Annotated in this window: 49 protein-coding genes and 2 pseudogenes; 33 read left to right on the forward strand and 18 right to left on the reverse strand. The window is 40.2% G+C overall.

Features of this window, described 5'->3' with window-relative positions; all coding sequences use genetic code 11:
- Positions 1–101: 101 nt before the first annotated feature.
- Positions 102–1,103: a ubiquinone anaerobic biosynthesis protein UbiU gene (gene ubiU / locus FNZ24_RS12590; protein ID WP_153914829.1), complete on the reverse strand. Its 1,002-nt coding sequence runs from the start codon at positions 1,101–1,103 to the stop codon at positions 102–104.
- A gap of 136 nt (positions 1,104–1,239) precedes the next feature.
- On the opposite strand from ubiU, the gene ubiT reads away from it, so the two are divergent.
- Entirely contained in the window at positions 1,240–1,755 is a 516-nt protein-coding gene (gene ubiT / locus FNZ24_RS12595; protein WP_153914830.1) for a ubiquinone anaerobic biosynthesis accessory factor UbiT, read from the forward strand.
- 120 nt (positions 1,756–1,875) lie between these two features.
- On the opposite strand, the gene FNZ24_RS12600 is transcribed toward ubiT, so the two are convergent.
- Together FNZ24_RS12600 and yegQ are read right to left on the reverse strand one after the other, a co-directional pair.
- Complete coding sequence (locus FNZ24_RS12600; RefSeq protein WP_153914831.1) at positions 1,876–2,127, reverse strand: YfhL family 4Fe-4S dicluster ferredoxin; 252 nt, start codon at positions 2,125–2,127, stop codon at positions 1,876–1,878.
- A gap of 5 nt (positions 2,128–2,132) precedes the next feature.
- Positions 2,133–3,530, reverse strand: coding sequence for a tRNA 5-hydroxyuridine modification protein YegQ (yegQ, locus tag FNZ24_RS12605; protein WP_153914832.1), 1,398 nt, complete (start codon positions 3,528–3,530; stop codon positions 2,133–2,135).
- A 232-nt stretch (positions 3,531–3,762) separates the two neighbouring features.
- Here yegQ and FNZ24_RS12610 point away from each other — a divergent pair, with 232 nt between their 5' ends.
- Complete coding sequence (locus FNZ24_RS12610; RefSeq protein WP_153914833.1) at positions 3,763–4,605, forward strand: HDOD domain-containing protein; 843 nt, start codon at positions 3,763–3,765, stop codon at positions 4,603–4,605.
- A gap of 215 nt (positions 4,606–4,820) precedes the next feature.
- A complete protein-coding gene (locus FNZ24_RS12615) occupies positions 4,821–6,329 on the forward strand; it encodes a putative bifunctional diguanylate cyclase/phosphodiesterase (RefSeq protein WP_153914834.1) in 1,509 nt (502 codons plus the stop codon).
- A gap of 295 nt (positions 6,330–6,624) precedes the next feature.
- Here FNZ24_RS12615 and FNZ24_RS12620 read toward each other — a convergent pair whose 3' ends face one another.
- The 7 genes from FNZ24_RS12620 to ettA form a co-directional block, all read right to left on the reverse strand.
- Complete coding sequence (locus FNZ24_RS12620; RefSeq protein ID WP_153914835.1) at positions 6,625–7,053, reverse strand: thioesterase family protein; 429 nt, start codon at positions 7,051–7,053, stop codon at positions 6,625–6,627.
- A gap of 165 nt (positions 7,054–7,218) precedes the next feature.
- Positions 7,219–10,989 (reverse strand): EAL domain-containing protein, encoded by a 3,771-nt coding sequence (locus tag FNZ24_RS12625; RefSeq protein WP_153914836.1) that lies wholly within the window; start codon positions 10,987–10,989, stop codon positions 7,219–7,221.
- A gap of 254 nt (positions 10,990–11,243) precedes the next feature.
- Entirely contained in the window at positions 11,244–11,717 is a 474-nt protein-coding gene (locus FNZ24_RS12630; RefSeq protein ID WP_153914837.1) for an NYN domain-containing protein, read from the reverse strand.
- Positions 11,718–11,743: 26 nt separating this feature from the next.
- Complete coding sequence (locus FNZ24_RS12635; protein ID WP_153914838.1) at positions 11,744–14,848, reverse strand: multidrug efflux RND transporter permease subunit; 3,105 nt, start codon at positions 14,846–14,848, stop codon at positions 11,744–11,746.
- Entirely contained in the window at positions 14,848–15,996 is a 1,149-nt protein-coding gene (locus FNZ24_RS12640; RefSeq protein WP_153914839.1) for an efflux RND transporter periplasmic adaptor subunit, read from the reverse strand. The genes FNZ24_RS12635 and FNZ24_RS12640 overlap by 1 nt, the downstream gene beginning before the upstream one ends.
- A 309-nt stretch (positions 15,997–16,305) precedes the next feature.
- Positions 16,306–17,493 carry a hypothetical protein gene (locus FNZ24_RS12645; RefSeq protein WP_194945062.1) on the reverse strand — a complete coding sequence of 396 codons (1,188 nt, stop codon included), beginning with the start codon at positions 17,491–17,493 and terminating at the stop codon, positions 16,306–16,308.
- Positions 17,494–18,049: 556 nt separating this feature from the next.
- Positions 18,050–19,717 (reverse strand): energy-dependent translational throttle protein EttA, encoded by a 1,668-nt coding sequence (gene ettA / locus FNZ24_RS12650; RefSeq protein WP_153914840.1) that lies wholly within the window; start codon positions 19,715–19,717, stop codon positions 18,050–18,052.
- Positions 19,718–19,976: 259 nt separating this feature from the next.
- On the opposite strand from ettA, the gene FNZ24_RS12655 reads away from it, so the two are divergent.
- From FNZ24_RS12655 to FNZ24_RS12700, 10 genes and pseudogenes are all read left to right on the forward strand, one after another.
- On the forward strand, positions 19,977–21,740 hold the full coding sequence (locus tag FNZ24_RS12655; RefSeq protein ID WP_153914841.1) for a DUF3943 domain-containing protein: 1,764 nt from the start codon (positions 19,977–19,979) through the stop codon (positions 21,738–21,740).
- Positions 21,741–22,063: 323 nt separating this feature from the next.
- Positions 22,064–23,320 carry a serine hydroxymethyltransferase gene (gene glyA, locus FNZ24_RS12660; protein ID WP_153914842.1) on the forward strand — a complete coding sequence of 419 codons (1,257 nt, stop codon included), beginning with the start codon at positions 22,064–22,066 and terminating at the stop codon, positions 23,318–23,320.
- 265 nt (positions 23,321–23,585) lie between these two features.
- Positions 23,586–24,035: a transcriptional regulator NrdR gene (gene nrdR, locus FNZ24_RS12665; protein WP_153914843.1), complete on the forward strand. Its 450-nt coding sequence runs from the start codon at positions 23,586–23,588 to the stop codon at positions 24,033–24,035.
- 62 nt (positions 24,036–24,097) lie between these two features.
- Positions 24,098–25,237: a bifunctional diaminohydroxyphosphoribosylaminopyrimidine deaminase/5-amino-6-(5-phosphoribosylamino)uracil reductase RibD gene (ribD, locus tag FNZ24_RS12670; protein WP_153914844.1), complete on the forward strand. Its 1,140-nt coding sequence runs from the start codon at positions 24,098–24,100 to the stop codon at positions 25,235–25,237.
- Between the two features lie 125 nt (positions 25,238–25,362).
- A complete protein-coding gene (locus FNZ24_RS12675) occupies positions 25,363–26,019 on the forward strand; it encodes a riboflavin synthase (protein ID WP_153914845.1) in 657 nt (218 codons plus the stop codon).
- A gap of 55 nt (positions 26,020–26,074) precedes the next feature.
- Complete coding sequence (gene ribBA / locus FNZ24_RS12680; protein ID WP_153914846.1) at positions 26,075–27,178, forward strand: bifunctional 3,4-dihydroxy-2-butanone-4-phosphate synthase/GTP cyclohydrolase II; 1,104 nt, start codon at positions 26,075–26,077, stop codon at positions 27,176–27,178.
- 121 nt (positions 27,179–27,299) lie between these two features.
- Positions 27,300–27,779: a 6,7-dimethyl-8-ribityllumazine synthase gene (gene ribE, locus FNZ24_RS12685; protein WP_153914847.1), complete on the forward strand. Its 480-nt coding sequence runs from the start codon at positions 27,300–27,302 to the stop codon at positions 27,777–27,779.
- Between the two features lie 14 nt (positions 27,780–27,793).
- Positions 27,794–28,198 (forward strand): transcription antitermination factor NusB, encoded by a 405-nt coding sequence (gene nusB, locus FNZ24_RS12690; protein ID WP_076543020.1) that lies wholly within the window; start codon positions 27,794–27,796, stop codon positions 28,196–28,198.
- 94 nt (positions 28,199–28,292) lie between these two features.
- Entirely contained in the window at positions 28,293–29,249 is a 957-nt protein-coding gene (gene thiL / locus FNZ24_RS12695) for a thiamine-phosphate kinase (protein ID WP_153914848.1), read from the forward strand.
- Positions 29,249–29,536 (forward strand): annotated as a pseudogene (locus tag FNZ24_RS12700) (phosphatidylglycerophosphatase A); the annotation flags it as partial. The gene thiL and the pseudogene FNZ24_RS12700, both read left to right, overlap by 1 nt.
- On the opposite strand, the pseudogene FNZ24_RS12705 reads toward FNZ24_RS12700, so the two are convergent.
- Positions 29,515–30,240 (reverse strand): annotated as a pseudogene (locus FNZ24_RS12705) (IS110 family transposase); the annotation flags it as partial. The pseudogenes FNZ24_RS12700 and FNZ24_RS12705 overlap by 22 nt on opposite strands.
- A gap of 1,290 nt (positions 30,241–31,530) precedes the next feature.
- Here FNZ24_RS12705 and FNZ24_RS12710 point away from each other — a divergent pair.
- From FNZ24_RS12710 to FNZ24_RS12720, 3 genes are all read left to right on the forward strand, one after another.
- On the forward strand, positions 31,531–31,959 hold the full coding sequence (locus FNZ24_RS12710) for an SPOR domain-containing protein (protein ID WP_153914850.1): 429 nt from the start codon (positions 31,531–31,533) through the stop codon (positions 31,957–31,959).
- Positions 31,960–32,066: 107 nt separating this feature from the next.
- Positions 32,067–32,624, forward strand: coding sequence for a hypothetical protein (locus tag FNZ24_RS12715; RefSeq protein ID WP_153914851.1), 558 nt, complete (start codon positions 32,067–32,069; stop codon positions 32,622–32,624).
- 109 nt (positions 32,625–32,733) lie between these two features.
- Positions 32,734–33,129 (forward strand): DUF2750 domain-containing protein, encoded by a 396-nt coding sequence (locus FNZ24_RS12720; protein WP_153914852.1) that lies wholly within the window; start codon positions 32,734–32,736, stop codon positions 33,127–33,129.
- 142 nt (positions 33,130–33,271) lie between these two features.
- Here the strand turns inward: FNZ24_RS12720 and FNZ24_RS12725 are convergent, their stop codons facing one another.
- Complete coding sequence (locus FNZ24_RS12725) at positions 33,272–34,219, reverse strand: LysR family transcriptional regulator (RefSeq protein WP_153914853.1); 948 nt, start codon at positions 34,217–34,219, stop codon at positions 33,272–33,274.
- Positions 34,220–34,427: 208 nt separating this feature from the next.
- On the opposite strand from FNZ24_RS12725, the gene FNZ24_RS12730 reads away from it, so the two are divergent.
- Positions 34,428–34,871 (forward strand): hypothetical protein, encoded by a 444-nt coding sequence (locus FNZ24_RS12730; protein WP_153914854.1) that lies wholly within the window; start codon positions 34,428–34,430, stop codon positions 34,869–34,871.
- 132 nt (positions 34,872–35,003) lie between these two features.
- On the opposite strand, the gene FNZ24_RS12735 is transcribed toward FNZ24_RS12730, so the two are convergent.
- On the reverse strand, positions 35,004–35,363 hold the full coding sequence (locus tag FNZ24_RS12735) for an HMA2 domain-containing protein (RefSeq protein WP_153914855.1): 360 nt from the start codon (positions 35,361–35,363) through the stop codon (positions 35,004–35,006).
- A 401-nt stretch (positions 35,364–35,764) separates the two neighbouring features.
- Between FNZ24_RS12735 and FNZ24_RS12740 the strand changes: the two genes are divergently transcribed.
- The 6 genes from FNZ24_RS12740 to FNZ24_RS12765 all read left to right on the forward strand — a co-directional run bounded on the left by FNZ24_RS12740 (position 35,765) and on the right by FNZ24_RS12765 (position 41,127).
- Positions 35,765–36,052 carry a hypothetical protein gene (locus tag FNZ24_RS12740; RefSeq protein ID WP_228768476.1) on the forward strand — a complete coding sequence of 96 codons (288 nt, stop codon included), beginning with the start codon at positions 35,765–35,767 and terminating at the stop codon, positions 36,050–36,052.
- Positions 36,049–36,969 carry a hypothetical protein gene (locus tag FNZ24_RS21705; protein WP_228768477.1) on the forward strand — a complete coding sequence of 307 codons (921 nt, stop codon included), beginning with the start codon at positions 36,049–36,051 and terminating at the stop codon, positions 36,967–36,969. Before FNZ24_RS12740 ends, FNZ24_RS21705 begins: the two co-directional genes overlap by 4 nt.
- Positions 36,966–37,271, forward strand: a complete 306-nt coding sequence (locus tag FNZ24_RS12750) for a magnetosome protein MamC (RefSeq protein ID WP_153914857.1) — start codon at positions 36,966–36,968, stop codon at positions 37,269–37,271. The genes FNZ24_RS21705 and FNZ24_RS12750 overlap by 4 nt, the downstream gene beginning before the upstream one ends.
- The gene (locus FNZ24_RS12755) at positions 37,264–37,590 is read left to right on the forward strand and encodes a YtxH domain-containing protein (protein WP_153914858.1); all 327 of its coding nucleotides are present in this window, start codon (positions 37,264–37,266) and stop codon (positions 37,588–37,590) included. The genes FNZ24_RS12750 and FNZ24_RS12755 overlap by 8 nt, the downstream gene beginning before the upstream one ends.
- On the forward strand, positions 37,590–39,671 hold the full coding sequence (locus FNZ24_RS12760; protein ID WP_153914860.1) for a heavy metal translocating P-type ATPase: 2,082 nt from the start codon (positions 37,590–37,592) through the stop codon (positions 39,669–39,671). The genes FNZ24_RS12755 and FNZ24_RS12760 overlap by 1 nt, the downstream gene beginning before the upstream one ends.
- 478 nt (positions 39,672–40,149) lie before the next feature.
- Positions 40,150–41,127 carry a sensor domain-containing diguanylate cyclase gene (locus FNZ24_RS12765; protein WP_153914862.1) on the forward strand — a complete coding sequence of 326 codons (978 nt, stop codon included), beginning with the start codon at positions 40,150–40,152 and terminating at the stop codon, positions 41,125–41,127.
- Positions 41,128–41,161: 34 nt separating this feature from the next.
- Here FNZ24_RS12765 and FNZ24_RS12770 read toward each other — a convergent pair whose 3' ends face one another.
- Positions 41,162–41,899, reverse strand: coding sequence for a sulfite exporter TauE/SafE family protein (locus tag FNZ24_RS12770; protein WP_153914887.1), 738 nt, complete (start codon positions 41,897–41,899; stop codon positions 41,162–41,164).
- Positions 41,900–42,011: 112 nt separating this feature from the next.
- Positions 42,012–42,302 (reverse strand): putative quinol monooxygenase, encoded by a 291-nt coding sequence (locus FNZ24_RS12775; protein ID WP_153914864.1) that lies wholly within the window; start codon positions 42,300–42,302, stop codon positions 42,012–42,014.
- A gap of 364 nt (positions 42,303–42,666) precedes the next feature.
- Here FNZ24_RS12775 and FNZ24_RS12780 point away from each other — a divergent pair, with 364 nt between their 5' ends.
- Together FNZ24_RS12780 and FNZ24_RS12785 are read left to right on the forward strand one after the other, a co-directional pair.
- Positions 42,667–43,593 (forward strand): LysR family transcriptional regulator, encoded by a 927-nt coding sequence (locus FNZ24_RS12780; RefSeq protein WP_153914867.1) that lies wholly within the window; start codon positions 42,667–42,669, stop codon positions 43,591–43,593.
- A 182-nt stretch (positions 43,594–43,775) separates the two neighbouring features.
- Positions 43,776–44,291: a hypothetical protein gene (locus FNZ24_RS12785; RefSeq protein ID WP_153914869.1), complete on the forward strand. Its 516-nt coding sequence runs from the start codon at positions 43,776–43,778 to the stop codon at positions 44,289–44,291.
- A 146-nt stretch (positions 44,292–44,437) separates the two neighbouring features.
- On the opposite strand, the gene FNZ24_RS12790 is transcribed toward FNZ24_RS12785, so the two are convergent.
- On the reverse strand, positions 44,438–45,922 hold the full coding sequence (locus tag FNZ24_RS12790) for a lytic polysaccharide monooxygenase (protein ID WP_228768478.1): 1,485 nt from the start codon (positions 45,920–45,922) through the stop codon (positions 44,438–44,440).
- Between the two features lie 698 nt (positions 45,923–46,620).
- On the opposite strand from FNZ24_RS12790, the gene FNZ24_RS12795 reads away from it, so the two are divergent.
- On the forward strand, positions 46,621–47,175 hold the full coding sequence (locus tag FNZ24_RS12795; RefSeq protein ID WP_153914871.1) for a carboxymuconolactone decarboxylase family protein: 555 nt from the start codon (positions 46,621–46,623) through the stop codon (positions 47,173–47,175).
- 146 nt (positions 47,176–47,321) lie between these two features.
- Positions 47,322–47,969, forward strand: coding sequence for a DsbA family oxidoreductase (locus FNZ24_RS12800; protein ID WP_153914873.1), 648 nt, complete (start codon positions 47,322–47,324; stop codon positions 47,967–47,969).
- A 61-nt stretch (positions 47,970–48,030) separates the two neighbouring features.
- On the opposite strand, the gene FNZ24_RS12805 is transcribed toward FNZ24_RS12800, so the two are convergent.
- The gene (locus tag FNZ24_RS12805) at positions 48,031–48,705 is read right to left on the reverse strand and encodes a haloacid dehalogenase type II (protein WP_153914890.1); all 675 of its coding nucleotides are present in this window, start codon (positions 48,703–48,705) and stop codon (positions 48,031–48,033) included.
- A 150-nt stretch (positions 48,706–48,855) separates the two neighbouring features.
- Entirely contained in the window at positions 48,856–49,452 is a 597-nt protein-coding gene (locus FNZ24_RS12810; RefSeq protein WP_153914875.1) for a TetR/AcrR family transcriptional regulator, read from the reverse strand.
- A gap of 584 nt (positions 49,453–50,036) precedes the next feature.
- Between FNZ24_RS12810 and pstS the strand changes: the two genes are divergently transcribed.
- From pstS to FNZ24_RS12840, 6 genes are all read left to right on the forward strand, one after another.
- Positions 50,037–51,086, forward strand: a complete 1,050-nt coding sequence (gene pstS / locus FNZ24_RS12815; RefSeq protein WP_153914877.1) for a phosphate ABC transporter substrate-binding protein PstS — start codon at positions 50,037–50,039, stop codon at positions 51,084–51,086.
- Between the two features lie 48 nt (positions 51,087–51,134).
- A complete protein-coding gene (gene pstC / locus FNZ24_RS12820) occupies positions 51,135–52,061 on the forward strand; it encodes a phosphate ABC transporter permease subunit PstC (protein ID WP_153914879.1) in 927 nt (308 codons plus the stop codon).
- Positions 52,061–52,966, forward strand: a complete 906-nt coding sequence (gene pstA, locus FNZ24_RS12825; protein WP_153914881.1) for a phosphate ABC transporter permease PstA — start codon at positions 52,061–52,063, stop codon at positions 52,964–52,966. The genes pstC and pstA overlap by 1 nt, the downstream gene beginning before the upstream one ends.
- A 2-nt stretch (positions 52,967–52,968) precedes the next feature.
- Entirely contained in the window at positions 52,969–53,778 is an 810-nt protein-coding gene (gene pstB / locus FNZ24_RS12830) for a phosphate ABC transporter ATP-binding protein PstB (protein WP_153914883.1), read from the forward strand.
- 157 nt (positions 53,779–53,935) lie between these two features.
- On the forward strand, positions 53,936–54,706 hold the full coding sequence (locus FNZ24_RS12835) for a metalloregulator ArsR/SmtB family transcription factor (protein WP_153914885.1): 771 nt from the start codon (positions 53,936–53,938) through the stop codon (positions 54,704–54,706).
- A 147-nt stretch (positions 54,707–54,853) separates the two neighbouring features.
- The gene (locus FNZ24_RS12840) at positions 54,854–55,177 is read left to right on the forward strand and encodes an acyltransferase family protein (protein ID WP_228768479.1); all 324 of its coding nucleotides are present in this window, start codon (positions 54,854–54,856) and stop codon (positions 55,175–55,177) included.
- The last annotated feature ends 42 nt before the right edge of the window (positions 55,178–55,219 follow it).

A 55,219-nucleotide genomic window follows, 5' to 3' on the forward strand; every position in this document is an offset into this window, starting at 1 on the left:
ATCAACAAGCCGCTAATAGCCAAGTTGATAGAAATGTTCCATAGTGACTTTATCCCAGCAATAGCTTACTGGTGCGAGAGAAATCTTCATCAATATTTACCTTACTGCCATTGGCGCTCGTATGCGCCCAATGTGGTGACTTGTCCTTCAGAAACTTTTGCTAATACTTGATTCCATCTGGCTTGCTCAGTGAATGACTCCGGGTCGGATAAAAAGCTATCGATAGCTTCACGCCAAACCCGGGTTACTTGTTCCACATAAGCGGGGCTGCGTTGTCGGCCTTCTATTTTTAGTGATTTAATACCAGCAGATGCGAGTTGTGGAAGCAGGCTTAAGGTATTTAAGCTAGTAGGGGACTCTAGTAAGTAATTTGCTTGAGTTTGGTCTTCGGCAATATAGCGCCCTTTACAGACGACTGGGTAGCCAAGTTGCTGATCAACACCTGTGGTATCAATAAGCACTTCATTTAACCGTGTTAAACACTTGTCTCCTTGCTCTTGCCATCTTACATGTCTAGCGGGGGAACATGAACCACCAGTGTTGGGGGACTGGCCTGTAACATAAGAAGATAAATGACAACGGCCTTCAGCCATAATACATAAACTACCAAATGCAAAAACCTCTAGATCAACACTGCTATTTTTGGCCAAGTCTTTAACTTGCTTAATCGATAACACGCGAGGTAAAACCGCTCGCTCAATATTGAAAGCCTGTTGATAGAAGTCTAATGCGGCTAGATTGGTGGCACTGGCTTGAACTGATAGGTGCAAGGGTAAATGAGGGTAGCGTCGATTGGCGTAATCCAATAATGATATATCGGCAGTGATCAGTGCATCCATCCCTATGTTTGCCGCTAAATCGATAGCTTGATACCAACGAGACTCCTCACCAGGTTTCGGAAAGGTGTTTAAGGTTAAAAATACTTTTCGACCTTGGCTATGGGCAAGCTTAGTCGCTTGTTTTATTTGATCAGGGGTAAAATTGAGTCCCGCGAATGAGCGGGCATTGGTGTCGTCTTTTAAACCTAGATAAACCGCATCTGCACCAGCTCTAAAAGCGGCTTTTAACGAGGCTAAATTTCCTGCGGGGCACAAGAGTTCCATTTTCTCTCTCTCTAATTGCTGTTGCAAGGGAGTGTAAAGTTGAATGACGTCACATGAATTGATTTGAAACAGGTTTCAATTGATAAAATGTGAGTAAACTAGCTTAAATATAATTCTAGGCAGTGTAGGAGTATCAATGTCTCTCGGTTTTTCCAGTAAAGTCGCTAAAAACGTATTAGGTTTAGCACCCAAAGTGGCCACACAATCTTTATCGGTTGTGCCTGAAAAAATGAAATTAGATTTGTTAGCTAAATTGCTGACTTTGACATTATCAGAGCAAATCAAATTTGGTGAATTAGATTTTTTACAAGCTAAGTGGGTAGCGATTTCAGTGCAAGATATTGGCTTACATTTTGAAATTAGCTTCGACGGAAAATTGCTATTACGTCCACTGACTAAAGCCGATGTTACTTTTACAGCAAATGTGCCGGAGCTATTATTGGTTGCCGCGGCAAAAGAAGACCCTGATACGTTATTTTTTCAGCGTAAACTCAGAATTGAAGGGGACACTGAATTAGGCTTAGAAGTGAAAAACCTATTATTGGGTATCGAACTAGAATCATTGCCTCAACCTGTTCGTTTAAGCATTGAGAAACTCGCTATCACGTTGCAAACACTGCAAAGCTACTCAAATGACACTGCGATGGCATAAGACCAGCCTAACGATAAATTATAAAGTTTGAGCAATAAAAAAGGCGCTATCTAAGCGCCTTTTTTGTCTCTAATGCTTGAACAGCTGTGTCGCCTTCAAGTTTAATCGAGCGAGATTAAGTTAAACCTTGCCTGTAATGACTTGGTACTTATATTTAAGCTCTTCAGGCGTTTCAACATGGGCTGGATCGGGATCAATACAATCAATAGGGCACACAGAAATACATGTCGGCTTGTCATAATGGCCTACACACTCTGTGCACAGGGCAGGATCGATTTCATAAATCTCCTCGCCCATAGTAATTGCTTCATTAGGGCACTCAGGCTCACACATGTCGCAATTGATACAGCTATCGTCGATTATTAAAGCCATAAGTATTACTCTGCTGGTGCGCTTTCTTGATGCGGATTACGTGAATCTTGTCCTTGGGGAAGGTTTCGCATCAAAATTGCTTTATCTAATTCAACTTCATCAGGAACGGCTAAGAAAACAAAATGGCCGGAACCTAGCCCTGCTTCCACTGATTCACCTTTGCGGTTCACTAATTCTGATATCGTTAAGGTTAAATTCCCTTGTGGTGTCATCACTTCAACACTGTCACCCACTAAGAATTTATTTTTAACATCAATTTCAGCAGCACCTGACTCATTACGTTTACCGGTAAATTCACCGACAAATTGTTGGGTGTCACTAATCGAATAGCCATAATCATAGTTTTGGTATTCATCATGAACGTGACGGCGCAAGAAACCTTCGGTATAGCCACGATGCGCTAAACCTTCAAGGTTATGCATTAAGGTGCGATCAAAGTCGTTACCAGCAACAGCATCTTCAATCGCTTGGCGGTATAACTGCGCCGTTCGAGCAACATAATAGAATGACTTAGTACGGCCTTCGATTTTTAATGAATCCACACCCATTTTAGTCAAACGCTCAACATGTTGGATTGCACGCAAATCTTTAGAGTTCATGATGTAAGTGCCATGTTCATCTTCATAAGCTGGCATGTACTCACCAGGACGACCTGGTTCTTGTAGTAGCACGACTTCATCTGATGGCTGGCCCGCACCTAAGGTTGGAGTTTCAATTTCTACACCATTTTGATCGACAATACCTTGCGGATTAACTGCAATAATGTCGCCTGTTTCGGTTTGTTTCGCTTCATGAACATCATACTTCCAACGACAAGCGTTAGTGCATGTTCCTTGGTTAGGATCGCGTTTGTTGATGTAACCAGAAAGCAGACAACGACCCGAGTAAGCCATACACAATGCGCCATGAACAAACACTTCTAATTCGATATCTGGACATTGCTGGCGAATTTCTTCAATTTCATCAAGGGAGAGTTCACGAGATAAAATCACGCGTTTAATACCTTGCTGCTGCCAAAACTTAACCGATGCCCAGTTAATCGCGTTTGCTTGAACGGATAAATGCACTGTTTGATCAGGGAAGGCTTCTCGCACCATCATGATAAGGCCAGGATCTGACATGATCACCGCATCAGGTTTCATATCAATCACAGGTGCCATATCACGGATATAGGTTTTTAACTTAGCGTTATGTGGGGCAATATTACTGACCACATAAAGCTTTTTGTTTAGCGCATGGGCTTCTTTAATCCCCATGGCAAGATTTTCCATTTTAAAGTCATTATTTCTAACGCGTAAGCTATAGCGAGGTTGACCTGCATATACCGCATCTGCACCGTAGGCAAAGGCGTAACGCATGTTCTTTAATGTTCCTGCTGGAGACAATAGCTCTGGTCTAAACATAATCACTCTCAATTTGATGGAAATTCACGCATAGCGCGGGGGGCGGCATTTTACTTAAGTATGGTTGCTTAATGCAAATAATTCCTCTGTGATTGTGGGGTTTGTCTAATTTAATTATGACTAATAAAAGAAAATGGTTTATAAAAGATTACTGCTTTTTCTTTATTCAAATAAACCACATAACTGATATAATCCGAACAAAGCAATAACAATAGAATAACAGGCGGAAAGTATGACAACTGAACACCAACTTTTGGTCGGACTATTAAAGAAGCTTAAAGATGATGCTTTAGTGCTTCCTACACTGCCAGAAGTCGCTATGCGTGTGCAGGAAGTTGTAGCGCAGCCCGATTCAAGCTTAAAACAAGTCGGTGACATTATTGGCCAAGATGCAGCGATTTCTGCACGTATTATTAAAGTGGCAAACAGTGCGCTATATAGCCGTGGTAACAAAGCCGAAAATATCAGTGCGGCAGTAAATCGCATTGGCTTAGTGCAAATTAAATCTATTGTGACATCTGTAGCACTTGAGCAATTGTTTATCTCTACCAATGAAATGGTGTGGGAAGTGATGGATGAAGTATGGCAAACCTCAATTGAGGTGACTGCATCATCTGGAGCGATGTTAGCCATTTACAATAAACGTAACCCGAGTAAAAAATTAGATCCTGAAACATTAACCCTAGCAGGCCTGGTACATAATATCGGTGCGCTGCCAGTTTTGTCTGAAGCAGAAACCAAACCTGATGCTTTTACCAGTATTGATCAACTGCGTGGTTTAGTACGTAAAATGCAAGGCCCAATAGGCCGAGCCATTTTAAAAACATGGGACTTTGCTCCTGAAGTGATGGAAGTGGTCGAGCGCTGGGCTGATTTACATTACATGCCAGAGAAAGTGACGTATTTAGACTTTATTCGTTCTGCGTCTTATTACACTGGTGAATTAAGAGCAGGTGTTGAACTTGAGCAGCGTCTAGATATATTTGCTACACGTGGTTTGCCCGTGACACCAGAAGATTTAGAAAGTGATGAATTTTTAGATGTTTATCATTCGATTAAGCAGAGCTACCAATAACAGTGCCATTAAAATTTTTTACCAATAATGTTAATCTGGTTTTTGATGTATTTAGTTAGCTTTTATAGCGCTTTAATAGCACTTTTTAGAGATTTTGTTTAGAGCTTTTATTTTGTTTAGAGCTTTTATTTTGTTTAGAGCTTTTATATAGAATCGTTATACATTTTCCCGATTAACCTAATGGACATTTATCATCGAATAAGGAGCAATAAATTGTGTTAAGCATTGAAATTATCATTGTGTTATTTATCGTGCTTATTCTGATATTAGGGATTGTGATTGGCGGCTATTTTCAGCAAGGTAAATTTATTGCTGAATTAACTCAAACATTAGAATCCAATAACGCGACTCAATCGCCGTTAAATTTCAAACATACACCCCGTGCATTTAAACCCCTAGTCCGTAATATCAACCTGTTCCAACAAAATAACCCAATGACACTTGAGCGAGATAAACTGACTGGTTTGTCTAATCGAGTTGGCTTTAAACGAAAAATGTTTGCCAAAATGCCTGCAACGGAAGGCATGTTAGTGCTGGTGGACATACAGCAGTTTCGATTTGTGAATGACTTATTTGGCTTTATTTTCGGCGACCAGTTACTTAAATCCTTTGCATTACGAATTAAAGGTTTAGCTAACCCTCCTCAGTTTGTCTCTAGAATGAACGGCAATGAGTTTTTATTGTTTTATCCTCAAGTCATCTCAATCTCTGAATTAAATGTAATCAAGCAACATCTTCAAAAAACATTTGAGATAGAGCAAACTCCGATCAGTATTAAGGTGCAGCTTGGGGTATTAGAATTACACGAACATCATGCTGATGTAAGTTTGATGCTAAGACGATTAGATTTAGCCCTTAAAAAGGCTAAGGTGAGCCACAAAGATATTGCTTTTTATAATCAAGATGATGATAAAGCTCAGTATCGTGAGCTGATGATTATAAATAGCTTACCTAAAAGCTTGAAGCAGAATCAGCTTCATATGGTATATCAGCCTAAACTAGATATCAGCACAGGAGAGTGCTCACAGGTAGAAGCATTAATTCGATGGGATCATGACGGTTTAGGTAATATCCCTCCTACAGAGTTTATACCACTAGCTGAACATACTGGCATTATTGATTTAATCAGTAAATGGGCGCTAGAGCAGGTGCTACAGCAACAAGTGAAGTGGCTTCAACAAGGAATAAATATTAAAGTCGCTGTGAATCTATCGACTAAAGATTTAGAAAACCAACATCTACCTATAGATATCAGTAATTTGTTAATGCAGTACAAGGTTCCTGCTGAAAACTTGATGATTGAAATTACCGAAAGTGCCTTGATGTTAGATTTAGCCAGAACCATTGAAACGCTGAAAGAAATTAGACAATTAGGGGTTAAAATAGCCATTGATGATTTTGGTACAGGCCACTCTTCATTAGCATATTTACGCCACCTACCAATTGACGAAGTCAAAATTGATAAAGCATTCTTGGATGATTTTAATTGCGATCTTCAAGCAAATAAAATTGTTAAAACCAGTATCGATTTAGCTAAAAGTCTTGGGTTTGATGTAACGGTTGAAGGGGTTGAAACCAAAGATGTTTTCGATACTTTAATTGAATTTGGCACTGATACGATTCAAGGTGAATATGTTAGTAAGCCACTTATCGCCAACGAACTTGAGCTACGTTTCTCGCAGCTCATCAAGAAACCTTTTGTAAATTTACCTACTACCCATTAGCTATACTATCCATTAGCTTTACTATCCATTAGCTTCATTATCTATGCCTCATTAGACTAAGTCTCATTACCTATGTCTCATTAAAACTAAGCCTCATTAAAACTATGTCTCTTTAACTAAGTCTCAATAACGACAATAGTATTGAGGACATCTAGTTGTTGAAACAAAAGAAAGAGAAGGAACAAGAGCAACCCATTTTCAACTCTAGTTCCATTATGAGCGAACTACACCAACACCAACAGCTACACCAACAACACATCACCACATTATTGTCACAATCGAAGTTATAAGGTTATTAACTAAACTTTTCCCGTAACTGTTCAATTAAGTTGATTGGCATTGGCGCCATTTGGCGTTGCTGGTTCATACAAACCATTTCAATAGTTGCAGTTACAGCAGGCTTTTTAGCATTAGGGCGCCAAATTTCTTGTTGCCACACAGTGCGATATTTACTTTCAAAATAATATTTAGTTCTGACATCGATAATATCAGCAAACTCAACTCCATCATGGCAGAGCATGTCAGTACGATATACCGCAAAACCTAATTGCTGTTCTTGCCACAAAATATTAAGCACATTAGCGCCAATGACATGTTCTCTTGCTCGTTCAAAATACTTTAAGAAGTTGGGGTGGTATACCACGCCAGAAAAGTCAGTATCTTCATAATATATTTGTACAGGGAAGTGAAATGTAGGGCTATATTCAATTGTTTTTTGAGTCATTATGATTATGTAGTAGGAAGCAATGAAAGTTATTGTCGCTTATTTGGAAGGGATACAGTAGCGCTATTTCGCTAACCTTACAGAATTCGAACCTCATCAGACCACAAGTGTTGATAAAAAATCATTAGTTTTCTTTATTTACTGTTTGAAAGTTTTAGTTAGCCTTTAATCCCTTTTACTTTCAGTAGTAAGAGCGGCACCATCGATAAGCATTTTGCTCGCGAGAGGCTCTGCAATCGCAGGGCTAAATAAATATCCTTGACCCGTCATACAATCCAACTCTATGAGTTTAAGTCTTTGCATGTCGGTTTCAATACCTTCTGCCACAATGTCCATATTGAGCTCAGTACCTAGATTAATGATATTTCTTAGTACCACTTCAGTAGCATGATTTTCCAGTAACCCATTTAAAAATCCTTGATCGATTTTTAAGGTATCAAGTGGGAAATGGGTTAAATAGTTCAATGATGAAAAGCCTGTGCCAAAATCATCTAGGGCAATACGCACCTTGAGTTTTTTTAGTTGCTTAAGTACAACTTCAGCGGTGTCGAAGTTTTCAATCAGTAACGACTCCGTTATTTCTAATTCAAGCTTTTCAGCAGGGAAACCTGTTTTTAGTAAGATTGATTCTATTTGCACGCAAATATCAGGCTGAGACAACTGAATAGTTGATATATTGACTGAAATATTATCCTTTAATAACCCTTGTTGGTGCCACTTTTGTCCGTCCGTACACGCGCGCAGTAACACCCAATAACCTATTTCAATTATCTGGCCATTGCTTTCAGCTTCGGGGATAAATTTAGCGGGTGATATAAGTCCCTCACTTGGATGGTACCATCTTAGTAAAGCTTCAAATGAACATACCTCACCAGTCAACATATTCACTTTAGGCTGGTAATGGACCTGAAATTGGTGACCTGCTAATGCCGTTTTTAATTGCTGCTTAATGGTGGTTTTTTCAAGTAGCGCTTGCGATAACGATTCATTGAAAAAGTAAGCGCCATTTCGGCCTGCATGTTTTGCAGCATACATAGCCGTGTCGGCATGTTTTAGTAAAGTCTTAGAGTCAAGGCCATCTTCTGGGAAGCAAGCAACACCGATACTGGCTGAACTGGTAATCCAGTGGGCTTTGATCTGATAACCGGTATTAATACAGGTGCGAATTTGCTCGATAATATTGATGAGCTTTGCTTGGCTACCTGGATGTTGAATGATTATGGCAAATTCATCACCACCTAATCTTGCCAGCAAGTCATCTTTGTTAAGGGTATTTGATAGCCTTTTACTGACTTCAATAATGAGTTCATCGCCAATGTCGTGACCCATAGTGTCATTGACCTCTTTGAAATAATCTAAATCAATGAACACAATTGCAGCTGGGTTCTGGGCATTTGTCACGGCCAGCTCTAACTTTGCATTAAAACGAAATCGATTTGAGAGTCCTGTAAGGCTGTCGTAGTTTGCTCGATTACTGAGTTCGGTAATTTTTTGGTAGCGAGTAAACAGATATAGAATAATCAGTAGAGTACAGATAGCCATTAAGGTAATAATGGCGTAGAACCACCATGCTTGTTTAACTTCAAACTCAAACGTAGCAACATGAGGACTCCAGCGACCATCACTGTTGCTTCCTTGGGCAACAAAAGAATACTTACCAGCATTTAGGTTGGTGTAGGTGGCGGAAGTGTTGCTGCCAGCATAAACCCAGTTGTCATCAAACCCCAATAAACGATAGCGATATTGAATTCTATTAGGTGCGGTAAAATCCATTGATGCAAAGGAGAATTGGACAATATTTTGTTCATAATCCAATTGAACATCACCGACTTTTTGGTTGCTGTTAGGGCCTAAAAACTGTTCATTGGCAATTAGCGCAGAAGTGATATGGACCTTGGGTTTGAAGCTATTACTTTTGATAGCTTTAGTGTCAATTTTATACAGGCCATTATTAGAGCCTAGATATAAATGGTCGTTTTTCATCGCTATCGCAGAATCTGTAAATGAGCTGCCTTTTTCGTTAATCGCACTTGGATATTGGGTCACCTCAAAGGTATCAATATTCATTTTGGCGAATTTGGATTGCGAAGTGACCCAGACAAAACCATCTCCATTGCCTGCAACACCTCTAAGTGTATTAGTAGTAAAACCATATTCTTTATTGAAGTATCTGATTTCAATAGGATCTTGCCACATCTCTCCCATTTCGATACGTGCTAGACCCAAGCCTTGGGTGGCAACCCAAATATGATTATTTTCATCTTGATAGAGTTTAACGGTTCTAATATTTTCTGTTTCCGAGCCGAGTGATAAATGCTTAACCTCAAAAGTCTCAGGGTTCACTCTGTAAATAGCGTTGGTTGTTGCTAACCATAGCTCGCCGTTATGGATAAATTGCTTATCAAATGTGAAGTTGCCCCCAGCGGCATAAGAAAAATCATGCTCAGTCAGTAGCTGCTGTTTAATTCCTTCTTGAGGATTAAATAGGATCAACCCCACATCTAAGTAACCGGTGATCCATACATCGCCATTGTTATCGGGTAGCGTTAAATAAAAGGGACTATTAGGGAAGCCATAAGGATTATCAAGCGCATTACTATAATGTGTTAAGGTTTCATCAAGCGTGTTAAATACAGACAACCCATTTGCACTGGCAATCCAAAGATTTTCGTCATCGTCTTTAATTGCACTGTATGGCATTGAAATTGGTGCGTCTGCAATCGGGTTTAATTTTATCGCTTCGGTTTTATCGTTGATGAGATTTATTTTTTCTGATGTTGTTACCCAGATATCTTTGCTTTTATCGGTATCAATCCAGTAAGTGAAAGAGCTAGATAATTCAGGGGAGAAAGGATGAGGTTTAAAGATTCGGGTGCCATGTTTAAACGGGGAGTAGTAAGAAGCTCCCATAGTCGTGGCGAACCAAATACCGCCTGATTGATCAAGCTGCAATTCACTGACCGTATTATCAGCAATAGAGCTAGGATTATACGCTTGATGTTGTATGTGGGTATAGCTCATTGTGTCTAACGTGACTTTTGTAGCCCCTTTATCATGGGCTAACCAAAGAGTGTTGTCGTTTTCAAGGGTGAGGTCATATATTTTATTTGAGGCAATTTGATCAATAGATGGATTATTCTCATCGATAACATAAGCAATCATTTCCATGGTCTTGGGATTGAAATCGATTAAACCTTGCTGATAAGTTGCTAACCAAACTTGCTCGTCTGATATCACTTCAACAGCATTGATTGATCCTGTCATGATCTTATTGGTATCAGGATCTGAAGATGTGACTAAATCTAACCGCCTGGTGTCCATGTTGATTGTCGTGAGGCCATAGTCTGTGGCAACCCAAATTGTATCTTTATAATCACTAAAAATACTGTAAATGGAAGTATCGTATTGCTGACCATTTTCATCAAAAAGCGAAAAGCCTGTGAAAGTGTTTGTCTGCGAATTATATAAGCTAATTCCTGAACCTGTGCCTATCCAGATATTATCTTGCTTATCTTCGTAAATTCGGGTTATCCAACTAGAGCCGAGATTATTTTCACTGGTCTGCATATTGTGCAAAACCATTTCATTGTTTGGAGTGAGCTGATTCAACCCATCTTCAGTACCGATCCAAATATTGCCGGCTTTATCTTCATAAATATCGGTGACATAGTTGTTTGAGATGTGGTTTATTTCATTTGGTGAGAACTGGAAGTGAGTGAAGTTGATACCGTCGTATCGACTAGCACCACTGTCAGTGCCAAACCACATATAACCGCTACGTTGCTGATGGATTGTAGTAATACTAGAGGAAAGTAAACCATCACTTACATTGAGTGTTTCAAGCTGGAATTGTTCAGCATAGGCTAGTGTAAAAATGCCGAAATAGACACAAATAGCAATGACAATACACTGTAGTTTTTTTGCCCGCTGAAACATCAACTTCTCTGCTACTCATAATTGAAACTATAACGTAATTGTTACATAAAAAGATGTCCCATGGAATCATGTCTGGTAGATAAGCTTGTTTGAATTTTTTCCTTTAACTTATTGTTAACATTTGCTTTTGAAGGTTTTTTTATATCTATTTGATATTGGTGATGTTTGATAACAACTCAAGATATTAAGCTTAAATAAATTCAATGGCTGCACAAATTTAAAAGCAACTGAGTCTGATTTTTAAGCTAGCAAGATTACAATAAAAGGCTGGATTCGATAGGTAAATGACTGCCGACGACATCAAGTAAAGACTTAGCGGTTAGGCTCGAAACACTAATTACTTGAGTATCACATCCATATTTCTGCGCCACTTTCGCCATTAATAAATCAAAGTCTCCATCGCCCGAAAGTAGAATGACCTTATCAACGCGTTCAGCATAATCTAAAACGTCGATGGTTATGCCAACATCCCAGTCGCCTTTTGCACTGCCATCACTTCGTTGAATATAGGGTTTGAGTTTAACGTCAAAACCAATGTGCCTTAGTGCATCTTGAAATTTGACTTGGCCATCGTCAGCTGGGGCGATGGCATAAGCAAAAGCATGCTCTATTTGAGCTTGTTGACTCAACATTTTAAACAGCGCACGGTAATTAAAAGAGCGACCATAAGCTTGTTTACAGGTGTAATAAATGTTTTGTACATCTACAAATACTGCTACTTTTTCCATTATTACACCTGTTTAGTCATTTACGCTTAAGCGCTTTTTTGTTTTTGCATCTCAATAGCATCATTAAGCTGTTGCTCAACAAACCCTGGTGATTTAGTGGTTCCAGATATGAGTCTATACATGGCTGGGATCACTAATAAGGTCACTAGAGTAGCAAATGCCATTCCAAAGAACACTACTGTACCAACCGCGATTCGACTTTCAGAGCCAGCACCCGTCGACATGATTAAAGGAATCGCACCAATTAACGTGGTGAATGCCGTCATTAGAATGGGTCTTAAGCGTCTTGCTGACGCATCCACAATGGCTTGTTCTAGCTCAAGTCCTTTGTCACGTAATTGGTTGGCAAATTCCACAATCAAAATACCATTTTTAGTTACCATACCAATTAGCATGATCATACCAATCTGACTGTAAATGTTCAGACCTTGACCTGTTAGGTATAGGCCTAAGAAGCCACCAAATATTCCCATCGGTACGGTAAACATGACAACGAGTGGATTAATGAAGCTCTCAAATTGAGCCGCTAGCACTAAATAAGCCACCAATAAAGCTAAACCAAATACAATGAAAATGCTGCTTTGGTTTTCTTTAAAGTCTTTAGACTCACCGGTATAAGAAACTGTAATGTCACTTGGCAGCATTTCAATTGCTTTAGCATCAAGAAAATCTAACGCATCACCTAAAGTATATCCAGCGCCTAAGTTCGCTTTTAAGGTGATCGACTTTTGTTTGTTAAGGTGACTTAGTTTCTGCGCTGAGGCGACTTCATCAATCTTAGTAATAGTATCTAAGGTAATCAGTTTACCTGTCGATGTTCGCATATATATCTGGCTTAAATCGGCAACACTATTGAAGCTGTTTTCATCACCGCGCAAATATACATCATACTCTTCGCCACGTTCAATAAAGGTGGTTTCACTGCGGCCACCTAACATGATTTCTAAAGTATCAGAAACCTCAGTGACGCTGACGCCAAGCTCTGCTGCACGTTCGCGATCGACTGACACAAGTAATTCAGGTGTGGTTTCTGCGTAATCAAGATCTGCACCTTCTAGAATAGGGCTTAAATCAGCTTCAAGTTGTAGCTTCTGAGCCCAGTCGAACAGCTCGTTGTAGTCAGAACCACCAAGAACAAACTGAACAGGCTCACTCGATTTACCTCTAAACCCAGGTAGCATTGGGCGCACCATGACATCAGGTATGCCCTCAAGTGCTTTAGCTACAACGCCTAGTGCTTGTTGAGCATTGATATCACGATCTTTCCACTCCTCAAGTTGAATGATCACAAAACCGGTTTGGTCACCAGCTCGGCCACCAAAAGCTGGGGCTTGAGTACTGAATGATTTGAACACGCCATTGCCTAACATAGGCATTAAACGCTGCTCTACAATATCCATGTTAGCCGACATGCGGTTATAACTAGTGCCTTCAGCGCCTTTGATGAAGGCAAAAATCACTCCACGGTCTTCTTGCGGTGCAAGTTGCGCAGGAACTTGATTCAATAACCAGCCACTACCCACAAGACAAGCAATAATGACAACAGGGGCAGCAACGCGATATTGAACCGCTTTTGAAACGACGCGGCGATATTGCTGCTCTAGTTTATCGAATATGCTATCAACCCAAAGGTTAAAGCGATTTGGTTTTACATTGGCTTTGAGTAATTTACTGCCCAGAACAGGGGTTAATGTCAAAGCAATGAGAGAGGAGAACAAAACCGACACCGCGAGCATCACTGAAAATTCGGTAAAGAGTAAACCGACCATACCTTCCATAAAGGATATTGGTAAAAATACCATTACCAATACCGCAGTGGTTGCCATTACTGCAAAACCTACTTCACGGGCTCCTTTGTAGGCAGCAAGAATCGGTGGCTCACCTTTTTCAATGTGATGGAATATATTTTCTACCACCACGATCGCATCATCCACCACTAAGCCAATGGATAGGATCAGCGCCATTAATGTAAGCAAATTAATGGAGAAACCAAAGGTATTGGCGGCAATAAAAGCTGAAATCAAAGACACTGGCACAGTGACTGCTGGAATGAGTGTGGCGCGCACTTGTCCGATGAATATGTACAGCACCAAAATGACTAAAATCGCTGTAATAATTAAGGTGTTATATACTTCATCAATAGAGCGAGAAATAAAAATAGTAGAGTCATAGTCAACGACTAATGCTGTGCCATCAGGCAAGAACTCTTGAATTCTATCGACTTCTTTGTGTACCAATTTAGCCACATCAAGCGGGTTAGCATCAGACTGAGCAATAATGCCTAAACTAATATTGGGGACACCATCACTTTTAAAGGTCGAGTTCTCGTTTTCAGCACCAATAAACACGTCTGCGACATCTTTAAGATAAATAGGAGTACCATCATCTGCAGTACGGACAACTAAGTAATCAAAATCATCAGGGTTATTGTACAGTCGAGCCGTTCTTACGGTCATTACTGTCGTGTCATTACGTACTTCGCCACCGGGCGTTTCAACGTTTTCGGTTTTGAGCGCTGACACAATATCATTGGCCGATACATTTCGACCTGCCATTAGTTCAGGTTTTAACTGAACGTACATGACTTTGTATAAACCGCCTGACAGTGAGATAGAGCTGACGCCAGTGATTAAATTAAAGCGATCTTCGAGCACGCGTTGGGAGTAATCAGTAAGCTGAGTACGATCCATCATCGAAGAGCTTAAATTGACGTAAATTGATGGTTCACCAGAGCCGTTATCTTTCGATACCACTGGGTCATCTGCTTCATCTGGCAAACGACGTTGAGCACGTGCTACCGCATCACGAACATCACTGACGCCTTCTGTTAAATCCCAGCCTAATAGGAAGGTCACAGTAATACGTGACATGCCGTTTCGGGTAACAGATTCGATTTCATCTACACCACTGATACCCGTTAGCTCATCTTCAATGGTGGTGGTGATCTGACTTTCCATAATCGTGGCTGATGCGCCACTATAGGTCGTCATCACCGTAACAACAGGGTTTTCGACGTCAGGCATTTCTCTTACTGACAATTTTGACAGTGAAACGAGACCAAATACGCCAAGCAGTAAACTTAAAACAATCGCGACAACAGGTCTTTTTACAGACACATCAGAGAGCCACATTAACTTTTCTCCAGTTGAGCATTAGTTGTTGTGTCGGTAGATTTTTCTGAGGCCTTTTCAGAAGTTTCATGGGCTAAACGTGAGGCTGTTCCTTGCTGCTCAAGTACATCAACAGATACACCATCACGCATATTCACCAGCCCTTGTACAACTACGTTATCGCCAATATTCAAACCTTCAGTAATCAGTACCTCGTTATCAATACGAGCGCCTAAGATGACTTCGGTGCGATTAGCAATATTGTTGCTATCAACAAGGTAAACAAAACGTTTAGTGCCAGAGTACTCGATAGCCTGAACTGGAATAACAGGCTCAGATACCGCAGGGAAATTAAGCGTTGCCGCCATCATCATGCCTGGTTTTAATTTATTGTCAGGATTAGCAAATTGCACTCGTACACGTAAGTTTAACGTGTCTTGGTTAATACGTGAGTCAATGGCAATGATTTCGCCGTTAAACTCTTGAGATGGCCATGCACGGCTTTGGGCTGAGACTTTCATGCCATTTGAAAGTAATGACAAGTAATGCTCAGGAACTTGTAAATCGAGTCTCATGGTTGATAGATCGTCGAAAGACAATAGCTCAGTACCCACTGAAATCATTTTGCCTACGCTGAAATCGATTAATCCAGCCGAACCCTTAAAAGGAGCATTGAGTGAGTGATAATCTAAATCCGCTTGAGCAGCAGCAAGTCTTGCTGCTGCCATATCAACACTGGCCCGTTGAGCATCTATTTCTGTTTGGGTAATAGCATTGCTTGAAATCAGTTTCAGGAATTCTTTGAGCTTACGTTTCTCATCGGCAAGGTAAGCAGCTGCTTCTGCGGTTGCAGCTTTAGCTTTGGCATCATCAAGCTGAACGATAACTTGGCCTGCCTGAATATCTTGATCTGGCTTAATTAAAATCTCACTGATTTGTCCTGCCACTTGAGAAGATATGTAAACAGACTGCTCTGCATCAAGTTTACCAATAAGTGATAAAGACTGAGATAGTTCATGCTGATCAACAACACCTGTGACAACGGGTATTGTTTTTTGGGCTTTCCCTTTTGCATGGGGTTTAGCTTTATCCGCCTGGGATAAGCCGCTAAAAGACACAACTGCAGCGATGATACTGCTTAATATAATAAGAAATGCCAATTTTTTCATTTTATGAACTCTAAGAAAGATCAACAGACCGATTGCTGAATTGCGGACTATTTTAATCAAAAAAAGGCATATAAGAGTAAAGGAATGTAAAGCAAAGCAGATAAGATTGTAACTAAACATGCTGATAACAAAAGTGTTTATATAAATAATCGTAAGTGTTATTAAACGATCTCAGTTGTTACTCTTTAATTACAAAATAAGAGGTTTGTGACTTGAATTGAACGGTGATTTTTTATCGAAAATTAAAAAGCCACCTCAATTTAGAGGTGGCTAAAAGTGTGTCAGCAGAGCTAAATATTAAACAGCGCTTTAAAGCTTAGCTGATGGGCTCGAATCAAAACTTTCTTTTTGTTCAGCGGTTGCAGGTTCGATACCCATGAAGTACTCGTAACCCTTATCTTGCATACTTTTTTTAGGTTTATTGGTTGAAGCGTTAACATTACTGTTTAGCATATCAGTAGGTTTTGGCTTCATTTTCATTGTCTGCTTTTTATGATCACTTTTAGGTAAAGTCACCATGTCGTTATTTTGAGCAGTGTTATTAAAGTTATAACTGAAGACGCCGTTGCCCTGAATAAACTCAACACTTGATTTATCTTCCGACTGATAAGAAGCTAAAATACCATGTTGACCGAGTGGAACCTCATGAAACAGTTCACGACCCGTACCAATTTTTATCCCGTCAACAAACCAGTCTGCGGCCACATTACTCACTAAGGTAATCATGGCTGACTTAAGACCTAATTGTTCATTAATTAATGAATCGATTTTACTGTTATAAGATGGTTTAAAAGCCATTTTAATCTTGTAGTTTAAATTACCACTCATGTTCATGCTGGCATCAACAACATCGTATGATAAAAGCACGCTGCGTTCATTTAAAAATGGGTCAGTTTTAATGGTATTGGTAACAATGTAACTTTCTGAATCTTTCAAACAATCATTAATTGATTGAAACTTAGAGCATAATGTCGAACCGTCTAAATCAACAGATTGAACCGTATCAGGTTTAGACACATCGGCGATGACTCGCTTAGTGATTTCACTTTTAAGTGCTGCTAATTGCTCATCCTTATTGGTACGAGTGTTATTGATAACATCGTATTCAGCCATGATAGATTTATATTCTCTTTTAAGAGACTTGCCATCGATATCGTATTTGGTTTCAAGTTGATCAATTTTAAGGACTAATGTCTCGAGTTCTTTATAAAAAGAATCGAGGTTAGAACGAGACAGGATTCTGGTCGGCAACTTAGAGACTAAATGTTCATACTCAGTTTGCTTACTTTTAATTTCGACGCTCAGTGCATAATAATCAGATTCTTTCTTCTTATGAGTCGATAACTTATCGTTCGCTGAAATAAGTAAACTATCAATATTATATTTTTGCTCAATTTCTTGTAGTTTTTGAGTTTCACTACTAGAAATTACCTCTAAACCAAATGAGCTACTTGCGTAAAAACATAATAAAATAAAAGCAACTTGACTGTATCTCACTGATTTCTCCATTTTTATTTGATTTAGTGATGTATAACCTAAAGCTATAGTCATCGGTTAACAGTTAAATAAGCCGTCAATATTTTTATAGTACTTAAGTTAATTTGTCTTTACAAATAGATTATGGTTTTTTGACGCTTTTTTACAATGATGTCACAGCGATGAGTTGCAAAGGCTTGTAAAAGGGTTTTATTGATACGGTGCGATACTAAGATTGGTTATTTAAGTGTTTGTTAATGCAGTCTAATTGAACTGTAACTTAAGGAACAAAAAAGTGACTTTTATCTATTGATATCACTTCTTAAATAAGGGGGGTAAATTGCTCAGCAATAGATAAATGTAACTAACTTATTAATATAGTGTCATTCGTCATTTTTATGACATCGCAGTTTCTAACTGTTGTTTTCAGCTGTTACAGTCTATTTTTTGCCTTAAACATAAAAAAGCCCCAATTTAGACAATTTGCTTTAAAGAGCCATTGTTTAAATTGAGGCTTAATGTTTTAAAAGCTGAATGCCAACGATAGCAGCATTAATTAACTTTTACTTGCAAGTGCTTACTTGACAATACGCTTGTATTTAAGGCGGTGAGGCTCAATGGCTTCAGTACCTAAATGTTCCTTTAACCACGCAGTATATTCAGTGTAGTTACCTTCATAGAAGTTAACTTGACCTTCGTCGCGGTAATCTAAAATATGGGTAGCAATTCTATCTAAGAACCAACGGTCATGAGAAATGACCATGGCACAACCAGGGAACTCAAGTAAGGCTTCTTCTAATGCTCGTAGCGTTTCAACATCCAAGTCATTGGTTGGCTCATCGAGTAGTAATACGTTACCGCCAGCTTGCAATAGTTTGGCTAGATGAACACGGTTACGCTCACCACCAGATAAGGTGCCAATGATTTTTTGCTGGTCGCCACCACGGAAGTTAAAGCGGCCTACATAGGCGCGACTTGGGATCTCGGTGTTATTGATGCGCATGATATCTTGGCCGTCGGAAATTTCTTGCCAGACAGTATTTTTATCATTCATCGAATCACGGAACTGCTCAACTGAAGCAATTTGCACTGATTCACCCACTTCGATGCTGCCGCTATCTGGTTGCTCAGCACCAGAAATCATCTTAAATAATGTCGACTTACCCGCGCCGTTAGCACCGATAATACCGACAATGGCGCCTTTAGGTACTGCAAAAGTTAAGTCATCAATTAATACACGATCGCCATATGACTTAGTTAAATTATTCACTTCAATGACTTTATCGCCTAAACGAGGTCCTGGTGGAATAAACAGTTCATTGGTTTCGTTACGCTTTTGATAGTCGTTGGTATTCAATTCTTCAAAGCGAGCCATACGGGCTTTGCCTTTAGATTGACGACCTTTAGAGCCTTGACGTACCCATTCTAATTCTTTCTGAATCGTTTTTTGGCGAGCACTTTCAGTAGATGTCTCTTGTTGCAGACGAGCATCTTTTTGCTCTAGCCACGAAGAATAGTTGCCTTCCCACGGAATACCTTCGCCGCGGTCAAGTTCTAAAATCCAACCTGCTGCATTATCCAAGAAATATCTATCATGGGTAATGGCCACGACTGTGCCGGTATAATCTTGTAAGAAGCGCTCAAGCCATGCGACTGATTCTGCATCCAAGTGGTTGGTTGGTTCATCGAGTAGCAACATGTCTGGCTTTTCAAGTAATAAGCGACAAATAGCGACACGGCGACGTTCACCACCGGAAAGTACTTCGATTTTTTCATCCCAATCTGGAAGGCGCAGTGCATTGGCAGCTCTGTCTAAAACCACATCAAGGTTATGTGCATCTTGAGATTGAATAATTGCTTCAAGCTGACCTTGTTCTTTGGCTAACGCATCAAAATCTGCATCAGGTTCAGCATATAAGGCATACACTTCATCTAAACGAGTCAGTGCATTTTTAGCTTCGCTTACTGCTTCTTCAATCGCTTCTCGAACTGTTTGTGATTCATCAAGCTTTGGTTCTTGGGGAAGGTAGCCAATTTTTAGATCTTGCATCGGGCGAGCTTCGCCTTCGATTTCAGTATCTAAACCCGCCATAATTCTAAGTAAAGTTGATTTACCTGAACCGTTTAAACCTAAAACACCAATCTTGGCGCCAGGGAAAAAACTAAGGGAAATATCTTTAAGGATTTGTTTTTTAGGCGGAACAATCTTGCCCACTCTAAGCATGCTATATACAAACTGAGCCATATTTATATCTCTTTGACTAAGGTTCGGACTAGGGAATTTAACTAATTCTACTTGAATCTCGCCGTAACTGAAAACCGAACTTTTGTCATCGAAGGTTTATTCAACACCGATAGGTCAAAAAATTACTTAACAAAAACAACCGAACAAAGTAATAATTGGCTATAACATAGTTGTAACAACCCTGTTTATGGATAAAAAGGGGTAACAATGGTTGTTGGATATATCAGGGCAATTTTTCAAAATATGTTAAGGGATTAAAGTGAGAACGATACAAAGGAAGGCTTTTAAAAAACTATTATTGTGTAATTCGTTGTTTACTATTTCAATATTTTGTTTGTTTGCTCAAGTGAATGCCAAGCAACTCCAAACAAAAGAATATAGGTCTTTATTTATTGATAAAGGCCAAGCCCCCACCGTTTTCGCCATTAACAGTAAAGGTGAAAGTTCAGTTAATTCCTTCTATTCAACAGCAGTTAATCAATCATATTTAAATACAGTTAATCAACTCAAGTATGAGCCATCAGGTTTATCCATAAGCTCCATCGCTGCAGGGACAGAAACTAGAAGTAATGATGGTCTTGATGTACAAGAAGATGAAAATCTAATCACTTATAGTGAGCTAAATAATAAAGACTGGTGGGGAGCATTAATTGAAATTTCGACGGTATTGGTCATTGGTGAGGTGCTTTACCTGACTAGCGAAGAAAGTATGGAAGGAGATTTTGATTACGAAATTGAAGGTAATGCAGCGCAATACTTTGCCGATCGAATAGTGACGACTGAGGCTTGGAAACTTGATGATAACAAAGTTGGCATGAACTGGGGGCATACATACGCAGGTGCACTTTATTATCAAGCGTTTCGTAATTACAACTTTAATTATTATGAATCTTTGGCGGGTAATTTTATCGCGTCAGCTGTCTGGGAAGTTTTTGCTGAATATAAAGAAGTGGTGAGTGTGAATGATCAAATTGTTACTACTTTTGGTGGTGCGGTTTTAGGTGAAAGCTTATTTCAATTATCAGAAATGTTAGATTCAAAACAAGGCTGGATCCCAACGGCTTTTAGTAGTGTTTTTAATCCTGCTAAGACCATTAAAGGTTGGTTTGGTTATGATAATCCTCAACGGTTTAATCGAGCATATGCCAAGGACATATTTAATATCTATACAGGGGCAAACTACTCCAATAAAGAACAAGCTGATATTTCAACTACTTCTTTAATACTAGGGTTAGAGGCGAGTGTTGATAGCGTTCAAGGTAAATATGATTCTTTATCTGCAACACCTAGCCAAGTCGATTTAAATATGGAACTGGGGATTTCTAATGAAGGAATTGAAGATTGGCAAATGGATTCTTCGATTTTTTTAGGTGGCTTGACGAGTGATGTTAATGCGATATCTGATTCAGGAACTAGGCGGCAGACTTGGTTTTTGGGGCCATCCATGGGGCTGGAATATAGTAGTTTGGGTCAAGATGAAGAGGAAGATTTTTACGCAGCAATTAATGTGATAGGCGTAACTGCAGGTACGAAATGGTTTGTTGATGATGTTTCGATAAGCATTAGAGGCGACTTGTTTGGCGATTTTAGTATGGTGAAACCCTTCGCAACAAAAGAATATCGCCAAAGTGGTGGCCATTTTTGGGGGACAAAATCGGTGCTTTGGGAAGGCGGTTATGGGTATGCTTTAGGTCATACAGCCAAGTTAGCCTTAGAAGCAAATTATAAAGAGTTGTTGCTCGGGATTAAGTTTCAAAGTCAACGGTGGGATTCTATTGATGATAACGAGTTTAATCGAAGTAGTGATTGGAACCCAAATGTCAGTGACATAGACTTTAAAGATGCGCGGGATAGGTATGAAGTATACCTTGATGTTCCTTTAACTAACACTATGAGTATTAGTATTCATCATGAAAGAATAGATCGAAGTGGGACATTAACGGGTATTGAAAATGTATCCATTGCCAATCGAAATGATGAAACAGAAAGCCGCAGTAGTATTCACTTTATTTATAAATATTAATCGATAAATTATTGCTTTGGTATTGGACCATCTTATTCACTTGTATCGATAAAATGACGAGTAGAGCTGAATTACGCTTTTGATTTAGTTTTTAGAAAAGAGTTTTCTAAAAATAGTCACAAGGTTATGAAACTAAGAGTGAATTTGGATTTTTGTATGAAATACAATTACTGAAAGCTACTGCCGTTGAAAAATTTATAGATAGCAAATGGTACTCATGATGAATTGCAAGTAATTTCATGTTTCAAATGCTGGGATTGTGATCAATTGCGCTGTATCATACCGCGCAACCCTACTATAAGAATTAACAGCTGGAGTGAGTAATGCTGAAAAAAGATATGAATATCGCGGATTATGATCCACAACTATTTGCAGCAATTGAAGATGAAACACGCCGTCAAGAAGAGCACATCGAACTCATTGCTTCTGAAAACTATACCAGCCCACGTGTTCTTGAAGCTCAAGGTTCACAGTTAACCAACAAATACGCTGAAGGTTATCCTGGAAAGCGTTACTACGGCGGTTGTGAGCATGTAGATATTGCAGAAGAGTTAGCTATTTCTCGTGCAAAAGAATTGTTTGGCGCTACATACGCAAACGTTCAACCACATTCAGGTTCTCAAGCGAATTCAGCAGTTTTCATGGCGTTACTTCAAGGCGGTGATACTGTTTTAGGTATGAGCCTTGCTCATGGTGGTCACTTGACTCACGGTTCTCATGTGAGTTTTTCAGGCAAGCTTTATAATGCCGTTCAGTACGGTATCGATGAAACTACAGGTAAAATTGATTACGCTGAAGTTGAGCGTTTAGCTGTAGAACATAAACCAAAAATGATTATTGCAGGTTTCTCTGCATACTCAGGCATTATCGATTGGGGCAAGTTCCGCGAAATCGCTGACAAAGTGGGTGCTTACTTATTCGTAGATATGGCTCACGTTGCAGGTCTTGTTGCTGCAGGTATTTACCCGAATCCGCTACCACATGCACACGTTGTTACTACTACTACTCATAAAACGCTTGCGGGCCCTCGTGGTGGTTTAATTCTATCTGCATCAAATGATGAAGACATATACAAGAAATTAAACTCAGCAGTATTCCCTGGTGGCCAAGGTGGTCCGTTGATGCATGTTATTGCAGCTAAAGCGGTAGCATTTAAAGAAGCATTGGATCCAGAATTTACCACTTACCAAGAACAAGTTGTTGCTAATGCAAAAGCAATGGCAAAAACATTCATCGAGCGTGGCTACGATGTTGTTTCTGGTGGTACAGATAACCACTTATTCTTGCTTGATTTGATCAGCAAAGATATGACAGGTAAAGATGCAGATGCTGCGTTAGGCAAAGCAAACATCACAGTAAACAAAAACTCAGTGCCAAATGATCCGCGTTCACCATTTGTTACTTCAGGTCTTCGTATTGGTTCTCCAGCAATTACCCGTCGTGGTTTCGCTGAAACTGAATCAGTAGAACTAACAAACTGGATGTGTGATGTGCTAGATGACATCAGTAATGAAGCTACAATCGAGCGCGTAAAGAACCAAGTGCTTGAGTTATGTGCTAAATACCCTGTTTACGGGTAAATTGATTACTGGTAAAGGTTTACGGGTAAATCGCTCACAAATAAAAGGTGAGGGATAAAACCGTTACTTGATGTTTAAATAAGCCGAGCAAAAAGCGAGATAACACTGGCTAATATTGCTCCTCTTATTTAGACACATTATCCATTTGAACTAAGTAGGATAATCTTATCGATAAGGTTAACCTTATTAAGTAAATAGGATAAACTTTAATGGCTGTAAGTACCTTGTGCTTACGGCCATTTTATTTTTATTTTCAGGAGCGAATATGCATTGCCCATTTTGTAGCGCGACAGATACCAAAGTGATTGACTCTCGTCTTGTGGCTGATGGTCACCAAGTCCGTCGCCGCCGGGAATGTACATTGTGCCATGAACGCTTCACTACCTTTGAAGGCGCAGAATTAGTTATGCCGCGAGTGATCAAACAAGATGGTACTCGTCAGCCGTTTGATGAAGATAAACTTCGAGGTGGCATGTTACGTGCGGTAGAAAAACGTCCAGTGTCTATTGACCAAATTGAACAAGCATTAACTAAAATCAAATCGACCTTAAGAGGTACGGGTGAGCGCGAGATTGACTCAGCAATGATTGGTAATTTAATGATGGAGCAATTAATGGTGTTAGATAAAGTTGCTTATATTCGTTTCGCCTCAGTTTATCGTGCCTTTGAAGATGTTTCTCAGTTTGGCGAAGCCATCGCTAAGCTACAAAAGTAATTTCTATTCCCAATATCGAGGCTGTGGATTATGTCTTACAGCCGCTATTCAAGTAGGTGTTTATGTCTCAATGGTCTATTACTGATATTGAAATGATGAGCCTGGCAATTTCTTTAGCCGAAAAAGGGCGTTACACCACTCGTCCTAACCCAAATGTTGGCTGTGTCATTGCCGTTGCTGATAACATTATTGGTCAGGGCTACCATATCAAAGCAGGTGGCCCCCATGCTGAAATTCATGCGCTTCAAGACGTAGATGCGAAACAAAATCGGCAGCAACTATCAGCCGCCACGGCTTATGTCACCCTTGAACCATGCAGCCATTATGGACGTACACCTCCTTGCGCATTAGCATTAATCAAAGCCGGTGTAAAAAGAGTCGTGATTGCTGAAGTTGATGCGAACCCACAAGTGGCAGGTAATGGTATTCGTTTACTTGAAGAAGCGGGCATTCAAGTCGACGTGGGATTATTGTCAGAACAAGCTAAGTTATTAAATTTAGGTTTTACCAAAAAAATGACCACAGGCTTGCCTAGAATTACGATTAAACTAGCAGCTAGTATTGATGGAAAAACGGCACTTTCGAATGGGGTCTCTAAATGGATAACTGGACCTGAAGCGCGCGCTGATGTGCAAAAGCTTCGTGCCCGTCATTGTGCCTTAGTGACAGGTGTTGAAACAGTACTTGCTGATAACCCAACGCTAAATGTGCGTTATGAAGAATTAGGCAGCATGAAAAACTCATTTTCACCCTCAGATCTACATCAGCCTTTGCGCGTTATTTTAGACAGTAAAGCTAGGCTAACGAGCGAAATGAAACTGTTTGAATTCGCGTCACCAGTATTGTTGGTTTCTTGCGTGGATTACCCCGCAAAAGTACAAGAAAAATTTAACAATCATGTTAGTTGTATCACTATTGCCACAAATGAGGATGGACGCGTTGATTTACATGCGTTATTTACTTACTTAGGTAAACAGTGCAACTCAGTACTGGTTGAGGCGGGGGCCACTCTTGCTGGTAGTGTGCTTAATGAAAAGCTTGCCGATGAACTCTACCTTTACCAAGCAATGAAGATTTTAGGCAGTCATGGCCGTAATTTATTACAACTGAACGACTATCAAACTATGGAACAAATTCCTGAGTTACAATTAGTCGATTCAAGACGCGTTGGTGATGATCAACGGATGATTTTTAATCTCTAGTTTATTATTTAGCTAGCTGTATTGGTTTGTGATGCTAATGCTATAGATAGCCTGTTATTAAACTTGATTGAGTTAACTGTTAATAATCGAATCGAACTGAACCGAATTAAAACAAGTGAGTATTTATGTTTACCGGCATTATTGAAGCCTTAGGCACATTGAGAAAAATCGAACGTAAAGGTGATGATATTCGCCTAAACGTTGCTAGCGGAAATTTGGATTTATCTGATGTTAAATTAGGCGATAGTATTGCGACCAATGGCGTATGTTTGACTGTAGTGCAATGCCTTGCAGATGGTTATATTGCCGACATTTCTGCTGAGACAGTTGCTTTGACAGGTTTTGCTAACTATCACGTTGGTCAAAAGGTAAATCTAGAAAAAGCTGTCCTACCAACGACTCGACTTGGCGGCCATATGGTCAGTGGCCATGTTGACGGTATTGCAGCAGTAGAGCAGCGAAGTGTACGTGGTAAAGCCATTGAGTTTTGGCTTGCCGCTCCAGCAGAATTGGCACGCTATATTGCTCACAAAGGCTCAATTACTATTGATGGTGTTAGCTTAACAGTTAATGAAATTGACGGTCATCGTTTTCGTTTAACGATAGTGCCACACACAGCATCAGAAACCACACTAATCAGCTTACAAGCTGGCGATAAGGTAAATATTGAAGTTGACCTTATTGCTCGATATTTAGAACGCTTAATGAATCCGCAACAGCCTGAGAAAGCTTCAGGCGGAGTGACAATGGAAATGTTAGCCAGCGCCGGATTTATGCGATAACCCTATTTTTACCCTATATTGCAAATATGGGAAATAACAACATAAAGGTCTTAACATGGCACTACATAGTATAGAAGAGATCATCGAAGACATTCGCCAAGGTAAAATGGTTATCTTGATGGACGATGAAGACAGAGAAAATGAAGGTGACTTGATTATGGCTGCCGAAAAGGTCACGCCTGAAGCAATCAACTTTATGGCGACATATGGCCGTGGTTTAATCTGTCAAACTATGACTAGAGAGCGTTGCCAACAATTAAATCTACCTTTAATGGTGACCAATAATAACGCCCAATTCTCTACTAATTTCACCGTTTCTATTGAAGCGGCAACAGGTGTTACAACGGGTATTTCTGCCCATGACCGCGCTGTTACTGTGCAAGCAGCAGTTGCCAAAGATGCAAAAGCGGCTGACTTAGTTCAACCTGGACATATTTTCCCATTAATGGCCCAAGATGGCGGCGTATTAACTCGTGCCGGTCATACTGAAGCTGGTTGTGATTTAGCCCGTTTAGCGGGTCTTGAACCATCAGGTGTAATTGTTGAAATCCTTAATGATGACGGCACCATGGCTCGTTGTCCTGACTTAGAAGTCTTCAGCGAAAAGCACGGCGTAAAAATGGGTACCATTGCTGATTTAATTGAGTACCGTAACACTAAAGAAACTACGGTTGTACGTGAAGCTGAATGTAAACTGCCAACACGTTTCGGTGAGTTCAAAATGGTGACTTTCAGAGACACTATCGATAACCAATTACACTATGCTTTAGTGAAAGGAAACGTTGAAGAGAACTGTCTAGTACGTGTTCACCTACAAAACACCTTTAATGATCTATTGCACTCTGAGCGCGACCAAAAACGTAGCTGGCCATTAGAAAAAGCCATGGAGCGTATTGCATCTGAAGGCGGTGTATTGGTGTTATTAGGCCATGAAGAGCATTCAAGTGAAATGCTTGCGAAAGTTAAAGCTTTTGAAGCTGAAGATAATGGCCAAGCGCCAGCTGCAGCTAAATGGGAAGGGACTTCTCGAAAAGTAGGAATTGGTTCACAAATTCTCTCCAGTCTTGGTGTTAGCACAATGCGTTTATTGAGTTCACCAAAACATTATCATTCGTTGTCAGGCTTTGGTTTAGAAGTTACTGATTACATTGCAGAATAATTCACTAATTTAGTGAAGTTAACATTTATCATTAATTGCACAGGACTCAGGGCATTTTGCTGTGGTATTATACCGCCACTTTTGCCCAGAGCTGGGTGCTTTAGCTAATTTAGGTAAGATAATGAACGTAGTTCAAGGTAATATCGAAGCAAAAAATGCCAAAGTTGCGATTGTAGTATCGCGTTTCAACAGTTTTTTAGTTGAAAGTCTGCTTGATGGCGCAATAGATACACTAAAACGTTTTGGTCAGGTTGACGATACCAACATTACTGTTGTTCGTGTTCCTGGCGCTGTTGAGCTGCCACTTGCTGCACGTCGTGTTGCTGCATCTGGAAAGTTTGACGGTATCATTGCACTAGGTGCAGTGATTCGTGGTGGTACTCCGCATTTTGATTTAGTTGCAGGCGAGTGTAACAAGGGGCTAGCTCAAGTTGCTTTAGAGTTTGATATCCCAGTTTCATTTGGCGTGTTAACCACAGATACCATTGAGCAAGCAATCGAACGCTCTGGTACTAAAGCAGGTAACAAAGGCACTGAAGCTGCTCTTGGCCTTCTTGAAATGGTTAACGTTCTGCAAGAATTAGAACAACAGTTGGTATAGTAGTAGGAAAAGTAATGAAGCCTTCAGAGCGCCGTAAGGCACGCCGTTTAGCTGTTCAAGCTATTTATTCGTGGCAATTAAGCAAGAATAACGTTGCTGATGTTGAACATGAATTTTTAACTGAGCAAAACATTAACGGTGTTGATGTAGCTTATTTTCGTGAATTGCTATCAGGTGTAGCCACGAAAGCAACTCAACTTGATGATCTTCTAAAACCTCACTTAGATCGTGATATTGAAGATGTATCTCCAGTTGAAAAAGCCATTGTGCGCTTAGCTGCATATGAATTAACTTATCGTAAAGATGTGCCATATAAAGTGGCTATCAACGAAGGTATCGAATTAGCGAAAGCGTTTGGTGCTGACGACAGCCATAAGTTTGTCAATGGTATGCTAGATAAGCTTGTTACTCGCAAGTAATGAATGAAAACGGTATCTTCGGATACCGTTTTTGTATGGCTTAAGATACTTCTATAAAACATATAGGTGGGCGGGCAACCGTACCAGATTTATCGTGAAAGAATTCCAACTTATTGAACAATTTTTCCGTGATAAAGGTCAACAACGCCGCGATGTTCATCTCGGTATCGGCGATGACTGCGCACTCGTGCAACCAGCAGAAGACAAATCTATCGCAATTTCATGCGACACGCTCGTAGAAAACGTCCATTTCTTACCAAGCATGCCTGCACATGAGTTAGGTTATAAAGCTGTGGCTGTTAATTTGTCAGATTTAGCGGCAATGGGCGCAGATCCTGCTTGGATGACTTTGGCGTTAACCTTGCCTGATGTGGATAATCAATGGCTTCAAGATTTCAGTGAAGGCTTATTTGAAGCGGCTGAGTATTATAGTGTTAGCCTCATTGGTGGTGATACGACCCGTGGCCCACGTTGTATTAACGTGACTATCCATGGTCAAGTCCCAACAGGAAAAGCATTGACCCGTAGTGGCGCTAAGATAGGTGATTGGATCTATGTCACCGGCACTTTAGGTGACTCAGCGTTAGGTCTTGATTTACTTTTAGGTAAAAAAGAAGTCGATCCGCAATACAAAGAGTTTTTGATTAACCGTCATTACCATCCAACCCCAAGGATCATTGCAGGCCAAGCTCTGCGCACTTTAGCATCCAGTGCAATTGATTTATCTGATGGATTAAACTCAGACATTAATCATGTTTTAAAATCGTCAGATGTCGGTGCCATTATTGATGTGAATGAGTTACCTTTATCCAAATCTCTCCTAGAGTCAGTAGGTAAAAAGGAAGCAATTAATTACGCGCTGACTGGAGGTGAAGATTATGAGTTATTATTCACTGTCCCAGAGTCACAACGCGGTGCGTTAGATACAGCGTTAATTCATGCGGGTGTTAAGTTTGTCAAAATTGGTCAAATTTGCGCGGGTGATAAATTGCGATTGGTATCTGATGGGCAGCCCTATGAGTTAGACTCGAAAAATTTTGAGCATTTTTAATGAATTTATTATCAACTGATCCAGCAGTATTAAAACTTTCTTTAAAAAATCCGGTGCATTTTTTAGCATTAGGGTTTGGTAGTGGTTTAGCAGCTAAAGCCCCTGGCACGTTTGGTACGCTTGCAGCTGTTCCATTGGTTTATTTAATGGGGCACTTAAGTTTAACGCCTTTTATCATTATTACTGTAATTAGTACCCTTGTTGGTTTTTATATTTGTGATAAAGCGGCAAAGGACATGGGCGTACATGATCATGGCGCAATCGTTTGGGATGAAGTRRAATCTTTACCTTCTCCAACAGCGGCATAAAATGCCGTTGCGGTGACAGGACCAATGCCWGGCACACTCTCCAAACGTTKGCATACTTGATTGTTCTTCATCTCTTGTTGAACTTGAACGTCACAACTTTTAAGCCTTCGCTCAATATCATTAAACTCTTCGTACAGTTGATAGAAAATATTTCGGCCTYTGGCTGTTAATTCGTTATCAGCATTTTCTAGAATATCAGGTAGCTTTGACCTAAAAGACGCTTTTCCTTTTGTGATAATAATGCCGTACTCAGCAAGCATCCCTCTAACCTGATTAATCAGTGCTGTCGATTGTTTGTTTAGCCTTTCTCTCATTCGATGCAACATCTGAATATCTTGTTGTTCTATAGGTTTTGGTTCTACAAAGCGCATGTTAGGCCGTTGCGCTGCTTCAGCTATCGCAAGTGCATCGTTATAGTCATTCTTATTTCCCTGTCTGTAGGGCACGACATACTGAGGCGCTATCAATTTGACTTGATGACCCACTTTCTCAAACTCTCTAGCCCAGTAATTTGCGCCACCACAGGCTTCCATCACAACAAGACAAGGTTCTATTTGAGCAAGAAAAAGTACTAACTCTTTTCGCTTAATTATCTTCTTTTTGACGAGCTTTCCGGCTTTATTAACGCCAACAAAATGAAAAACAGACTTTGCGATATCAAGACCAATTGTAGTAATGTTCATAGTGGACCCGTCCTCTTTCTGATGAGTTTTAGCAACTACATCGTGGCCCATTGCGAGGCCGATTAAAAGTGGATGGGTCCATTCCATTATCCATGCCAAGCTCACGGCCTTTCTCGATGACCTCAATTCAAATTGAACATTCAAAGAAGATCAAAAGCACCCACGCAACTTGAGCCTTTTAGATTTGTATCTTTTTGATCTTTTAGTTGTCGCGAATACCGTCAAATCGAAGAGACAATAATCCCAGTGTAGATGCAGCAGCGAGCTTCCAAAACATGGATGTTTTGGTAGAGCTTACATGGACGTACTTGCAGCGTCTCGCAGTTGTATCTGCACATAAGCCTGCGGCAGGCAATGGATTAGATTGAAGTAATGGTCTTGAGTAACTAGCCCAATTAATATGAGGTATAAAATTGTTGCTCTTAAAACGTTTATGCCCCAAAGCTTGTTAGCCTTTTATATGCCGGTATGTATATAGAGTTATATAAAAGGCAGCAATTGACAGCAATTGCTTCTCGTTATGTAAAAGCAAAAATTCTCGGATTTACCTACCGAATAATATTATATTATTGAAAAATATGTATTTTATTATTGAGAATAATTTACATAACGACCCAAGTTAATTCTCGGTTATCTCAATTCTCGGTTTTATCCAGTATTTAGTCGATTGATTTAAATATTGATGGCTGTTAAGTTATTAAAAATATTAATAAATTAAGCTAAAAAATGATTGAATTTTGGTAATTAGCCTAGGGGTGTTTATCGGAATTCTCGCTAATAAGCTGTTAGGTATACACGCTGGCTATGGAGAGTAAGTTGAAACGGTTTTTCATATTTATTATATGTTCGTCCATACCAGCATTTTGTATTTATTTAATTAGCATCTATGGATTTGATAACTGTGATGTTCATTTAGGTTGTTTTAGCCTATTCACACTATTTTGTACTTACGTTTTAGTATGGAGTTTATTAGGTTACATCGGTTTTGTATTTGCAAAGTCATCTTCAAAAAAGGCTAATTTGCCATATAAATATTTAGCTTTGTTGGGGCTCATTATTGGGCTTAGTCATTTTCTAGTGCAAATTAATATCGGGGACTTTTTAGTTATGCTTCCATTGCCAATTTTATTATCATGGCTTGGTAGTTCAGCCCTGTATCGTTTACAAGAAAAATAGGTTAAAAGTATACCTAACAAGGCATTTAAATCGGAACTAAAACAGCGGGTTTGGTTTCGCTCCACATTATAACCCGCTATTTTAGTCCGCTTAATGCGGCGTTAGGTGTATTAAGTGTTCGCATCAGAGTTGACTGAAAAATTATTAGCTGAAGGTTGTACGCCAGAAAGTTTTGCCGTTTTATCTCGCCAAAGTGATACTTACTGCTTAGATAAACTGTGGGGGGAATGGGCTGTTTTTTATTCCGAAAGAGGAATAGATTCTAAACCTATCTATACATCGGATTCTGAAACTGAGGCTTGCGAGTTTTTCTATGATTACATTCTAAAACAGGAACATTGGCATTTAGTCGGCTTTTTTAAAGATGAAGCAGAGGCACTAGAACTAGAGAGTAAGCTAGATAGAATTGGCTTATGTTCTATTCGCAATGACATTCCAGCTTTTAACGCTGCCAATGATCCAAGGTACCGTGTATTTGTTGTAGGCAAAGACATATTTAAAGCAAAAGAAAAGCTTGGTAGTTTAGCAATAACATACACCTAAAAAGCTAATAAATAAGGACAAAAAACAGTTGACTGTTTTCGTTCCTTAACATTTTAGCCAACAATTTTTTGCCCATTATTAGGGCGTTATGCGTTTAGGAAGGATCTGTGAACGAATTTTACCTAATTGAAAAAAGGATTTCGGAAATACAATCAAAGATCGAGCTCTATCAAGAACTTTATGGTTCTGAAGATTCGGTAGCTTCCCTTAATAAAAATTTCCCTGAATGCTTTGCGAAGTTTCAAGAGTCGCTTTTTTTTGAAATTATATGCCGCATAAGTGCTCTATTTGATCCCGCTTCATCAAGAAGTGACAAAAACTTAACGTTAGACCACTTAGTAACTATTAGCGATGAGGCGTACTCCAAGGAAATGCATTTGGTACTTGAGTCTTTGAAATTTGACTTCAAAGAAACGGGATTAAAAAACATTCGAAATAAACTTTATGCTCACAATGATTTGAGTGCATATATGCGCAAGAAGAAGTTCGCTACAAATATAACCTATAAATCTTTGACTTCTTTGTTAGTCAACTGTTTTTCCTTTGTTCGAGATTTAGGTATAGAGTCTGGGAAAGTGAAGCAAGATCAACTAATCTATCGTTCGACAAAACTACCTAAAAACCGTAATGGTAAAGCATTGATTGATAGGTTAAACAATGCATAACAAGTTACTCAAAAGGACGTAAAACGCTTGGCTTGCGCTCCTTCGTCGCTAATTTTAGCCAAGCATTTATGCGCCCATTAGTAAGGCGTTATGTTTCCAAGGAATATCAATGCCGTATGCAATGAATCCACAACAATTTGAGTCTGTGTTAGCTTTAAGTAGTGAAGAACGCAACGAACATTTCATAGGTAAAGTTGCTGACTGGGAACAATTATGGGCAGTAAAAAATAGTGATGGTTGGCTTGTTCCTGTAACTGAAGATAATTTAGAGTATTTCCCTGTTTGGCCTCATCCTGAATATGCCCAGAAAGTTGCAGATGAGCATTTCCCTGGTCATGAAGCTACTGAAATATCACTTGAAGAGTTTACTAATCATTGGTTACCTACCTTCAAAAAAGATAATGTTAAAGTTGGCGTTTTTCCGAATAAAGAATGGAGTCTTTGGGTTATGGAAGCAACTGATTTGCTTGAATGTCTCGAAGACGAATGCGAGCAATACGAGTAAGAAACTTAACAAGAGACTATGGTTACCCTTAAACTCTCTGAATCTTCTACATTGCTCCTTTCCAGAAATGCTTAGACAGCTAACTCACTTATCCCCCAATTCAGCTTCAACCTTTAATATCTAACAACTTCAATTCCAAATACTATTTATACAGATGCTTATAATCAGGCAGGTGATTTAACCAGAACGGTGGTGTGCCGATGTATTCTTGTACCGCTTTAATAAACTCACTGACTAACAAGGTTTGCTTTCGATGCGGGTACACCGCATAAATCCCCGTATCCATGGTGGATAAACCATAATCGGTTAGCAGTGGCACCAATTTAGTATCTGCAATAGGTTGATCTAAATTAAACAAATCCACCATGGCATAGCCAATACCCGATTGCACCGCACTCATCAGTGAACGTACATCACTGATATGATAATTACCGCGCATTTGGTAATTTTTGTATTGCTCACCATGGGGGACTTCAGTTAAACGCATTTGATCTAAACTGACATTGCCATTGCTGTAAACCACGGCCGGTAATTGCACTAGCTCCTCAGGAGTTGTCGGCATGCCATGTTCAGCGATAAAGGCTTCTGAAGCGACTATCGCAAAATGGGTTTTAGCGATTTTCTTGGCAATTAAATTAGACTCGGTCAGCTTACCTACCCTAAACGCCAGGTCGAAGTGATCAGTAATAATATCGGTGAGTTTGTCATCTAAATTAAGGGTGACTTTTACATCAGGGTAGCGCTTCATAAACGCGGTAACCACAGGCTGTAGATATTCCTGCCCGAAGTAAATCCCTGAAGTAATACGAATGATCCCTTTAGGTTCAGATTGATATGAGTCAGCAATATTTTGGATTTGAGTGAGGGTTTCCATTAAATTCTGGGTTTGCTCTAAAATCTCTTCTCCAGCTGAGGTCAGCGAAAATGATCGTGTTGAGCGATTCAGTAGTTGCACACCCAATTCAGCTTCCAGCTTTTTAACCTGTTTAGAGAGTAACGAGTTATCCATGTCATGCAACGCCGCCGCTTTTGTAAAGGAGCCTTGCTGAACCACATCCATAAAAAGGGCGAGTTGTTTTGTTAAAGACATGAAATACCGTTATAGAAGCCAGAATTATCACTAATAATGACCTATTTAAACCAAATTAGGGAATAACTTTTACAGATTTTAAGCCGAGCAAAGCCACTGAAAATGGCTAAATGGTAAAGTTGAGCCGCAAACTAAATGAGAATAATATTTATTTAGCTTAAAAAATTTGCTATTTTATGACCAAGTCAATGAAGTAGTAGGCAAACCAGTGAGTTCAAAAAGCGCGCTAAAAAAGCTTAAGAAGAAGTCAAAAAAATTGACCAGTAAGTCGTTAAAGCAACTCAATGCATTAACAGCTAATAGCAGTAAAGTGGCTCAGCTAAACCCACAGCTGAAGCAAGAATTAAGTCATTTATCAGGACAAGTGATTGGGGATGTGGTGTCTGAGTTAGTGCATCCACTTAACCCAGTACTATCTTGGTTTAATGAAGGTAGTCAACAGCGCCGTGTCATGCCTACCAATCGGACTAAAGCGCCTATTAATCCTGATATATCAGTGACGACAGCCCAGCCTGCTAGCGTAAATGCTGTACAGATTCAGCCAAGATCAATTGCACAAATCCCACTGAAAACACCACCTTGTAAACGCTGCCCTGCACTGGCGGGGGGAAATTGTAAATGTGCAATGAAGAAGTTCAATATCAGTTTATGATCTTGCTATAAACAGACCATTTTAAGCACTGCAAATAGCAGCAATGCTTATAGTAACAACTAATAGTAACAACGCTTAAAGTAACAACTAATAGTAACAACGCTTAAAGTAACAACTAAGATGAACCTAGTATTAAGCGCTTAAGATCACTCGGCTAATAGATGGGCCAACTAAGCGAGATAATGCGATACCCGCCATCCCTTTCACTAAGGTTTTTGTTCCTGCTATCACAGCATTCTCAACAAAAGATGACTTACCGCTTTCTTCTAACCAGCCATGACTTTCAAGAATCTCTAATAAATTCTCACAATCAAGTTCATTATTATCAAAAGTGATGGCAACTGAGCCTGCATGATGCTGATGCTTTACGTGTTTTACTGCATCAATTTGCTCAAGCTGTTCGATTAACTCGTCGACTTGTTGTTTGTTGTTACGAATATATTCAGATCTGACTCTTAATCTTTGCTTAGTTTTGTGAATATAAATGCTCATAACCGCCTCAATAAGTGATAATCATTATCATTACGATAATATTATCACTGACTGCAATTGTACGTAAAGCATTCAAAATAATTATTTTATAATTTGTGATTTACCTAGCTTTACAACCTATTTCGCATAGCCGAATCGGGCGATTGATACAATCTTTACATTAGATCCCCAAATATTGCCATACTGCAAGAGAAGCCAATAATTACTGCTAATTCAATTAGCTGTAGAGAGCACATTATTTAAAAAAGGGGTTTATATCAGTATTCAAGCTCGAAAAACGCTGACAACATCAACAAACTGTACCAAACGTGATCTTAGACAAAAAAGTGCGGAATCTAGCTTCGTATAATGCTCAAATGGACAAATATCTAAATAAAGTTATCAAAATGAGACGCTGGGTCATGATAGCTCATCATATCCCCGGCCGAATTCGACTCAAATATAAGCTTGGGATCGTGTCACAACTGATGCAGTTTAACCTGCAAAATGTCGATGATGTGATTGCCCAAGTTCCTGCATTTCTCAGTTATAAGATCAATAAGTCAACTGGCAGCATAGTCATTGAGTACGACGCTAGCCTTGTTACGCCTAACCTCGTCGATGACCTTTTTTCAGGCACAGATGAACAAGCAGAACAGGCTTATTTCGCCCTTGCTCAGTACTTAAATGCCGAAGGAATTAGAACATGAGCCATCAATACAGCTCGGAAGGATACGCGGCCCAATATTCGCCAAATAATGCTCAACAAAATGGCCAACAAGGTGCACCAGAAAATGCCCCTCAACAGGAACAGCAAAATACAGCTAATCCGCAAATGAATGGTCAGCCGCCGCAATGGGGGCAAATGCCGCCACCGATGGATCCTTATCAAGCACAAATGTACGGCTATGGTCACCCTCCGGGAGCTGGCCACCCACATATGCAACAGCCACAAATGGGGCATCCACATGCGCACATGAACCAATATCATGGTCATCCGCATATGCACCCTGGATTTAACCATCCACACAATCAACCACAGTATCACCCTCACCATGCCCAACATCATCCTATGTGGGGATACCCGCAAATGATGCATGGCGCATATTATCCTCACCCTAACATGCCACCTCAGCCTCAACCTGAAGCAAGCGCAGAGCAAGACGATCCATTTATGGAACAAGCGCAAGCGATGCTTGAACAAGCATTAGGTGAAGATGCTGGCATGTTTAAAGACATATTAGGAAGTTTAGGTATGAACGATAAAGAATTTTGGAAAGGCGCAATGGTCGGTGCTGCAGCAGCACTTTTACTCAGCAATGACAAAGTCCGTGGCAAGTTAATGGACGTAGTCTCTGGCGCTGGCGACATGCTAAAAACAGGTGGCGGTAAAGTGAAAGAAACAGCTAGCCAAACAGCCAGCAATGTAAAAGAAAATGTCACCAACAGCAGTGAGATTTTCAAAGAAACCTACAACGCAGGTAAAGAAGGCTTCCAAGCGTCTGTTGAGCGTCATTATCAAGCTCCGGCTGAAGACGTCGCTACAGAAACTGATGAATCAGTTCAAGCAGAAGAAACTGCACCTGTATTATCTTCTACCACTCAAGAAGACATGAAACCAGCATGAGTAATACTTACAACCAATTAAGCCCAGCCAGTCGTGCACTGCTTGTCGGCGCGATGGTTGGCGGTGGCGCCTCAGTAGCAACCCAGTGGAAGTCTTACAAACAAGGTGAGATAGAAGCTGAGATGATGGTGTCAAAAGCCACCAAATCTGCCTTACAGGCAGCTGCAATTAGTGGCATTACCACTTATGCAGCAGGTCAAATGGCGGGGCGCCCAGTGCTATCACTAATGACCATACTTGCCGCAGGCGCAGCAGGTTTATACCTTGTCGACCAATTTTCAGGAAAAAACAGTCATGAGTAATTACCCACCTTACGGCTATGGATATGGTTATGGCCCAGCTGGCCAGCCACAGGCTCAGCCGTACAATCAACAGCCACAGCAACAAGAAACTCAAGCGCCTTATAAAGCGCAAAATAGCAAAACTCACTTTGCGATGGGTTTAGCTGCTGGCGCTGCTGTAGCCTATTTACTGAGTAATAAAAAATTACAGCAAAGCGTGGCATCGACGGGCGAAAAAGCCTGGTCCACTGTGCGCGGTGAAGTTGAAGAGCTCAAAGAACGCTTAGAAGACACCCAAGCAGAACTAGATTACTACCGTAACCTACATAAAGGTGAATAATGCTCCCGTTGCGAATTAAGCATCATATTCCTGGTCGGATACGGTTCAAACTCAATCGTACAGCAAAGCTTGAAGACACTGGTGAGTGGATTAAAAATAGCTTAATGGTGATCCAAGGCATTAGTGCTGTACGAGTTAATGAAGCCGCCTACTCAATTGTGATTGACTACGATGACAACTTGCTAGAACAGCAAACCATCGAAGCAAGATTGGCGCAAATTGATCTCAGTGATGCTGAGCTTGAAGAGTCTGAACACCAATTTACCCGTGGTGACATTGCCATGAATGTCATTGGCACCCTGTCAGCAGCATTACTGCCAAGCAAGTGGGGAGCGTTATCGACTGCAACCCTTATTGCCCCGACGATTGCCGAAGGTATTTCAGAGCTAAAGCAAAAACGCGTTTCTGTTGAAGTGCTTGATGCTATTGCGGTTGGTTTATCAGCTTATCGTGGTGACTATCGCACCGCTATGATGACCCAAACCTTGATTAGTCTCGGTGAGTTCATGGAGCAAGAAACCTGTCGTAAAAGCGACAAGTTACTGGCTGATTTAATGATCCCGCAAGAGTCTATCGTTTGGCGCATAATGCCAGATGGCAGCAGATTACAAGTCAGCTCAACTGAACTGAATGTCGATGACATCATTGAATTAGTGCCTGGCGACCCTGTACCCATTGATGGTGTAGTCGTTGATGGCGCAGCGCTTATCAACCAATCAGCATTAACCGGTGAAAGCGTGCCCGTTAGACGAGAACTTGATGCTGTAGTTTATTCAGGTTCAAGTGTGCACGAAGGCACGATAAAAGTGCGGGTCGAAAAAGTCGGTAGCGAAGCAACCACAGCTAAAATCGCCCAGCTGATTTATGACTCATTGAGTGAAAAGAGTGAAATCCAACAAGTGACTCAAGACATGGCTAATCGCCGCGTTAAAATCACTTTAGGCATCGGTGCTGCGGTCTTTGCATTAACCCAAGACATTAACCGCGTCGCCTCGGTATTCTTAGTTGATTACTCCTGTGCGCTTAAACTCAGCACCCCAGTCACCTTTAAATCAATAATGTACCGCGCCGCTCAGCAAGGTATCTTACTAAAAGGTGGCAGCGCCATTGAAAAGCTTGCCGAAGTGGATGTGTGCGTATTTGATAAAACAGGCACCTTAACCCATGGCGATATGGAAGTAACCGATGTGGTACCTTTCAATTGTCAAGGCGATCATTGTGCCCGCGATTTATTGGCCATTGCCGCCTCAGTTGAAGAGCACAGTAACCACCCACTGTCCCAAGCTGTAGTGAATGCAGCTAAACATCATCAATTACCGCATATTGATCATGGTGAAGTCGAGTACGTCATTGCTCATGGGCTTAAAAGCACCGTCAATGACCATTGCCTTGTGATGGGCAGTCGTCATTTCCTTGAGTCCCATGAAGCCGTTGACTTTAGCGCTTATGAAGACGAAATTCGTCAATATGAATCCAAAGGACGTCACCTGATTTTCATCTCCCATCAGGGTGAGTTAATGGGCATGATTGGCCTTAGGGATCACTTACGTGACGATGTACATCAAACCCTTGCAGATCTCAAACAGCTAGGCATTAGCCAGCTAATGATGATTTCTGGCGATAGTGTTTATAAAGCCAATATGCTGGGTGACGATCTTAAACTCGATAAAGTATTTGCCGAGGCCACACCCGAAACCAAATCAAGCATTATCGAGTCATTGCAGCAGCAAGGGCACAAGGTTATGTTTGTTGGTGACGGCGTTAATGATGCACCCGCTTTAACTAAGGCAAATGTCGGCGTAGCAATGTGCAAAGGCACTGAGCTCGCAAGACAAGCTGCTGACGTGGTATTACTGCAGGATAGACTTTATGGCGTGGCTGAAACCTATCAGCTTGCTCAAATAGCGATGAAGATGATTAACAGTAATATCAAAGTCGCTGAGTATGTTAACAGCGGCATTATGTTAGCAGCGGCATTAGGTTGGCTAAACCCAACCATGAGCGCCCTACTTCATAATGGCACCACCTTAGGTATTCTCGCCCGTTCGGTCGCCATTAAAAATGGCCCAAAAGCGAGTTAGTACCTGACTCAATAGCGCTTAAGCTAGCTAATATACAATTGTATCGACATGAAAAAGCCCAGTTAAACAAAACGTTTAACTGGGCTTTTTATTATATTGTCTCTACCTAAGTTAACTTATCATCAAAGCTAAATTCAGATATAAAGCCAAACAGGTAACCAATATCAAGCACTCGTTCAACAAGAGAGTAAGGCGATTGGCCTTTCATCATTTGAAAGGCCAAAAATAACAAAAAAGTGGCGGATTACTGCAAAAAATTGAACCCAACTAAACACATTGCTCATCTATATTTATTGCAAGCGACTAAGGTAAATTACTGTAACATAAGCCATTAAGCGATATGAATTATATGCTTACAGCTAAAACTTACTTCATTTAAATAACTAAAGAGGGAATATATTAGCCCCCTACCTCCCACATAACGCCTCGATAATTTTGAACTATACTTTGATCATTAAAAGCTATTTCGGGCTGATCAATGAATAAAAAAACAATATTTGATCCTAAAACATTCTTACTTAATAAATCCAACGAGCTTATCTCACTCGATAAGTGGCAAAAGACAGTTAATTTACTTGCCAAAGTTTTCCATGCTCCAGCAAGCTTTTTAGTGCAATTCACACCAGATGATGGCTTTCAAGTCACTATTTCGAGCCAACAAAGTAGCAACCCTTATCCCGCGGGAGTCATCATTGAACCAGAAGCAAATATTTTTTGCCGTAAAGTCGTAGAAACCAGTCAATCTCTTTATGTTCCCAACGCTCCTACTGATCCTATTTGGGATAGCAATCCCGAGGTACACAATGACGGTTTTACCTCTTATTTAGGGGTTCCAATTTATTGGCCAGATGGTCACCCTTTCGGCACATTTTGTGTCATGGATTACAACAAGACTGACTATGATGAAACTTACTTTGAACTCATTGAGCAATTAAAGGATATTATTGAATCTGATCTCGCCTTAATTGACCTTTACGGACAAATGCAGCAATTAGCGATTACCGATCCTTTATCTGGCATTAACAATCGCCGTGGCTTTGAAACGCTTAGTCAACAGCGTATTGCATTAGCAAAGCGTAGCCAGGCTAGTTTGGGCTTATGCTATTTAGATATTGATAATTTTAAACAGATCAATGACCAATATGGCCACAAAACAGGAGATGAACTCATCAAGCATATTGGCACGGTACTAACCGCAACCGTGCGTCAAAGTGATGTAATAGGTCGGATCGGTGGTGATGAATTTGTGGCATTAGTCATGTTAGAGAAAGAGCAAGATTTAGCGATTATCAATCAACGACTGCAAGATGGATTTTTAACAGCAAGGCATACTCCAAACCTGCCAGACTACAGTGTTTCAATTGGCACCATTCATGTTGATTTGAAAACTGATTTTACGGAGTTACTCGATAGAGCTGATAAGGAAATGCTAAAAAGGAAAAAACGCTTCAGATAAAACTTATCACTCAAGCACTTAATCGATGCAACATCTATGGCACTAGTCCTGAATAAAGCATTTTTATACCAGTAATAAACAGCATGATATAACTAATTTTGTAGATCAGTTCTTGTGATATCACCTTAACTAACCACACTCCAAACCTGACCCCTAAAAAAGCGATAGGGATCAGCACTAAGGAGGTTAGCAAATTTTGAACATCAAACTGGCCCATCATGCTATAAGGGACTAATTTGATAAAGTTAACCACGGCAAAAAAGACCACGCTAGTACCTATAAGTTGCTCTTTTGGTAACTTCATAGGTAATAAATACATACTAACAGGCGGCCCACCAGCGTGAGCAATGGTACTTGAAAAACCTGAGAGCATGTTTAAAGCATAACCTTTAAGTGGATTGCTCGATTCAGTCTTTTTCAACAAAAAAGTTTGCACTAAAAAAGCCATTGCTAAGCCACCAATAATCAACTCAACAACATGCACAGGCATTTGCCCCATGAAATAAGCCGCAATCAAAATCCCCACAATAGCCCAAGGCAACATGGTTTTAAGTACAGCGTAATTGCAATTTTTTCGATGATAAAACAGCGCCATTAAATCCATCACACATAATAAGGGCAATAAAATTGCTGCTGCTTGAATTGGTGATACTGACATAGCCATTAATGGTACAGACAGCATACCTAAAATGCCGCCAACCCCACCTTTGGCCATACCATAAAAAAACACTGCTGGAATTGCTGCTAGATAAAAGCCTAAATCAGAAATCATCTTGCTCACTATATTCAATCAAACGGAGCTCAAATGACCTCCAATTTGGCATAAAAACTCATTCAAAATTTGCTTTCAAACGGGCAAACCTTATCTCAATCTAAACAACCCGTTAGGCAAGTTTAGTCATTTCATTGAGAACAAAACTGGCAACACATCCTTCTGTGGCAGTCATATACTCAGCAAGGTGAGTATTACCCATGTGAATTTGCCATAATTCACGAGACTCCCAGTTTTCATAAAACATAAAATGCGCTGGGTTTTCATTATCTTGATGTAAATCATAGTTAATACAACCTGTCTCCGCACGAGTGGTATCAATTAACTTTAAAAGCTCTGCTTTAACTAATTCAATTTTGTCTTCATTAGCAACGATATTAGCGACGATAGTTAGTGCTGTCATGGTGTTTTCCTTATGGATTAAAGCAGCTCGTTTACGCTGCGTCGTTAAGATGAAGCCATAATAACGAAAGCATTAACTGTTAAAAACAGCATATGGTTTGAATGATTATCAAATTAAAATTGACAATAACCCAGGTACCACCTTGTTTTTAACGACAAGTAAAAAGCAGCATATTTAAATCTTAGATCACCGAAATCACTTTTTAAAAATTGTCGGCTTGGTAGCGACTCAATCATCTGCTTAACTGCTACATTAACAACTTAACAAGGGATCACTGGAGTATCCTCAAAGCAATTCATGCTAAAGTCGTTAAAGCAAAACCAGTTAGCAGAACCTGCAAGCATAATGCGAGACACAATAAATAATGATTAAAAACCTATTTAATAACTTAGATTTGAACTTGTTACGTACTTTCTATGTGTTGTCGCAAGAACGTAATATGCGTAAAGCATCTAAACGGTTATTTATTTCTCAGCCTGCAATCAGCCAAGCACTCAATAAATTAAGACATCACTTTGATGACCCTCTATTTATTAAAATACCTACAGGCTTAAAATTAACGCCTTATGCAGAGACTTTAGCCGCAGAATTATCACCTGTGATTGAGCAGCTAGCCGATATCGTCAATCAACAAACTAAATTTGCCCCTGAAACAATGGACACTCACTGGGTTATTGCTATTTCTCCTGTCGCAATTAATGCGTTATCTGCGCCGCTATTTTCACTCTTTAAAGCTGCAGCACCACTAGCAAGTTTAAAAATAACGCCTTGGACCCAGCAAACCCAGAGTGACATTGCTGCCGGTAAAGTATTTATCGGGATCAATTACCCTGTGATAGAACGCAGTGCACTCGCCTCAGAGAAGCTGATTGAACTCCAATCATTTGCTTTTGTGCGTAAAAAGCATCCTATAACTACTCAATATGCTGCTCTTGAAGATTTTGCTGGAGTGGAGATTGCATCCATGATTAGTCCCGACTGGAATGATGAACACAGTTTGGCATTGGATTTAATGACCCAAAAAGGCTTACAAGCCAAAATAGGTATACGTTCAGAATTGTTAGATACCTTGGTCAAGATTACAGAGCAATCTGACATGGTGTTACCTCATACAAACCTGTTTCCTCTTCACAATTACCCACAGTTACGGCCAATAGAGTTATTAGTTAATGGCAGCGCATTCCATATTGATTTAAAGGCTTACTTTAATTTAGAAAATCAACAGCTAGCAGCCAAAGATTGGTTTATTCAATTAATTCAACAAACACTAAAAAAAGTGATTACATATTAAGTGTTTACGTTCAGCTAAACACGGTAATTTCTAATCAACATCGCAAACCGGCATTATCAGCCCACCTCACCGTGATAAGCATAGCTTATCACCTTCATCACAATAACTGCTTAGCCAATTCAACATTAACTCATTACCCTTGCCGCCATTAAATGTTACAGACTTAATATCTATAGGCTGCTATGAAAAAAATTATCTTTGTTTTACTCACCCTCTATAGTTTTCAAACCTTTGCAGCGTCTGTTCATGTTTCGCCTGAATTAAAAATTGGGCCTTATTATGACCATACCCAAGTAGTCTCAGGCGCTGGGTTGCAGTTAGGTATTGCAGGTGTACTCAATACACAATCAATTTATGTATCCTACGGCCATACTTCAGCCTCATTCATTCATATTGATAAAGACAGGCTTAAAACCTACCGTATTGGTATTCAGGATAACTTTTTCGGTTTACCAGATGCGATGGCATTGCAATTTGAACTAGGCTGGGTTGAATACGAAGGCGAGCGCAACATCTTTGGTAATGTCCAACATAAAGATGGCAGTGGAGCTAGTATTGCTAGCGCTATTGTCTATAACATAAATGATAATATTGCGGTCAGAGTCGGTTTAGAATTCAATATTATCGATAAAAGTAATACTTTCTTAGAATCCAATGTTTCAAACATACTCGCCACCGGCCTTATCTTTACGTTTTAGATAGCACCAATGAGTTAAGTTACAGATGATAAAAAGCCAGTTTAACTAACTAAACTGGCTTTGATGTCATGGATTGAATGACACTATCTAATCTCATTTTAAAGTGGCTTAAATCTTCAACAATCATGACTCATATCTGAGCAATTTTATCTCCAAACACCCCATTCACCTGTCGTGCCAGGCTGCTCACCTTGGGTCCACCATTTAGCTGTCCAAGTTCGGCCATCAAATGTTACTGTGTCACCTTCAACATATACTTTACCAGCATCCCAATCCCCTTCAACAGGTGGTACTTCAGGCGTTTCTTCTTCACCGATTACAGTGAATCCGTATACTGAACTGTCGCTACCTTCGTTGTTTGATACCGTTAATCTAAACGATAACTCGTGCTCAACTTGGCTATCAAGTTGCTGAGTATTAACCATTAACTCGTTATACAAACCTTGCTCAACATTCACAGCAGGACCACTTAATTGCGCCCATTGCACACTATCAAACTCACCTTGGGTATTATGTGGATGAAGCACGACTACAGTGCCGTGTGCTACCTCAGCAATTTCAATTTCTTGTAAAGCCTGTGGCGTGATAATGGCTTTTAATTGTGGATCAACGTCTTCAGCAACAATACTGAATACACCTGAAGCACGCTCATCTTTTGAATTAAAGTAATTAGCATGTAGGTTATCTCTAAAATACATGTAGTGATTCATTTCAGCATGCCAATCACCAATGAACACGTGCCCACTATGATTAGTTTCGTAATAGCCACTGATTTGCGATGCTAATAAGCGATCCCAATCGAGTTGATTATCAGCAGTGATTTTAATGCTAAATGAGTTATGTACTTCACCGTATTGATTCAGCACATCATATTTAACCGACTCACCGATTTGAGGCGTATTAATGCTGATATCACTCGGAATAAATTGCTCACCTTTATTTAGGTAAGGTAAGTCTGGATCAACCGGAGGCTGTTCATCACCAGTAATAGTAATGTCGCTACAGTTATAGAAACCTTCACCGACAGGGTCGATACGCTGCCATCTTGTATACAACACGGCATCGCCACTGCGATCTGCAGGAATAGTCACATTCATGCGATACTTCTTATCCGCACCTACAGTAATATTTCCGTACTCTTGAATAAGCTCTAAATCGCCCCACTTAAGTGGTTGTGATACATCCACTCCAGGTTTTGTCAGATAAATTTCCCAATAAGATGGATTATGTGGCGCTGTCGCATTGAAGACAAACTCAAAAGTCCCTGGCGCAATTTCAGTGCGCGTCCAATCAGAATGCGCAATACCTAAACCACTTTTTTGCGAGTCATTGGCATAACACAATGAACCGTCTGGAATTGCGGTTTTAACAATGTTTTGATCAAGGTAATCAGGCGCTTTAATGTTAATCGCCACCTCGTTACGTTGAATGAATGGATAAGTACCTGACTCTTTTAACGCCGCAGCACAAGCAGCATTCGGAGGATTACCAGTCCAAAGTCCTCCTTGCTCATAACAGATTGATTGTCTCGCCTCAGGAAACTCTACCCAGCCATGAGCTTGTGCTGTAGTAGGAACGATGAAATACATGGCACTAAGAATTGATGAAAGTTTAACTATTTGCTTTGACACAGCAAATCACTCCTTGATGTTTTTATAATGAAAAGAAACAAGGACTTAATGAGATAACGTAGGAGTCGATTCTCGGTTAAAGTCGAGGCGATTATCAGGATTAATAAACACCATTTCAACCAGCAATATTTTGACACCTGTTTCAAAATGTGACTTCTACTAATTTATTGAATTTAAATAAAATAAACTAAAGAATAATACTAAACCGCTAGTGATTTATGTCATTTTGAGCCAGTTCAGGGTAGATCAAATAATTTTCTCTATACCAATGAAATATTAAACAAAAATAAATTGACGTTTCAAATGCGATTTCGGGGGGATTGACGACAAATTGGGAAACGTCAAATGTCGGTATTGCGCTTTGCTTAGACTCATAACTTCAATTTAATTCAACGACTGCAAGGTGGATGTTTAACAACAAAGCATACCCCAAGCATAAGTTAACCCCAATCAAACACTAAAACTCATTAAAAATATTTAGCTTAAAAATCAGGCGGATAACAAATAAATAACACAAACCTGAACGAATGTTCAAAATAAAACTTGAACGATCGTTCAAGTGGTTTTATATTGTGACCATACCAAGCGGAAAACACCGCTAATTAATACAGTAATGATTGATGTAAACAGTCGATATTTATTGCCAGCTTAATTCACCTTTTAACTCGATATTTAATTGAATCGCCCTGGAGAGTCATATGAGCAAATTTACAATTCACAACCTAGAAACCGTCCCAGCAGCAAGTAAAGCAATGTTAGAGCAGTCAAATAAAGCTTACGGAATGGTGCCTAACTTACATGGCGTTTTGGCTGAATCTCCAAATACATTTGAAGCTTACCAAGTACTACATAAACTATTTTCTGAATCGTCATTTAATGCAGAAGAGTTAACGGTTGTATGGCAGACGATTAATGTTGAACACGGTTGTACTTATTGTGTTCCAGCGCATACTGCTATTGCTGGCATGATGAACGTTGATAGCGCATTATCAGACGCGCTAAGAAACCGTGCCGCTATGCCAACAGCTAAACTGCAAGCATTGCATGACACAACATTATTAATGGTTCGTAAGCGTGGCATGTTATCTGATGCTGAAATGGAAGCATTCTTTGCAGCGGGATACGGTCAACAGCAACTACTTGAAATCATCTTAGGTTTATCGCAAAAAGTGATCAGCAACTATGTTAATCACATTGCACATACACCGACTGATGCGCCTTTCCAACAGTTCGCTTGGGAAGACAACAAGTAATACCAATCAGCATAATAATATGATCACTTATTTATCCCGATTGGTATAAGACATACTTAACATTGTTGATATAGTTTCAAACAGAAAGAGCCAAAGCATTTTGGCTCTTCTTTTCTCGTTATTACTCATTAAAAGCAAGGTGTAACATGTCTAAAAAGATCAAACTCGACATCGTTTCTGACGTTGTTTGCCCGTGGTGCATTGTTGGTTATAAAGCGCTAGAGCAAGCCATTGCTGAGCTCGGTATTGAAGATAAAATCGAACTTGAATGGCAACCTTTCGAGCTGAATCCTGATATGCCTGCAGAAGGCGAAGAGCTGCGAGCTCATGTTGCCCGAAAATACGGTTCAAGCAGAGAAGACAGTGATCGCGCCAGAGCCAATATTACTGCTCGAGGGGCTGAATTGGATTTTGAGTTCAATTTTGGCGAACAGATGCATATCGTCAACACCTTCGATGCACACATTTTGTTGGACTACGCTAAACAATTCCATCAACAAACTGAGCTCAAACTGAGATTATTTTCTGCTTACTTTACTGAGCATAAAGATATTTCAGACCGAGCAGTGCTAGCTAATGAACTCACTAGCATAGGTTTAAATGCCGATGAGGCAATGAAGTTATTAGATAACCCTGAGGTGAAAAGTCGTATCAATATGGAGAAAAGCCAATGGACTTCAGCGGGTATTTCTTCAGTACCGACTGTGGTATTTAATCGCACCAGTGCGCTAAACGGGGCTCACCCTGTAGCGTCATATAAGCAGGTATTAACCGAGCTAGTTGCTGAGTTGTAAGCTTAAAATCAACTTCCATCTTCTGCAAATAAAGCCAGATTTGTAAACTGGCTATTAATGGTTAAACCTTATCAATTAGGCCATCAAGCATAGATAAAGACGTTGCAACGCTTGTTGGCTTTAATTCCCAAGGATCAAAAATTGCCTTAGGTGAACGTTGTATCCACGCCGCTTTCAATCCCGCAGATATCGCGCCTGTCACATCAAATGGATTACTAGAAATCAGCCAAGTATGACAGGCAAGAGATTGCGACTTAGTTAAAAAATAGCCGTATATCTCAGGGTTAGGTTTAAAGGTATTAATTTCATCAGCGCTCACTACACCTTCAAAAAAGACATCAATATCTGCGGTTTTCAGTAAGGTTTCCACCGCTCCTTTGGTGCCATTAGAAAACGCGAACAAACGATATCCTTTAGCTTTAAGAGTGGCTAAAGCAGGTTTAACATCATCAAAGGCTGGCAATGTTTTATAGCATTCCATTAAGTGATGTTTTTGTTCTGCTGATAAATCGATTTGATAGTACTGGCAGGTGTATTCCAAAGCTTGGCGGGTACATTCAGTAAAGGGAACATAATTTTGCATTAAACCGCGGCGAAACGAATACTCTAATTGTTTTTCGCGCCAGCGGTTTGAAAAGTCCATGGCCTTATCACCCACCATAGACTGTAATTGAGTTAACACGCCATGGGTGTTAATTAAAGTGCCGTATACATCAAATGCTAACGTTGGTTTGATAGATCCCTGTGGCATCCCTGCTCCTTAGCTTAACAGTCGACTCAACTATTTTTTAAGTCTCAACTATCTTTAAACCCGCCATAATTCCTTAAGCCTCACCATAACTCCTTAAGCCTCCAGCATAACTAGCTTGCTAACACTTATGACAGATCAAGCGCGTCTGGCCAAGGGTGGATTACTGAATATGGCTTCAATAAAGTCTTGAATGGTATTGTCATCACTATTGGCATGGGCATAGGTACGAATACCGATAATTTGCACTTGTAGAAAACGAGCCAACGCTTGGGGAGTTTGGCTTGAATCTAGCTCGCCATTGTCTTGTGCTTGGGCTAATAATTTAGCAAATGCAGTTTCGACCATGATAAGAGACTGTTTGGCTTCTGCAAGTAACTCGGCATGTTCTTCGGTTAATTCAGCCACGGTTTTCACTAACATACACATACCACTCGGGGCATTGTGTTCACGCGCCGACACAGCACCTTCTACAAACATCTTCAGAGCTGTAAGCGGCGAGCCGGAGTTGGCCACACAGGATTCTAATTGCGCAACACCAGATTGTGCATAATGCTGTAATGCTTCTTTGAATAAACCTTCTTTACTGCCAAAGCTTGCGTAAATGCTACCAGGTCGCATATCGATGACTTCTTGTAAGTTACGCATAGAGGTCGCGTGGAAGCCTTTTTCCCAATAAAGGTCAGCAGCTTTTTTAATGGTTTCTTCGCGATTAAATTTGGCAGGCTTACTCATAACTATCTCGATTTCTAAATCTATATTAAACAATAACGCAACTCATATTGAGCAGTCGTTCAATTATAGTTTGAGCATATATTCAAGTCTAGGATTAATTGCTCATAAAAAAGCCTTAATTGAAACGCCTTTAAAGGTCATCGTCATATAATGTTAACCCTTTTATGCGCTAGATCTATCCAGAACAGTTGTCGCCATTTGACAGCTTATATATTGAGACAAGCATGAGTCATAAAGGAAGTTACTTGGAATAATACCAGTGAAGAGAACGGCTAATACTCCACAAGAAAGTGGGAGCTAGCAGTACGAGAAATGAGTGGTATCAAAAATAGCACTTTAATTTATTTATTCATAATTTATCACATCTAAAGCTTCCCACAGCTTCCCACCCAAGTCGAAATTAAAAATATCAATAAAATACAAAAACTTACTATTTAAACCATTAAGATATTACAATATTGATATATATACATGTGCACATATGCCAAAAACTGTATATAATCAGCGGCAGCTACATAGCTAGCTGAACGCAAGCCACACTTAGAATGGTTTGCAGGGAATTGATTAAAGTTGAGAAATAAGTAATGAAAATCGTAAAGACCGTATTACTAACAGCTGCAATAACAGCACTTCCATTAACCGTATCGGCAAATCAAACCATAAACGGTGCAGGTTCTACATTTGCTCATCCTATTATTTCTAGCTGGGCAGAGAGCTACCATAAAGAATCTGGCCTTAAATTAAACTACCAAGCGATTGGCTCTGGTGGCGGTATTCGACAAATAGAAGGGAAGACCGTTGATTTTGGAGCTTCTGATGCCCCTCTCGATCCTGCTCGTCTAGAAGCACAGAACTTAGTTCAATTTCCTATCATTATTGGTGCGATCGTACCGGTAATTAATGTCCCTGGTATTGATAGCGGTGAGCTCAAGCTCACAGGTCAACTTCTTGGTGATATCTACCTTGGCAAGATTAAAACGTGGAACGATGCTCAAATCCAAGAGCTAAATCCAGGCGTTTCTTTACCGCCACTTCCTATCATCGTTGTACACCGTTCTGATGGCTCAGGTACGACATTCAATTTCACTCACTACCTAGGCTTAACTAACGACGCATGGACATCAGAAGTCGGTGTGAATACTGATGTTGCCTGGCCAAGACAAGCGACGACTATCGGTGGTAAGGGCAATGCTGGTGTGGCTAACTTTGTCACTCGTACTCGCGGTGCCATCGGGTATGTTGAATTTGCCTATGCCAAACAGAACGATATGACCCATACATTGCTTTCTAATCAAGAGGGCAACTTTGTTGAACCCAACCTAAATTCCTTTTCGAAGGCCGCAGCCAACGCCGATTGGGTCAACACTCCGACACTTGATATTCTATTAAACGATCAACCAGGTGCAGAGTCTTGGCCTATGACGGCAGCAACATTTGTATTGATGCATGAAGATCAACAAAGTGCAGAGAAAGCGAAAGCAATTTTAGATTTCTTTAAGTGGAGTTTTGCGCCGCAAGGCGCTGAGCATGCTATTGACTTAGACTACATTCCAATGCCTACAGAAGTGGTTGAAATCATAGAATCAGTTTGGACAGAACGTTTCCAAGCTAATGGCGAATCTCTTTACAATTAAGCCATATAGGGCTGCTTTAAACGGCAGCCCTTAGCTTGAGTAATCAATATGTATATCAAGACAATTTCAAAAATATTGAATGCTGATTTTGCATTTAATAAAGTGAGCGCTACCTGCGCGTTCCTAGTGCTTATTCTATTCGTTGGCCTATTAATTGAGTTGCTCACCGGGAGTCAGCTAGCATTTGAGTCGCTAGGCTTTTCTTTCCTAACGAGTACGGAATGGAACCCAGTCCTCGGTGAATTTGGCGCGGCACCTGCAATATTTGGCACCTTGGTCTCGTCATTTATTGCTATCTGCATTGCAATTCCAATTGCGATAGGTGCAGCTATTTTCCTCAACGAACTGACACCACGTTGGTTCAGTGTCCCAGTTGGTAAAGCGATTGAATTACTCGCAGCCATTCCAAGTATTATTTACGGAATGTGGGGACTATTCGTGTTCGCTCCTTGGTTCTCGGATGGGTTCCAGATGTGGGCGTTAATGAACCTCGGTGATATCCCTGTTATCGGCACCTTGTTTAGTGGCCCCCCAATTGGTATCGGGTTGTTAACTGCGGGCATTATTCTTTCGTTTATGATCTTACCTATCATGATTGCATTAATACGTGATGCTTTAGCTTCTATACCGAACGTGGTGCGTGAAGCTGGATATGGTGTAGGTGCAACCTCTTTTGAAGTCATTACTCGTATTTTATTGCCTAAAATCAAAAGCGCAGTATTTACAGCAAGCTTATTAGGCACGGGGCGTGCGCTAGGTGAAACTATGGCCGTCGCGTTTGTCATTGGTGGTTCAAATACCATTCAAGCATCGCTCTTCATGCCCGCGAGCTCAATATCGGCAACCATTGCCCAGCAATTTAACGAAGCCAGTGATCCAACGCATATATCGGCCCTAATTAGTTTAGGCCTTGTGTTATTAACGATCTCACTGGTCATTATTCTACTTTCTCGAGTACTCATGGGTAAAAAATAATGGAAAATTCAGCGGTTATCGAGACGACAATCGACTCACAAGAACGTTCAAATACACGGTTGGCAAGAAAAGGCTTTAGCCGTCGCCAGCTAAAAGAATATCTGTTTATTGGTTTTTGTGGCCTTGCTGCACTGTTCGGTATTGTCGTTCTTGTGAGTATATTGAATACGTTAATCTCTAACGGTATATCAGGCATTAACATGATGGTATTTACTGAAATCACCCCAGGACCTGGCAGCAGTGGTGGTTTAAAAAATGCGATTGTTGGTAGTTTAATCATGACCTCACTCGGCATCGCAATTGCGGCACCTGTCGGCGTTCTTGCAGGATCATGGTTAGCACAAGCTGAAAAGGGAAATAAACTTGCTGACACGATTCGTTTTTTCAATGTGATGTTAGTGAGTGCTCCTTCAATTTTGATTGGTTTGTTTATTTATGCGCTACTTGTTGTGCCAATGGGGAGTTATTCAGGCTTCGCAGGCGTCGTCGCACTCGCGGTACTCGCATTGCCTGTAATTGTGTCATCAACAGAAGAAATGTTGCGCTTGGTTCCGACCACACTGAAAGAGGCAGGCGCTGGTTTAGGGGCACCAAACTGGGTGGTGATGACCAAGCTGTGCTATCGAGCAGCAGGGCCAGGTATTATCACGGCCATTTTATTGTCGGTTGCACGAATTTCGGGAGAAACAGCGCCATTGTTGTTCACTTCTCTGAATAGCACCTTTATGACTACGGATTTGTCGAAACCTATGGCGAATCTCCCCGTGACAATTTATCAGTTTGCTAAGAGCCCTTATGAAAGCTGGATTGACCTTGCTTGGGCTGGCGCTCTATTAATTACTACTTTTATTCTGATCATCAATGTTATCGCAACAATGATGTCTAAAATGACCAAGGTAAAATAACCATGTTGACGTCTAATGAAACGCTAAACAAGACTCAAGATCTCTCGGCCGCTGACCTTAGAATGGATGTAAAGCATCTCGATTTCTTATATCAAAAAGGCGCTAAACCAGCATTGAACAAGGTGTCATTGCCTGTTCATAACAAGCGAGTGACAGCGCTAATTGGCCCTTCCGGTTGTGGTAAATCAACGCTATTGCGAACCATGAACCGTATTTTCAATCTATATCGCGGCCAGCAAGTGAAAGGTGAGATTTTACTTGATGGCGAGAGCATTCTTTCAAGCAGTGTTGATGTTAGTGCACTTCGTTCAAAAATAGGGATGGTATTTCAAAAACCGACGCCATTCCCAATGAGCATTTATGACAATATGGCTTTTGGTCTTAAACTTAATGGCGATCTTAATAAGGTTCAGCTTGAAGAGAGAATCGAAAAAGCCTTGCGTCGAGCTCATTTATGGGAGGAAGTGAAAGACAAGCTTAATTCAGATGCTTCAGGTTTATCGGGTGGACAACAGCAAAGACTGTGTATCGCACGGACTATCGCGCTAGAGCCGGAGGTTATCTTAATGGATGAACCCACATCGGCGCTTGACCCAATTTCTACTGCTGTTATTGAAGAGTTGATAACAGAGTTAAGAGAGAAATATACCATCGTTATTGTGACGCATAACATGCAGCAAGCACGAAGAATTTCTGACTATACCGGCTTTATGTACCTTGGCGAAATGATTGAGTTTGGTGAAACTTCACAAGTTTTCAATCAATCTAAACATGAGAAAACACAGCAGTATATTTCTGGTAACTTCGGTTAATTGATTAAGTGAAGAAAAAGCCCTCTTGGAAATGCTCTGAGAGGGCTTTTTGTTGTCAATACTGATAAATATAGGAGAATGATAAGATAATTGGATCAGTGAAATTGAAACCGTAATATTCATCTTGTACTATCGCGGGTTACTTTTGGGGGAATAGATGAAAAGAAAACGTATATTGTTTGTCTGCACAGGTAATTCTGCGCGATCACAAATGGCACAGGCTATTGTGAATAAAGACTATAGCGACCAGTTTGAAGCCTTTAGTGCTGGTAGTCACCCCAAAGCAATTGATCAGCGTACATTTAATACTTTAGAGTCACGTGGATATCCGACTCAAAATATTCAGCCTAAATCCATTGAGCTTTTCCAAGAGCAAGAGTTTGACTACCTGATCACCTTATGTACTGCCGCCAGAGGAGAGTGCACTTCAGTGCCTGGGATCTCTGAAACCCTATCATGGGATATTTCTCAGCCTAAATTAGTGGCAATGAACGACACATTTGAGCCAACTTTTGAAGAACTTAAAAAAAGAATTCACTTATTTAGCATTCTGCAGTCAGCACCTTTAGAAGATCAATTTGACGCGATGCAGTTTCATAAAAGTTTAGGTGAGAAAACTCGCTTAATGATTACTTCGCTATTACACATTGAAGAAGAGTTAAGCGTTGGAGAATTGTCAGAAGCTTTGCAGGAAGTTCAGCCCAAAGTTTCACGAGCTCTAGCACAATTAAAAGAGATGAAACTAGTGCAAGATCGTCGTCAAGGTGTTTGGATGTTCTACTCCATTGCCAATGATCTACCACAATGGGCTAGGAGTATTCTCGATCAAACGGTGATGGCTAAACATATTCAGCTTAAATCCGCGCTTTTATTATTAAACACAACATCGAGACCCCAAATCGACCATAGTAAAAAAGTGGAAAAATAGATTTTATATAGCATTCATTTTAAAGTAATAATCTCTATCGCTGATGGTGATACATCTTGCTATATGATTGATGTTCATAAATAAATCTTAAGCAGATATAACACTCGTTTGACAGCACAATGAGACCAATGGAAGGTAAGTTTATCAATGGATAATGATAGATTTTCAGAATTAGACTGGCTAAGAGTCATTTTAATTTTTAGCGTTTTTTTACATCATGTTTTTATGCCATTCAATGGTGATGGTTGGCATGTGATGAACAATGAATCGAGCAAATTACTTGACGATATCATGGTTTATTTTGAGCAATTACGCTTACCTTCTCTATTCTTTATAGCCGGTGCTGGCAGCTTGTTATTATTGAAAAAACTGCCCGCTAGCAAATTTTTACTAAGCAAATTCCACCGTTTATTTGTCCCTTTAATCATTGGCATGATACTCATTGTGCCGCCACAAATTTTTAATCATTAGCGGTTTAGGCAAGATAAGTTGTTTAGCTTTCGATCCCCAGCG

Source organism: Shewanella sp. TC10, from assembly GCF_009663145.1.
Taxonomy (GTDB): domain Bacteria; phylum Pseudomonadota; class Gammaproteobacteria; order Enterobacterales; family Shewanellaceae; genus Shewanella.

Excerpts from the sequence above, each read along its gene's own strand:
- pstS (WP_153914877.1), top strand. The coding sequence starts at position 50,037 with ATGAAAATCGTAAAGACCGTATTACTAACAGCTGCAATAACAGCACTT.
- pstA (WP_153914881.1), top strand. The coding sequence starts at position 52,061 with ATGGAAAATTCAGCGGTTATCGAGACGACAATCGACTCACAAGAACGT.
- ribD (WP_153914844.1), top strand. The coding sequence starts at position 24,098 with ATGTCTCAATGGTCTATTACTGATATTGAAATGATGAGCCTGGCAATT.
- FNZ24_RS12835 (WP_153914885.1), top strand. The coding sequence starts at position 53,936 with ATGAAAAGAAAACGTATATTGTTTGTCTGCACAGGTAATTCTGCGCGA.
- pstC (WP_153914879.1), top strand. The coding sequence starts at position 51,135 with ATGTATATCAAGACAATTTCAAAAATATTGAATGCTGATTTTGCATTT.
- FNZ24_RS12740 (WP_228768476.1), top strand. The coding sequence starts at position 35,765 with ATGATAGCTCATCATATCCCCGGCCGAATTCGACTCAAATATAAGCTT.
- glyA (WP_153914842.1), top strand. The coding sequence starts at position 22,064 with ATGCTGAAAAAAGATATGAATATCGCGGATTATGATCCACAACTATTT.
- FNZ24_RS12775 (WP_153914864.1), bottom strand. The coding sequence starts at position 42,302 with ATGACAGCACTAACTATCGTCGCTAATATCGTTGCTAATGAAGACAAA.
- FNZ24_RS12640 (WP_153914839.1), bottom strand. The coding sequence starts at position 15,996 with ATGAAAAAATTGGCATTTCTTATTATATTAAGCAGTATCATCGCTGCA.
- ettA (WP_153914840.1), bottom strand. The coding sequence starts at position 19,717 with ATGGCTCAGTTTGTATATAGCATGCTTAGAGTGGGCAAGATTGTTCCG.
- FNZ24_RS12630 (WP_153914837.1), bottom strand. The coding sequence starts at position 11,717 with ATGGAAAAAGTAGCAGTATTTGTAGATGTACAAAACATTTATTACACC.
- FNZ24_RS12760 (WP_153914860.1), top strand. The coding sequence starts at position 37,590 with ATGCTCCCGTTGCGAATTAAGCATCATATTCCTGGTCGGATACGGTTC.
- FNZ24_RS12600 (WP_153914831.1), bottom strand. The coding sequence starts at position 2,127 with ATGGCTTTAATAATCGACGATAGCTGTATCAATTGCGACATGTGTGAG.
- FNZ24_RS21705 (WP_228768477.1), top strand. The coding sequence starts at position 36,049 with ATGAGCCATCAATACAGCTCGGAAGGATACGCGGCCCAATATTCGCCA.
- FNZ24_RS12625 (WP_153914836.1), bottom strand. The coding sequence starts at position 10,989 with ATGTTTCAGCGGGCAAAAAAACTACAGTGTATTGTCATTGCTATTTGT.
- FNZ24_RS12620 (WP_153914835.1), bottom strand. The coding sequence starts at position 7,053 with ATGACTCAAAAAACAATTGAATATAGCCCTACATTTCACTTCCCTGTA.
- FNZ24_RS12765 (WP_153914862.1), top strand. The coding sequence starts at position 40,150 with ATGAATAAAAAAACAATATTTGATCCTAAAACATTCTTACTTAATAAA.
- pstB (WP_153914883.1), top strand. The coding sequence starts at position 52,969 with ATGTTGACGTCTAATGAAACGCTAAACAAGACTCAAGATCTCTCGGCC.
- FNZ24_RS12795 (WP_153914871.1), top strand. The coding sequence starts at position 46,621 with ATGAGCAAATTTACAATTCACAACCTAGAAACCGTCCCAGCAGCAAGT.
- FNZ24_RS12635 (WP_153914838.1), bottom strand. The coding sequence starts at position 14,848 with ATGTGGCTCTCTGATGTGTCTGTAAAAAGACCTGTTGTCGCGATTGTT.
- ribE (WP_153914847.1), top strand. The coding sequence starts at position 27,300 with ATGAACGTAGTTCAAGGTAATATCGAAGCAAAAAATGCCAAAGTTGCG.
- ubiT (WP_153914830.1), top strand. The coding sequence starts at position 1,240 with ATGTCTCTCGGTTTTTCCAGTAAAGTCGCTAAAAACGTATTAGGTTTA.
- FNZ24_RS12755 (WP_153914858.1), top strand. The coding sequence starts at position 37,264 with ATGAGTAATTACCCACCTTACGGCTATGGATATGGTTATGGCCCAGCT.
- FNZ24_RS12750 (WP_153914857.1), top strand. The coding sequence starts at position 36,966 with ATGAGTAATACTTACAACCAATTAAGCCCAGCCAGTCGTGCACTGCTT.
- ubiU (WP_153914829.1), bottom strand. The coding sequence starts at position 1,103 with ATGGAACTCTTGTGCCCCGCAGGAAATTTAGCCTCGTTAAAAGCCGCT.
- nrdR (WP_153914843.1), top strand. The coding sequence starts at position 23,586 with ATGCATTGCCCATTTTGTAGCGCGACAGATACCAAAGTGATTGACTCT.
- FNZ24_RS12720 (WP_153914852.1), top strand. The coding sequence starts at position 32,734 with ATGCCGTATGCAATGAATCCACAACAATTTGAGTCTGTGTTAGCTTTA.
- yegQ (WP_153914832.1), bottom strand. The coding sequence starts at position 3,530 with ATGTTTAGACCAGAGCTATTGTCTCCAGCAGGAACATTAAAGAACATG.
- FNZ24_RS12770 (WP_153914887.1), bottom strand. The coding sequence starts at position 41,899 with ATGATTTCTGATTTAGGCTTTTATCTAGCAGCAATTCCAGCAGTGTTT.
- FNZ24_RS12780 (WP_153914867.1), top strand. The coding sequence starts at position 42,667 with ATGATTAAAAACCTATTTAATAACTTAGATTTGAACTTGTTACGTACT.
- FNZ24_RS12675 (WP_153914845.1), top strand. The coding sequence starts at position 25,363 with ATGTTTACCGGCATTATTGAAGCCTTAGGCACATTGAGAAAAATCGAA.
- FNZ24_RS12735 (WP_153914855.1), bottom strand. The coding sequence starts at position 35,363 with ATGAGCATTTATATTCACAAAACTAAGCAAAGATTAAGAGTCAGATCT.
- FNZ24_RS12785 (WP_153914869.1), top strand. The coding sequence starts at position 43,776 with ATGAAAAAAATTATCTTTGTTTTACTCACCCTCTATAGTTTTCAAACC.
- FNZ24_RS12725 (WP_153914853.1), bottom strand. The coding sequence starts at position 34,219 with ATGTCTTTAACAAAACAACTCGCCCTTTTTATGGATGTGGTTCAGCAA.
- ribBA (WP_153914846.1), top strand. The coding sequence starts at position 26,075 with ATGGCACTACATAGTATAGAAGAGATCATCGAAGACATTCGCCAAGGT.
- nusB (WP_076543020.1), top strand. The coding sequence starts at position 27,794 with ATGAAGCCTTCAGAGCGCCGTAAGGCACGCCGTTTAGCTGTTCAAGCT.
- FNZ24_RS12810 (WP_153914875.1), bottom strand. The coding sequence starts at position 49,452 with ATGAGTAAGCCTGCCAAATTTAATCGCGAAGAAACCATTAAAAAAGCT.
- FNZ24_RS12610 (WP_153914833.1), top strand. The coding sequence starts at position 3,763 with ATGACAACTGAACACCAACTTTTGGTCGGACTATTAAAGAAGCTTAAA.
- FNZ24_RS12840 (WP_228768479.1), top strand. The coding sequence starts at position 54,854 with ATGGATAATGATAGATTTTCAGAATTAGACTGGCTAAGAGTCATTTTA.
- FNZ24_RS12800 (WP_153914873.1), top strand. The coding sequence starts at position 47,322 with ATGTCTAAAAAGATCAAACTCGACATCGTTTCTGACGTTGTTTGCCCG.